This window comes from Roseivivax sp., assembly GCF_054552075.1.
This window is the reverse complement of sequence record NZ_JBTOLZ010000024.1, coordinates 1-56,244: the sequence shown is the minus strand read 5'-3', so window position 1 is coordinate 56,244 and position 56,244 is coordinate 1. Positions and strand designations below refer to the sequence as shown.

The 56,244-nt window shown below is 67.6% G+C and carries 45 protein-coding genes; 22 read left to right on the top strand and 23 right to left on the bottom strand.

Translation table 11 applies throughout. The annotated features are described in order from the left end of the window. Window positions 1-347: 347 nt before the first annotated feature. Window positions 348-2,036: an acyl-CoA dehydrogenase family protein gene (locus ACX938_RS16140; RefSeq protein WP_459431816.1), complete on the bottom strand. Its 1,689-nt coding sequence runs from the start codon at window positions 2,034-2,036 to the stop codon at window positions 348-350. A 148-nt stretch (window positions 2,037-2,184) separates the two neighbouring features. Here ACX938_RS16140 and ACX938_RS16135 point away from each other — a divergent pair, with 148 nt between their 5' ends. Next, window positions 2,185-2,955, top strand: a complete 771-nt coding sequence (locus tag ACX938_RS16135; RefSeq protein ID WP_232753929.1) for a sulfite exporter TauE/SafE family protein — start codon at window positions 2,185-2,187, stop codon at window positions 2,953-2,955. 40 nt (window positions 2,956-2,995) lie between these two features. Here the strand turns inward: ACX938_RS16135 and ACX938_RS16130 are convergent, their stop codons facing one another. Next, window positions 2,996-3,526 carry a DUF3859 domain-containing protein gene (locus tag ACX938_RS16130; protein ID WP_459431815.1) on the bottom strand — a complete coding sequence of 177 codons (531 nt, stop codon included), beginning with the start codon at window positions 3,524-3,526 and terminating at the stop codon, window positions 2,996-2,998. A 111-nt stretch (window positions 3,527-3,637) separates the two neighbouring features. Then, window positions 3,638-5,236: a phosphoenolpyruvate carboxykinase gene (locus ACX938_RS16125; protein WP_459431814.1), complete on the bottom strand. Its 1,599-nt coding sequence runs from the start codon at window positions 5,234-5,236 to the stop codon at window positions 3,638-3,640. Window positions 5,237-5,578: 342 nt separating this feature from the next. On the opposite strand from ACX938_RS16125, the gene ACX938_RS16120 reads away from it, so the two are divergent. Genes ACX938_RS16120 through ACX938_RS16090 form a run of 7 tightly spaced genes read left to right on the top strand, consistent with a single transcriptional unit; the run spans window position 5,579 to window position 11,034 of the window. Next, window positions 5,579-6,280, top strand: a complete 702-nt coding sequence (locus tag ACX938_RS16120) for a response regulator transcription factor (RefSeq protein ID WP_232753926.1) — start codon at window positions 5,579-5,581, stop codon at window positions 6,278-6,280. 6 nt (window positions 6,281-6,286) lie between these two features. Then, the gene (locus ACX938_RS16115) at window positions 6,287-8,017 is read left to right on the top strand and encodes a sensor N-terminal transmembrane domain-containing protein (protein WP_459431813.1); all 1,731 of its coding nucleotides are present in this window, start codon (window positions 6,287-6,289) and stop codon (window positions 8,015-8,017) included. Window positions 8,018-8,027: 10 nt separating this feature from the next. After that, window positions 8,028-8,486, top strand: a complete 459-nt coding sequence (locus tag ACX938_RS16110; RefSeq protein WP_459431812.1) for an HPr kinase/phosphorylase — start codon at window positions 8,028-8,030, stop codon at window positions 8,484-8,486. A gap of 6 nt (window positions 8,487-8,492) precedes the next feature. After that, entirely contained in the window at window positions 8,493-9,422 is a 930-nt protein-coding gene (gene rapZ, locus ACX938_RS16105; protein WP_232753923.1) for an RNase adapter RapZ, read from the top strand. Next, the gene (locus tag ACX938_RS16100) at window positions 9,419-9,835 is read left to right on the top strand and encodes a PTS sugar transporter subunit IIA (protein WP_232753922.1); all 417 of its coding nucleotides are present in this window, start codon (window positions 9,419-9,421) and stop codon (window positions 9,833-9,835) included. Before rapZ ends, ACX938_RS16100 begins: the two co-directional genes overlap by 4 nt. Window positions 9,836-9,857: 22 nt before the next feature. After that, complete coding sequence (locus ACX938_RS16095; protein ID WP_232753921.1) at window positions 9,858-10,136, top strand: HPr family phosphocarrier protein; 279 nt, start codon at window positions 9,858-9,860, stop codon at window positions 10,134-10,136. Window position 10,137: 1 nt separating this feature from the next. Beyond that, the gene (locus ACX938_RS16090; RefSeq protein ID WP_459431811.1) at window positions 10,138-11,034 is read left to right on the top strand and encodes a lysophospholipid acyltransferase family protein; all 897 of its coding nucleotides are present in this window, start codon (window positions 10,138-10,140) and stop codon (window positions 11,032-11,034) included. A 93-nt stretch (window positions 11,035-11,127) separates the two neighbouring features. On the opposite strand, the gene ACX938_RS16085 is transcribed toward ACX938_RS16090, so the two are convergent. From ACX938_RS16085 to ACX938_RS16030, 12 genes are all read right to left on the bottom strand, one after another. Continuing rightward, entirely contained in the window at window positions 11,128-11,541 is a 414-nt protein-coding gene (locus ACX938_RS16085) for a PaaI family thioesterase (RefSeq protein ID WP_459431810.1), read from the bottom strand. Between the two features lie 40 nt (window positions 11,542-11,581). Further along, entirely contained in the window at window positions 11,582-12,244 is a 663-nt protein-coding gene (gene pdeM / locus ACX938_RS16080; RefSeq protein ID WP_459431809.1) for a ligase-associated DNA damage response endonuclease PdeM, read from the bottom strand. Window positions 12,245-12,519: 275 nt separating this feature from the next. Then, window positions 12,520-14,964 carry a ligase-associated DNA damage response DEXH box helicase gene (locus ACX938_RS16075; RefSeq protein ID WP_459431808.1) on the bottom strand — a complete coding sequence of 815 codons (2,445 nt, stop codon included), beginning with the start codon at window positions 14,962-14,964 and terminating at the stop codon, window positions 12,520-12,522. 848 nt (window positions 14,965-15,812) lie between these two features. Next, entirely contained in the window at window positions 15,813-16,400 is a 588-nt protein-coding gene (locus ACX938_RS16070; protein WP_459431807.1) for a VOC family protein, read from the bottom strand. Between the two features lie 510 nt (window positions 16,401-16,910). Further along, on the bottom strand, window positions 16,911-17,987 hold the full coding sequence (locus tag ACX938_RS16065) for a BMP family ABC transporter substrate-binding protein (protein ID WP_459431806.1): 1,077 nt from the start codon (window positions 17,985-17,987) through the stop codon (window positions 16,911-16,913). A gap of 41 nt (window positions 17,988-18,028) precedes the next feature. Continuing rightward, on the bottom strand, window positions 18,029-18,952 hold the full coding sequence (locus ACX938_RS16060; RefSeq protein WP_232753914.1) for an ABC transporter permease: 924 nt from the start codon (window positions 18,950-18,952) through the stop codon (window positions 18,029-18,031). Further along, complete coding sequence (locus tag ACX938_RS16055; RefSeq protein ID WP_232753913.1) at window positions 18,952-20,037, bottom strand: ABC transporter permease; 1,086 nt, start codon at window positions 20,035-20,037, stop codon at window positions 18,952-18,954. Before ACX938_RS16055 ends, ACX938_RS16060 begins: the two co-directional genes overlap by 1 nt. A 75-nt stretch (window positions 20,038-20,112) precedes the next feature. Then, entirely contained in the window at window positions 20,113-21,636 is a 1,524-nt protein-coding gene (locus ACX938_RS16050) for an ABC transporter ATP-binding protein (RefSeq protein WP_459431805.1), read from the bottom strand. Beyond that, window positions 21,603-22,547, bottom strand: coding sequence for a xanthine dehydrogenase accessory protein XdhC (gene xdhC / locus ACX938_RS16045; protein ID WP_232753911.1), 945 nt, complete (start codon window positions 22,545-22,547; stop codon window positions 21,603-21,605). Before xdhC ends, ACX938_RS16050 begins: the two co-directional genes overlap by 34 nt. Continuing rightward, on the bottom strand, window positions 22,544-24,973 hold the full coding sequence (gene xdhB / locus ACX938_RS16040; RefSeq protein WP_459431804.1) for a xanthine dehydrogenase molybdopterin binding subunit: 2,430 nt from the start codon (window positions 24,971-24,973) through the stop codon (window positions 22,544-22,546). The genes xdhC and xdhB overlap by 4 nt, the downstream gene beginning before the upstream one ends. Further along, window positions 24,970-26,361: a xanthine dehydrogenase small subunit gene (gene xdhA, locus ACX938_RS16035; RefSeq protein ID WP_459431803.1), complete on the bottom strand. Its 1,392-nt coding sequence runs from the start codon at window positions 26,359-26,361 to the stop codon at window positions 24,970-24,972. The genes xdhB and xdhA overlap by 4 nt, the downstream gene beginning before the upstream one ends. Window positions 26,362-26,540: 179 nt before the next feature. Next, the gene (locus ACX938_RS16030) at window positions 26,541-26,714 is read right to left on the bottom strand and encodes a hypothetical protein (protein WP_459431802.1); all 174 of its coding nucleotides are present in this window, start codon (window positions 26,712-26,714) and stop codon (window positions 26,541-26,543) included. A gap of 125 nt (window positions 26,715-26,839) precedes the next feature. Here ACX938_RS16030 and dnaE point away from each other — a divergent pair, with 125 nt between their 5' ends. After that, window positions 26,840-30,352, top strand: a complete 3,513-nt coding sequence (gene dnaE, locus ACX938_RS16025) for a DNA polymerase III subunit alpha (RefSeq protein ID WP_459431801.1) — start codon at window positions 26,840-26,842, stop codon at window positions 30,350-30,352. Between the two features lie 544 nt (window positions 30,353-30,896). Here dnaE and ACX938_RS16020 read toward each other — a convergent pair. Next, complete coding sequence (locus ACX938_RS16020; RefSeq protein ID WP_232753186.1) at window positions 30,897-31,103, bottom strand: SlyX family protein; 207 nt, start codon at window positions 31,101-31,103, stop codon at window positions 30,897-30,899. A gap of 89 nt (window positions 31,104-31,192) precedes the next feature. Between ACX938_RS16020 and hisS the strand changes: the two genes are divergently transcribed. From hisS to choX, 4 genes are all read left to right on the top strand, one after another. After that, window positions 31,193-32,677, top strand: a complete 1,485-nt coding sequence (gene hisS / locus ACX938_RS16015) for a histidine--tRNA ligase (protein WP_459431800.1) — start codon at window positions 31,193-31,195, stop codon at window positions 32,675-32,677. After that, complete coding sequence (locus ACX938_RS16010; protein WP_232753188.1) at window positions 32,674-33,756, top strand: ATP phosphoribosyltransferase regulatory subunit; 1,083 nt, start codon at window positions 32,674-32,676, stop codon at window positions 33,754-33,756. The genes hisS and ACX938_RS16010 overlap by 4 nt, the downstream gene beginning before the upstream one ends. Next, complete coding sequence (gene hisG, locus ACX938_RS16005; protein WP_232753189.1) at window positions 33,753-34,445, top strand: ATP phosphoribosyltransferase; 693 nt, start codon at window positions 33,753-33,755, stop codon at window positions 34,443-34,445. The genes ACX938_RS16010 and hisG overlap by 4 nt, the downstream gene beginning before the upstream one ends. A 134-nt stretch (window positions 34,446-34,579) precedes the next feature. Next, on the top strand, window positions 34,580-35,506 hold the full coding sequence (gene choX, locus ACX938_RS16000) for a choline ABC transporter substrate-binding protein (protein WP_232753190.1): 927 nt from the start codon (window positions 34,580-34,582) through the stop codon (window positions 35,504-35,506). A gap of 877 nt (window positions 35,507-36,383) precedes the next feature. Here choX and ACX938_RS15995 read toward each other — a convergent pair. From ACX938_RS15995 to ACX938_RS15985, 3 genes are all read right to left on the bottom strand, one after another. Continuing rightward, window positions 36,384-37,229 carry a class I SAM-dependent methyltransferase gene (locus ACX938_RS15995; protein ID WP_459431799.1) on the bottom strand — a complete coding sequence of 282 codons (846 nt, stop codon included), beginning with the start codon at window positions 37,227-37,229 and terminating at the stop codon, window positions 36,384-36,386. After that, on the bottom strand, window positions 37,226-38,080 hold the full coding sequence (yghU, locus tag ACX938_RS15990; protein WP_459431798.1) for a glutathione-dependent disulfide-bond oxidoreductase: 855 nt from the start codon (window positions 38,078-38,080) through the stop codon (window positions 37,226-37,228). Before yghU ends, ACX938_RS15995 begins: the two co-directional genes overlap by 4 nt. A 404-nt stretch (window positions 38,081-38,484) precedes the next feature. After that, window positions 38,485-38,913, bottom strand: a complete 429-nt coding sequence (locus ACX938_RS15985) for a DUF1489 family protein (protein WP_459431797.1) — start codon at window positions 38,911-38,913, stop codon at window positions 38,485-38,487. 102 nt (window positions 38,914-39,015) lie between these two features. Between ACX938_RS15985 and ACX938_RS15980 the strand changes: the two genes are divergently transcribed. Continuing rightward, window positions 39,016-41,301, top strand: a complete 2,286-nt coding sequence (locus ACX938_RS15980) for an adenosylcobalamin-dependent ribonucleoside-diphosphate reductase (protein WP_459431796.1) — start codon at window positions 39,016-39,018, stop codon at window positions 41,299-41,301. A gap of 457 nt (window positions 41,302-41,758) precedes the next feature. On the opposite strand, the gene ACX938_RS15975 is transcribed toward ACX938_RS15980, so the two are convergent. From ACX938_RS15975 to ACX938_RS15960, 4 genes are all read right to left on the bottom strand, one after another. Next, on the bottom strand, window positions 41,759-42,112 hold the full coding sequence (locus ACX938_RS15975) for a hypothetical protein (RefSeq protein ID WP_459431795.1): 354 nt from the start codon (window positions 42,110-42,112) through the stop codon (window positions 41,759-41,761). 282 nt (window positions 42,113-42,394) lie between these two features. Continuing rightward, window positions 42,395-42,736, bottom strand: coding sequence for a hypothetical protein (locus ACX938_RS15970; protein WP_459431794.1), 342 nt, complete (start codon window positions 42,734-42,736; stop codon window positions 42,395-42,397). Between the two features lie 165 nt (window positions 42,737-42,901). Next, window positions 42,902-43,432 carry a CIA30 family protein gene (locus ACX938_RS15965; RefSeq protein ID WP_459431793.1) on the bottom strand — a complete coding sequence of 177 codons (531 nt, stop codon included), beginning with the start codon at window positions 43,430-43,432 and terminating at the stop codon, window positions 42,902-42,904. 198 nt (window positions 43,433-43,630) lie between these two features. Further along, window positions 43,631-43,924 (bottom strand): hypothetical protein, encoded by a 294-nt coding sequence (locus tag ACX938_RS15960; RefSeq protein WP_459431792.1) that lies wholly within the window; start codon window positions 43,922-43,924, stop codon window positions 43,631-43,633. A 73-nt stretch (window positions 43,925-43,997) separates the two neighbouring features. On the opposite strand from ACX938_RS15960, the gene ACX938_RS15955 reads away from it, so the two are divergent. The 8 genes from ACX938_RS15955 (at window position 43,998) to ACX938_RS15920 (ending at window position 55,757) form a co-directional block, all read left to right on the top strand. After that, window positions 43,998-46,298: an AAA family ATPase gene (locus ACX938_RS15955; RefSeq protein WP_459431791.1), complete on the top strand. Its 2,301-nt coding sequence runs from the start codon at window positions 43,998-44,000 to the stop codon at window positions 46,296-46,298. A gap of 528 nt (window positions 46,299-46,826) precedes the next feature. Further along, window positions 46,827-47,681, top strand: a complete 855-nt coding sequence (locus ACX938_RS15950; protein WP_459431790.1) for a helix-turn-helix domain-containing protein — start codon at window positions 46,827-46,829, stop codon at window positions 47,679-47,681. A gap of 115 nt (window positions 47,682-47,796) precedes the next feature. Next, on the top strand, window positions 47,797-50,778 hold the full coding sequence (locus ACX938_RS15945; protein ID WP_459431789.1) for a xanthine dehydrogenase family protein molybdopterin-binding subunit: 2,982 nt from the start codon (window positions 47,797-47,799) through the stop codon (window positions 50,776-50,778). Continuing rightward, a complete protein-coding gene (locus tag ACX938_RS15940; RefSeq protein WP_459431788.1) occupies window positions 50,775-51,602 on the top strand; it encodes an FAD binding domain-containing protein in 828 nt (275 codons plus the stop codon). Before ACX938_RS15945 ends, ACX938_RS15940 begins: the two co-directional genes overlap by 4 nt. Then, window positions 51,590-52,096: a (2Fe-2S)-binding protein gene (locus ACX938_RS15935; protein ID WP_232753203.1), complete on the top strand. Its 507-nt coding sequence runs from the start codon at window positions 51,590-51,592 to the stop codon at window positions 52,094-52,096. Before ACX938_RS15940 ends, ACX938_RS15935 begins: the two co-directional genes overlap by 13 nt. Further along, window positions 52,089-53,618 (top strand): AMP-binding protein, encoded by a 1,530-nt coding sequence (locus tag ACX938_RS15930; RefSeq protein ID WP_459431787.1) that lies wholly within the window; start codon window positions 52,089-52,091, stop codon window positions 53,616-53,618. Before ACX938_RS15935 ends, ACX938_RS15930 begins: the two co-directional genes overlap by 8 nt. A 35-nt stretch (window positions 53,619-53,653) precedes the next feature. Next, window positions 53,654-54,460 (top strand): enoyl-CoA hydratase/isomerase family protein, encoded by an 807-nt coding sequence (locus tag ACX938_RS15925; RefSeq protein ID WP_232753205.1) that lies wholly within the window; start codon window positions 53,654-53,656, stop codon window positions 54,458-54,460. Between the two features lie 37 nt (window positions 54,461-54,497). Further along, window positions 54,498-55,757, top strand: coding sequence for a benzoate/H(+) symporter BenE family transporter (locus ACX938_RS15920; protein ID WP_459431786.1), 1,260 nt, complete (start codon window positions 54,498-54,500; stop codon window positions 55,755-55,757). Window positions 55,758-56,244: the final 487 nt, after the last annotated feature.

The following is a 56,244-nucleotide window of genomic DNA, read 5'->3' as shown; positions in this document are numbered from 1 at the left end:
GCCGGACCGGCCCCTTGGGCCGGCGCTCCTTGGAGTGGCGTGCTTAGCGTGGAGCTAGCCCTGACCTTGTTGGGATAAAGCGCATAGCTCAGAGGTCAGAAGCGCCGGCCCCCGGTCCGGCGCGCGCCCTGGGGTTGGGAGGGGTGAGAGGGGGGCACAGCGGCAGGGCGTCTGCGATTTCGCAAGCACTGATACCGGGCCAGTTGCGGCGCGCTAGCGGGCGGCTCGTTCAGGAACGGGGAGACCTGAGCTAGGAAGTCGAACCTTAGGCGATGCGCTGCGAACCTCAGCCGATGCGCCAGCCGATGCCCCCAGCCGAGCGCCCCGACCACCTCAACGCTCCCCCCTTACGCCAGCAACCGCCGCGCGATGACCTGCGCCTGGATCTCCGCCGCGCCTTCGAAGATGTTCAGGATCCGCGCGTCGCAGAGGATGCGGCTGATCGCGTATTCCAGCGCGAAGCCGTTGCCGCCGTGGATCTGCAGGGCGTTGTCCGCCGCCGCCCAGGCGACCCGCGCGCCCAGGAGCTTCGCCATGCCGGCCTCGAGGTCGCAGCGCCGGCCCTCGTCCTTTTCCCGCGCGGAGAAATAGGTCAGCTGCCGCGCCACCATGATCTCCACCGCCATCATCGCGAGCTTCGAGGCGACGCGGGGGAAGGCCACCAGGGGTTTGCCGAACTGCTTGCGGTCCTCGGCGTAGCCCATGCCCTCGTCGAGCGCCGATTGCGCCACGCCGATGGCGCGGGCGGCGGTCTGGATGCGGGCGCTCTCGAAGGTCTCCATGAGCTGCTTGAAGCCGCGGCCCTCCTCGCCGCCGAGAAGGTTCTCTCCGGCCACGCGGAAGTCGTCGAAATTGACGGTGTATTCCTTCATGCCGCGGTAGCCGAGCACCTCGATCTCGCCGCCCGAGATGCCGGGGTCGACGAAGGGCGCCTCGTCCGTGCCGGGCGTCTTCTCGGCCAGGAACATCGACAGGCCGCGGTAATCGTCCGTGCCCGGGACCGAGCGCGCCAGCACGGTCATCACATGGGTGCGGGCGGCATGGGTGATCCAGGTCTTGTTGCCGTTCAGCACCCAGTCGCCGTTGTCGTCCTTCTGCGCCTTGGTGCGCAGGCTGCCGAGGTCCGAGCCGGTGTTGGGCTCGGTGAAGACCGCGGTGGGCAGGATCTCGCCCGAGGCGAGGCCCGGCAGCCATTTCTCCTTCTGCGCGGGCGTGCCCCCGGCGATCACCAGCTCGGCGGCGATCTCGGACCGGGTGCCCAGCGAGCCCACGCCGATATAGCCGCGCGACAGCTCTTCGGAGACCACGCACATCGAGGCCTTGGAGAGGCCCAGCCCGCCGAACTCCTCGGGGATGGTGAGCCCGAAGACGCCCATCTCGGAAAGCTCCTCGATCACCTCCATCGGGATCAGCGCGTCCTTAAGGTGCCAGTCGTGGGCATGGGGCGCGATCTTGTCGAGCGTGTAGCGGCGGAACTGCTCGCGGATCATCTCGAGCTCCTCGTCGAGCCCGGTCTTGCCCACGGTGATCTCGGCGTTGCGCTCGCGCATGAGCTGGACCAGCCGCTCGCGCGCGCCTTGGGTGTTGCCGCCCTGGGTCAGCGCCATGACCGGCTCAGCCATGAGGACGCGCATGTCCTCCTGCGAGAGCCCGATGTCCTGCAGGCGCACGACCTCGCCCTGGTTCATCTGGATGCCGCCGTAGATCTGCCAGAGGTATTCGCCGAAGGCGATCTGGTGGATCAGCGCCTCGACCTCGCCGAAGGCGCCCTCGGCGTCGAGCTTCTCGGCCCAGGCCTGCATCTGGCGCAGCGCCTCGACGTAGGTGGCGAGCCAGGCGAGCCCGTGGGCGGCGGTCTGGTGTGCCTCGATCCGGGCGCCGGAGATGCGCTCGCCCTCGGTCACAAGGGCGCGCAGACGCTCGGTGGCCAGGCCCAGCACCTCCTCGGCGGGCGCCAGGGCGGCGCCGGTCAGCGCGAGAAGATCGGGCAGGGTGCTGCCCGCGGAGAGTGTCGGATCCTGACCGTCATGTGCCATGCTGCGCATCCCTTTCTGACTTCGGCCCCCGGCATAACCTCTTCGCAGGTGCAGCGCAACAAAGATACACGAGGATACCGCAAGTTGTTCAAATGTTGCGCAGCCGATTCCGCTGGCTGCCGCGCGCCTCTCTGGTAACACAGGGCCCATGGAGAGCTTTGTGGACCTTTTGTCACCCCTGGCCTGGGCCGGCGCGCTGGCCGTCACCCTGTTCGCCGGATTCGTCAAAGGCGTGGTCGGATTCGCCATGCCGATGATCATGATCTCGGGCCTCGGCTCGGTCCTGGCGCCCGAGCTGGCGCTGGCGGCGCTGATCCTGCCGACGCTGGTGTCGAACGGCATGCAGGCGCTGCGGCAGGGGCCCGCGGCGGCCTGGCAGTCGACCCGGAAGTTCCGCATCTTCCTGATCGTGGGCGGGGTGATGCTGGTGGCCTCGGCGCAGCTCGTGACGGTGATGCCGGTGGCGCTGATGCTGGCGCTGATCGGGGTGCCCATCGTGGCCTTCGCGCTGGCGCAGATCGCGGGCTGGGACGGGCGGCTGCCCGCCGGGCCCTCGCGCCGCTTCGAGGTGGGCATTGGCGCTTTCGCGGGCTTCATCGGCGGGTTCTCGGGGGTCTGGGGGCCGCCGACGGTGGCCTATCTCATGGCGCTCAACACCGAGAAGACCGAGCAGATCCGCGTGCAGGGCGTGATCTACGGGCTGGGCGCGGTGCTGCTGACCGTGGCGCATATGGGCTCGGGCGTCTTGAACGCGCAGACCGTCTGGCTGTCGCTGGCGATGATCCCGGCGGCGGTCGCGGGCATGTGGCTCGGCGGGCGGGTGCAGGACCGGTTCGACCAGCGGCTGTTCCGCCGGGCGACGCTCTGGGTGCTGCTGATCGCGGGGCTGAACCTGTTGCGCCGGGCGTTCTTCGCCTGAGGCGGGCCGGTCGGGGCCGCCCCTGCAACCTCTCGCGCGCTCAGGACAGCGGCAGCCCGCCGCAGACCGCCGCGATCTCGGGCGCCAGCTCCGCCGGGACCACCTGGAAGCGCGCCTCGTAGAGCAGCTCTCCCTCCCGTTCGGCGCGGATGATCCAGAGGCCGGGCACCCGCTCTTCTGGCAGATCGAAGGTATAGGCGTTGATCGAAGTGCCGCTGCCGCCAAGCTCGGTCACATAGGCCTGCCGGGTGTGGCCGCTCTCGCGGAAGGGCGGATGTTCGAGCGACAGGATCACCCCGTCGTAAAGCTGGCCGTCGATCGCGCTGCTTTTCACCCCGAAGCTCACGTCCGGCACGGCGGGCACGACGTCGGTCCGCCACTGGAACTCGGGCATGGCGTCGAAAAGCTCGATCTTGCCCGCGGCGGTGCCGGGCGCCGCCACCTCTCCGACCGAAGGCACGTCGCAGAAGACGCCCTGTTCGATGGCAAAGCGCGCGGGGTCATAGGCGACCTCGGCCGCGAGGGGCGCGGGCAGGGTCGCGAGGCTAAGGCAGAGAAGGGCGGGGCGCATACCGGTAATGGTGCGGCGCGCGGCGGGGCTGTCAATCGCCCGAGGGCTCAAAAGCACGACACCCCGGCGGGGCGCGCCGGGGTGTCTGGGATCCGTCGAGAGACGTGGGTCTCAGCCGATCGCCACGGCTTTCACGTCGTCGTCGATATAGGGCAGGTATTGCGCGAAGTTGTCGGCGAACATCTGCACCAGCTTCTCGGCCTGGGCGTCATAGGCGGCCTTGTCGTCCCAGGTGCGGCGCGGGTCGAGCAAGAGCTCAGCCACGCCCTCGACCTTGACCGGGACCTCGAAGCCGAAGTTCGGGTCCTTACGGTATTCGGCCGAGGAGAGCCGCCCCTCGAGTGCGGCCGACAGCAGCGAGCGGGTCGCTTTGATCGGCATCCGCGAGCCCTGGCCGTAGGCGCCGCCGGTCCAGCCGGTGTTGACCAGCCAGCAGGTGGCGCCGTGCTTGGCGATCTTGTCGCGCAGAAGGTTGCCGTAGACCTCGGGGCGGCGCGGCATGAAGGGCGCGCCGAAGCAGGTCGAGAAGGTCGGCTGCGGCTCGGTCACGCCGCGCTCGGTGCCGGCGACCTTGGCGGTGAAGCCCGAGAGGAAGTGATACATCGCCTGCGCCGGGGTCAGCCGCGCGATCGGCGGCAGCACCCCGAAGGCGTCGCAGGTCAGCATGATGATGTTCTTCGGATGTCCGCCAAGCGCCGAGCTCGAAGCGTTGGAGATATACTCCAGCGGGTAGGCGCAGCGCATGTTGGCGGTCAGGCTGTCGTCGTCGAAATCCAGCTCCAGCGTCTCGGGATCGTGGATCATGTTCTCGATCACGGTGCCGAACTTGGTGGTGGTGGCGTAGATCTCGGGCTCGGCCTCGGCCGAGAGGTTGATCGTCTTGGCGTAGCAGCCGCCCTCGAAGTTGAAGGTGCCGCGCTCGGACCAGCCGTGCTCGTCGTCGCCTATCAGGATGCGGTCGGGATCGGCCGAGAGCGTGGTCTTGCCGGTGCCCGAAAGCCCGAAGAAGATCGCCGTGTCCACCGGGTTGCCCTTGGCGTGGTTGGCCGAGCAATGCATCGGCATGACGCCCTTCTCGGGCAGGAGGTGGTTGAGCAGCGTGAAGACCGACTTCTTGTTCTCGCCGGCGTATTCGGTGTTGGCGATCAGGATCAGCTTGCGGTCGAAGTTCAGCGCGATCACCGTCTCGGAGCGGCAGCCGTGTTTCTTCGGGTCGGCCTTGAAGCTCGGGCTGTTGATGATGGTGAAATCGGCGGTGAAATCGTCGAGGCTCTCGGCGTCGGGACGGCGCAGCATGTGGCGGATGAACAGCCCGTGCCAAGCCAGCTCGGTGACCACCCGCACGTTGAGCTGATGCGTCGGATCGGCGCCGCCGAAGAGGTCCTGCACGAAGTATTCGCCGCCCTTCATGTGGGCGATCATGTCGTCATAGAGCGCGTCGAAGCCCTCGGGGGACATGGCGGCGTTGTTCTCCCACCAGATCGCGTCCTCGACCGAGGGGGTGCGCACCACGTGCTTGTCCTTGGGCGAGCGGCCGGTGAACTTGCCGGTGGTGACCAGGAAGGCGCCGCCGCGGCCCAGGGTGCCCTCGCCACGGCGCAGCGCGGCGTCGATCAGGGCGGGCTCGAGCTGGTTGTAATAGACGTTGCCGAGACCTTCGATCCCCTGGTCCTCGAGGCGAAAGTTCGGGTTGACCCGTCCAGATGTCATGGCTTGGCTCCTCCGGCCATCTGCTGCGTGATGCATGGCGAGGCGCGCCGGCAGCGGCGCGCAGCCGGACGTCGGGGCGCCCGGTACAGATCGCATAACACGCGGTTTTCCGGGCCGGAAAGGTGCCAAAGTGTCCGTTAGCGCAACCAAAAGCGGTTTAGCGCAATCATCTTGCGCGGCCATCCATCCATCCGGGCAAACCGTGGCCATTAAGCCGCGCGTTACGAAAATTGCGGTGAAATTGTGACGGTGCCCGGGGTGATTCGCAGATTGGAATTGTTCCGCCGACCGGCGGTGCGCATAATGCGCAGAAAAAACGTGAGCAGTACAAGGATGTCTCCGATGAACAAGATCGCTCTTGTGGACGACGACCGCAACATCCTGACCTCGGTGTCGATGACGCTCGAGGCCGAGGGGTTCGAGGTCGAGACCTACAACGACGGGCAGCAGGCGCTCGACGCATTCAACAAGAAGATGCCCGACATGGCCGTCTTCGACATCAAGATGCCCCGCATGGACGGCATGGACCTGCTGCAGCGGGTGCGCCAGAAGTCCAAGATGCCGGTCATCTTCCTGACCTCCAAGGACGACGAGATCGACGAGGTGCTCGGCCTGCGCATGGGCGCGGACGACTACGTGAAGAAGCCCTTCTCGCAGCGGCTGCTGGTCGAGCGCATCCGCGCGCTCCTGCGCCGCCAGGAGGCGCTGGCCACCAATACCGTCGGCGAGACCGAGGAAACCAAGCTGATGACCCGCGGGTCGCTGACCATGGACCCGCTGCGCCACTCGGTGACCTGGAAGGACCGCGACGTCTCGCTGACCGTGACCGAGTTCCTGCTGCTGCAGGCGCTGGCACAGCGTCCGGGCTTCGTGAAGTCGCGCGACCAGCTCATGGACGTGGCCTATGACGACCAGGTCTATGTCGACGACCGCACCATCGACAGCCACATCAAGCGGCTCAGAAAGAAGATGCGCTCGGTCGACGATGATTTCTCCGCGATCGAAACGCTCTATGGTATCGGATACCGCTACAACGAAGAGTGACGCCTTATGGCGCTTGCCGAGCGTATAAATGCGGACGAGGAGTCGCGCGACCAGGGCCGGCACGACGATGACGTCGTGCTGGGCGACGACTGGGTTGCGCCCGACGCCAACGTCGAGAAGGAGCTGCAGGAAAGCCGCGCGCGCCGCGGCCTTTTCGCGCTGAACCGGTCGCCGCTGACGCGGAAGATCATCATCTTCAACCTGATCGCGTTGAACATCCTCGTCGCGGGCATCCTCTATCTCAATTCCTCGCGCGACACGCTGGCGATCCAGCGCGCCTCGGCGATGGAATCCGAGGTCGAGCTGGTCGCCGATGTCTTCGAGGTGCAGCTCGCCGCCACCGGCACCGACGGCGCAGAGGCGCCGGGCATCGACGTCTCCGACACGCTCGCCGGGCTCGACCTGCGCGAGGGCGCGCGGCTCTTCGTCTTCGACACCGAACGCTTCCTGATCGGCGAGGCGCAGGGCAGCCTGCCGCTCAGCAACGCCCTGGCCGCCGAAAGCGCGCAGGAAAAGCCCACGGTGATCTCGGATTTCCTGGGCCGGGTCTGGCAGGCCATGGCCGGGGTCTTCAACATCCTCTCGGGCGATCCCGCCATCACCGAGGAGGACCGCGTCCGCCAGCTCATCGAGGCGCGCGGCCAGGACGGCACCCATGTGGTGCAGACCACCTCGGCCCAGGGCGAGACGCTCTTTACCGCGCTGACCCCGATCCAGAGCGGCGGGCAGGTGATCGGCACGCTGGGCCTCGTCTCCACCGCGCAGGAGATCGACACCGCGGTGCGGCTCGAACGCGACCGCGTGCTGCAGATGTTCGTGATCGCCACGCTGGTCTCGATCGGCCTCAGCCTGGTCCTGGCCTCGACCATCGCCAACCCGATCTCGGACCTGGCCGCTGCCGCCGAGATCGGCCGCGACCGCAACCGCCGCAGCGCCCAGCCGGGGCGCATCCGCATTCCCGACCTGACCGCCCGCCCCGACGAGATCGGGCGGCTTTCGGGCGCGCTGCGCGGCATGGTCGGCGCGCTTTACGACCGGATCGACAGCAACGAACAATTCGCCGCCGACGTCGCTCACGAGATCAAGAACCCGCTCGCCTCGCTGCGCTCGGCCATCGGCTCGCTCCGCATCGTCAAGAAGGACGAACACCGCGACAAGCTGCTCGACGTGATCGAGCACGACGTGCGCCGCCTCGACCGGCTGGTCTCGGACATCTCCAACGCCTCGCGGCTCGACAGCGAGCTGGTGAAAGAGGAAGAGCAGCAGTTCGACCTCCTGGAGATGGTCGGCAACCTGACCCAATACCTGGGCGAGGACGCGCGCCGGAAGGGCATCGAGTTCATCACCGACCTGCCGCCGCGGCCCATCGCCATCCACGGGCTCGAGGCGCGGCTGGCGCAGGTCTTCGTGAACCTGATCACCAATGCGATCTCCTTCTGCGAGGATGGCGACGCGATCCGGGTCTGGGCGCGCAAGCGTGACAACCGCGTGCTGGTGGTGGTCGAGGACACCGGGCCGGGCATCCCCGACCAGGCGCTCTCGAAGATCTTCAAGCGCTTCTACTCGCAGCGCCCCGAAGGCGACTTCGGCAACAACTCGGGCCTCGGGCTCGCGATCTCCAAGCAGATCGTCGAGGCCCATGGCGGCGTGATCTGGGCCGAGAACATCCGCCCGACCGAGGCCGACATCAGCTCCGAACCCCTGGGGGCGCGCTTCGTGGTCGGCCTGCCGATCTGAGGAGGTCGCCATGTGCGCCAGCCCGACCCCGGGCGCCCCGGACCAAGGCGACACCCCCGAGGTGGTGCATGGCTCGGCCGTCGCCTTCGACGGGCGGGCCTGCCTGATCCTCGGCCCCTCGGGCAGCGGCAAATCGGCCCTGGCGCTGGAGCTCTTGGCGCTGGGTGCCGGGCTCATCGCCGACGACCGGGTGATCCTGCGCCGCGAGGGGCACGCGCTCCGGGCCGAGGCGCCCGCGGCCATCGCGGGACTGATCGAGGCGCGGGGCGTCGGCCTCTTGAACGCCCCCGCCGCGCCGCCCGCGGCCCTTGCCCTGGTGGTCGACCTCGGCACGCCCGAGACCGACCGTCTGCCACCCTTCCGCGAGCGCCACATCGCGGGCGTCACGCTGCCCTGCCTTCACAACATCTCGCGCGCGGGTTTCGCAGCGGCGATCCGGCAATATATGCTGCATGGCAGAAAGCACTGATCCCCGATGACCGACGACAGCCAGACCCCGCGCGTGATCCTCCTGACCGGCCCTTCGGGCGCCGGGCGCACCACCGCCATCAACGCGCTCGAGGATTTCGGCGTCGAGGCGATCGACAACATCCCGCTCTCGCTGATCCCCCGGCTTCTCGAGGCGCCGATCGGGGCGGGCGGCATCGCGCTGGGCGTGGACGTGCGGAACCGCGACTTCGCGGTGCCGGCGCTGCTCGACCTCGTGGCGGCGCTGCGGGCGCGGGAAGACGTGCGGCTTGAACTGCTCTTCGTCGATTGCAGCCGCGAGGTGCTGATCCGGCGCTTCTCCGAGACCCGGCGGCGGCATCCGCTCTCGCCCGACGCCTCGCCCGAAGAAGGCATCGACGAGGAGCTCGCGCTGCTCGACCCGGTGCGCGCCGCCGCCGACAGCCTGATCGACACCAGCGCCACCAGCCCGCACGACCTGCGCGCCGAGGTGGCCCGCCGCTTCACCGCCCCCGAGGAGGCGCGGCTGACCGTGTCGCTGGTCTCCTTCTCCTACAAGCGCGGTCTGCCGCAGGGCGCCGACATGATCTTCGACTGCCGCTTCCTGCGCAATCCGCACTGGGACACGGCGCTGCGCTCGGCCACCGGGCTTTCGGCCCAGGTGCAGGACTACATCGCCGAGGACGCCCGCCTCGCGCCCTTCCTGGAACGCATCGGGGGGCTTCTGCGCTTCCTGCTCCCGGCCCATCGCGAGGAGGGCAAGACCCATGTCACCGTGGGGATCGGGTGTACCGGGGGGCAACACCGCTCGGTTGCCGTAACAGAAAGCCTGGCCGGCGCTCTTGCAGAGAGCGGGTGGCAGGTGTCAATTAGTCACCGTGAGCTGGAGCGCCGGGGCATCCTCACCCCGGGCCGCGACAGGCTCGCCGACGGCGGAAAGGATGGAAGCCAGCCTTGATCGGAATCGTCATCGTGGCGCATGGCGGATTGGCGCGGGAGTACCTCGCGGCGATCGTGCATGTCGTGGGCGAACAGCCGGGCATCCGGGCCATCGCGATCGAGGCCGACCATGACCGCTCCGCCAAGCAATCCGAGATTTGCGACGCCGCCGATGTGGTCGACCAGGGCCAGGGCGTGGTGATCGTCACCGACATGTTCGGCGGCTCGCCCTCGAACCTGTCGCTCCTGGCCTGCCAGCCCGACAACCGGCGGATCCTCTACGGGGCCAATCTGCCGATGCTGATCAAGCTGGCGAAGTCCCGCCATCTGGCGGTGCCGGATGCGGTGCGCATCGCGCTCGAGGCCGGGCGCAAGTATATCGACAGCCAGAACATCGGGCCGGGGGGCGTGGCGCCCGCCAAGACGGCCTGAGACAAAAGCCAGGGCAGGGCCGATGACCGACAGCGTGCGCCGCGAGATGAAGATCGTGAACGAAAAGGGCCTGCATGCGCGGGCCTCGGCCAAGCTGGTCGAGGTGGTCGAGGGCTTCGACGCCCGCGCCGAGGTCAGCCGCGACGGCATGTCGGCCGCGGGCGACAGCATCATGGGGCTCTTGATGTTGGCCGCCGCCAAGGGCGCCACGATCAACGTCGAGACCTCCGGGCCCGACGCGGCGCCCCTGGCCGACGCCATAGAGGCGCTGGTCTCGGACCGGTTCGGCGAGGGCAACTGACATGCGCCCCGACCTCTTCGAGGCGCCGGGGCGCACCGGCGATCCGCCCGAGCCCCCGGTCGAGGTCACGCCGGTCCAGGCCCCCTACGACAAGCGCAAGCTGAGCTACGCCAATACCTTCGCGAGCCCCTGGAAACGCGGCACGATCCGCGCGCTGGAATGGCTGACCGGCAAGCTGACGCTCCTGCGCATGGTCCGCCGCTTCGAGCGCATGGGCCTCGTCGAGGGCCAGGCCTTCTGGCAGCGCGCGCTCGACATCATGGGCATCGCGCTCGAGACCCCGCCCGAGGAAATCGCCCGCATCCCCGCCAAGGGGCCGGTGATCGTGGTCGCGAACCACCCTCACGGGCTCGTTGACGGCATGGTCCTGGCCGAGCTGATCGGCCGGGTGCGCGACGACTACAAGATCCTCACCCGGTCGCTGCTGACCGGGGTCGACGAGGTCCAGCGCTTCATGATCCCGGTGCCCTTCCCGCATGAGCCCGACGCGCGCCAGCAAAGCCTGAAGATGCGCCGCGAGGCGATGGATCACCTGGCGGCGGGCGGGGTGATCGTGCTGTTTCCCTCGGGCGTTGTGGCCTCCTCCGACAGCGCCTTCGGCCCGGTGATCGAGCGCGACTGGAACCCCTTCACCGCCAAGATGGTGCTGCGCTCGGGCGCGACGGTGGTGCCGATCCGCTTCTCGGGGCAGAACTCGCGCGCCTACCAGGTGGCTAACCGGCTCTCCGCGACGCTGCGCCAGGGGCTCCTGATCCACGAGGTGGTGGCGGCCTGCGGGCGGCCCCAAGCGCCGATCGTCGGCACGCCACTCGGGCCCGAGGAGATCGCCGAGCTGGCCCCCGAGGGCCGCGAGCTGAGCGCGCGGCTCCGGGCGCTGACCATGGGGCTCAACCGCTAGAGGCGGCGGCGCGTGGCGCGGGGCGCGCGCTCGGCCCAGCTTGCAGCGCCATTCTCAGAAAATGGAAATCTCGCCTCGGGGCCGGCCCGCGCCTCAGCCCGCCGGCACCGGGATCATCGTTCCGGTCAGAAGCGCCACATGCCGCTCCGCGCCCTCGGCGTCCACCGCGTGCACATCAGCTGCCACCACGATCAGCCGCCGCCCGGGCTTCACCACCCGCCCGCGGGCGATGAGTGCCACGCCCTTCGGCGCGGCGAGGTAATGGATCTTCATCTCCGAGGTCACCACCTCCATCTCCTCGGAGAGGGTGGTCAGCGCCGAATAGCCCGCCGCGCTGTCGCCGATCGAGAAGGTCAGCCCGCCATGGGCCAGCCCCTGCTGCTGCAGCACATGCGGCGCGAGCGGCACGGTGATCTCCACCGCGCCGGGCGTGACCTGCGCGAGCCGCGCGCCGAGCGTCGCCATCAGGCTTTGCCGGTCGAAGGAGGATTGGATGCGGTCCTGCATGGCGCGCATCAAGGCATGGGGCGCGCGCGCCCGCAAGCCCCTAGCGCGGCATCGGGATCGCCAGCGGGCGCGGCCCGGTCAGGATCGCCTGGGCGTCCCGCGCCATCAGCCCGGTCAGCGCGGCATGCGAGGACCAGAGCCCGCCGGTATAGGCCCCGTAGGCCGGCAGGATCAGCCGCGCCGCATCGACCAGGAAACAGGCCCGGGTGATCGACCGCCCGCGCAGCGCCATGCGCGCCTTGGGGTGGTAGTGGCCCGAGACCTCGCCCGCGCCCTCGGGCGTGGCGATATGGCGGAAGGTGAGCGGGCCGCGCCGGGCCTCCGCGGCATGGGTGCCGCCCACCGCGACGGGGCCCGGGTCGTGGTTGCCCTCGATCCAGAGCCAGCGCCGCCCGGCCTGCAGCCGCGCGATCCAGAGCTGCTGGTCCTCGGGCAGGGCGGCGCTGGCGCCGGCGTCGTCGAAACTGTCGCCAAGGCAGATCACCTCGCGGGCGCCGGTCGCGGCGAGGTCGGCGTCGAGCCGGCCCAGCGTCTCGAGCCCGTCGTAGGGCGGCAGCATGGCCCCGCCCTGTGGCACCAGCCGCGCGCATTTGCCGAGATGCAGGTCGGAGACGACCAGCAGGGCCTCATCGGCCCAGAAAAGCGCCCCGGAGGGCAGCGCCGCGAGCCGCGCGCCGCGGAAGGTGAAACCATGGGTGTTCATGGCCTGTTCTTAGGCCCGTGACCCCGGCAGGCGCAACCCCGCGCGCGGCGTCACAGTGGGCCGGGCGGGCCCAGGCGCCGAGTGGTGCGGAGGGGCTGCGATGCGCGGTCCGGCGGTGCGGGGGGGCGGGCGCGCGAGCCGGGTGGCGCGGCGGGGCTGCGACGTGCGGCACGGCAGTGCGACAGTGCTTCGACCCTGCCGGTGCGGTGCAACGGCTGCGCTGGACGCACGCCGGGCTGTGCGGCGGTCCTTGCCTCAGCGCCCGCCCCGCCCGGCTACCAGGGCACCCGCCAGGCCGGCTTGGCCGGGGCGTCGACCTCGGCCAGCCCCGACTGGTCGAGAAGTCGCGTCACCTCCTCCTCGATCAGCCGGTCGTCGGCGCTGCCGCGGATCGGCACCCGGCCGGGCTCGAGGAAGAGCGGCGCCGCCAGCGGCGTCACCCGGCTCATCCGGTGCAGGTCGATCCGGTCGCCGACCCGGTGACACATCTCGCGAATGCGAGCGAAATCGACGAGCCCGCGCATGGCCTCTTCGCGGGTGATCTGCAGCATCAGGTGGCCGGGGTCGTATTTCACCAGCGTGTCGTAAAGGATGTCCGAGGACATGGTCGCCTGCCGCCCGGACTTGCGCTGCCCGCCGACCTGCCGCTCGATCAGCCCCGCGATATTGGCCGAGGCGCGGAAGGTGCGCTTCATCACCGCGTTGCCGGTCAGCCAGGTCTCGAGCCCCGCCTCGAGCCGCGCGATGTCAAACAGCGGCCGCGGGTCGGTCACCGCGTCGAGCCCCCAGATCAGCGTGGCGTAATCGGTGGCGACGAAGCCCATGGGAGCGAGGCCCTCTTCCTCCATGCGCTTGGTCAGCAGAAGCCCCAGCGTCTGCATGGCGTTGCGCCCGGCGAAACCGTAGACCACCAGCTGTTCGCGCCCGTCGTGCGGGAAGCTCTCGATCAGGAGCCGCCCGGGTTCCGGCAGCCGCGAGACCTCGGACTGCAGGCGCAGCCAGTCGGCGGTGTGATCGGGCAGGGCGGCCCAGTCCTTCTCGCGGAACATCCGCAGGATGCGCTCGGAGAGCTGCGTCGAGGTGGCGAACTTGGTGCCCATGAAGGTGGCGATCTTGGGCTTGCGCACGGCGTCGCGGCTGACCTCGACGACCATCTCGCGCAGGCCCTCGTAGCGCACGATCTGCCCGCCGATCAGGAAGGTATCGCCCGGGGTCAGCGAGGCGGCAAAGCCTTCCTCGATCTCGCCCAGGGGTTTGCCGCCGCGCCCGCGCATCCGCACCTTCAGCGTGTCGGTGTCCTGGATGGTGCCGATGTTCTGCCGGATGCGCGCCGCCGAGCGCGGGTCGCGCAGCTCCCAGAGGCCGTCCTCGCGCTGCCGGATGCGCCGCCACTGGTCGTAGGCCCGGAGCGCGTAGCCGCCGGTGGCGCAGAAATCGAGGCAGGCGTCGAACTCGGCCCGGGTCAGCCCCGCGTAGGGCCCGGCCGCGGACATCTCGGCATAGAGCATGTCGGCGTCGAAGGGCCCCGCGGCGGCGGCGATCAGGATGTGCTGGCAGAGGACATCGCGCGGCCCCGGCCCGCGCGGCTCGCCGTCGAGGTCGCGGGCCCGCACCGCCTCGAGCGCGGCCAGGCATTCCACCACCTCGAAGCGGTTGGCGGGCACCAGGAGCGCCTTCGAGGGCGCGTTGTAGCGGTGGTTCGCCCGCCCGATGCGCTGCACCAGCCGCTTGACGTTCTTCGGCGCGCCGACCTGGATCACCAGGTCCACGTCGCCCCAGTCGATACCGAGATCGAGGCTGCCGGTGCAGACGATGGCGCGCAGCTGGCCCGCGACCATGGCGGCCTCCACCCTCTCGCGCTGGGCGCGGTCGAGGCTGCCGTGGTGAATGCCGATCGGCAGGCTCTCTTCGTTGGCGAGCCACAGGTGGTGGAAGAAGATCTCGGCCTGCGCGCGGGTGTTGTGGAAGATCAGCGTGGTGCGGTGCCGGCGCACCGCCTCGAGGACCGCGGGGATGGCGTATTTCGCGCCGCCGCCGGACCAGGGCGGGGCCTCCTCGGTGCGCAGCATGGAGATGTCGGGCTCGGGGCCCGGGTCGGCCTCGAGGATCTCGCAGGGGTCGGGGTGGCGCGCGACCAGTTTCGCGATGGCCTCGGGGTCGTCCACCGTGGCCGAGAGCCCGACGCGCCGGAGCCCCGGCGCCAGCCGCTGCAGCCGCGCCAGCGCCAGCATGAGCTGGTCGCCGCGTTTCGACTCCGCCAGCGCATGGACCTCGTCGATGACCACCCGCTGGAGCCCCGCGAAGGTGCGCGCGGCGTCCTCGTAGGAGGTCAGGAGCGCCAGGCTCTCGGGCGTAGTCAGCAGGATATGCGGCGGGTCGGCGCGCTGGCGCTTCTTGGTGTGGGACGAGGTGTCGCCGGTGCGGTCCTCGATGCGGATCTTCAGGCCGGCCTCCTCGACCGGGCGGCGCAGGTTGCGCTTGATGTCCGAGGCCAGGGCCTTGAGCGGGCTGACATAGAGCGTGTGCAGCCCCGGGCTTGCTGTTTCTCCGAGCTCGGCGAGGCTCGGCAGGAAGCCCGCCAGCGTCTTGCCCCCGCCGGTTGGCGCGATCAGCAGGAGCGCGGGTGCGCTGGCGCGGTCGAGCATGGCGCGCTGGTGCGGGTGCATCTGCCAGCCCTGGGCGTCGAACCAGGTTTGCAGCGGGGCGGGGAGGTCGGTCATGAGAGAGATATCTGGGCCGGGAGGCCGGTGAGGGAAAGCGGTGCGGGGGGATTGGGGGGAGATTTTTTGGGTTTTTTGGGGCTGGGGGAGCGTTGGGCAGCTTGGCCTATCGTCTTAACGCTTCATCAACCAATCCCGCCAAATACCACCGCGCGCCATCCCCCGATCATCCGCCCCCCCCTCCACACCGGACATTTTACGCACACCGTAAAATCCCCGCGCCCCTTGCGCCCGAACAGCATCGAAGATGCCGGGCGCGCGCCGGACCGGCCCGATGGGCCGGCGCTCTTGTGGGCGGTGTGCCTAGTTCGTCTCTAGTCCTGACCTGGCCGGGATAAAGCGCTTAGCTCCGAGGTTGGCGGCGCCGGCCCCCGGTCCGGCGCGCGCCCTTTGGTGGGAGTTGTGGCAAGGGCAGAGCGCGTGGCTTCTGCAGGTGGTCTTCTGGCCAGCCGGCGGCACCAGCGTGCTCCGGTTCAGCCAGCGCTTCTTGCGCCCGAATAGCACCGAAGGTGCCGGGCGCGCGCCGGAACGGCCCCCCGGGACGACGCGCTTGGGAGTGGTGCGCAAAGCTTGTCACCAGCCCTGACCTTGTCGGGATAAATCGCGCAGCTCAGAGGTCGGCAGCGCCGGCCCCCGGTCCGGCGCGCGCCCTTTGGTGGTGTGAGTTAATAGGGGGAGGGCGCGGGATAAGGGTTGAAGCGCCCCGGGCCGGCCCGTTGGACCAGCGCTCTTGTGCGTGGCGCGTTTGGTTCAAGGTTTGCCCTGACCTGGGAGAAACAAAGTGCCTATCTCAGAGGTCGCCAGCGGCGGCCCCCGCTTCGACGCCCCCCTCTCCAGACCCAGCCCCCTCAGCCGCCGTAGGGATCCCGCGGGCCGCGGTCCTCGGAGAGGCTTTGCTGGCGGCGCGAGACCAGCGCCTCGATCGCATCGGCGAGATGGATCTCGGCGATGTTGTAGTCGCCCCGCGACACCCGGATGCGATGCGCCTCGATCATCACGTCCGCATGCGAACAGCCCATCGGCGGCTCGAAGCGGTAGCAGGCCAGCTCGATCAACAGCCCCAGCGGGTCCTTGAAGTAGATCGAATCCATGAAGCCCCGGTCCTTGGGGCCGGAATGGGTGATGCCGCGCTCGTCGAGCCGCTCGACCACCTGCGACCAGACCGCCTTGGAGACGTTGAAGGCGATGTGATGCACGCAGCCCGCATCGGTCGGCGTGCGCGCGTGCTGGGCCTTGCGCTTCTCGTTGGTGAAGATGGTGATCAGCCGCCCGTCGCCGGGATCGAAGTAGAGATGACCCTCGTCGGGATTGTCGAGATTGGGCTGGTCGAAGATGAAGGGCATGCCGAGGACGCCCTCCCAGAAGTCGATCGAGCTCTGCCGGTCGGCGCCGGTCAGGGTGATGTGATGCACGCCCTGTGCCTGGAGCTTGCGCATGGGGGGCTCTCCTCGGTTGTCCTGCCAGCGCCATGATAGCGCGGCGGGTGGGGAAATCATCGGTTTGGTTTTGGGGAGTGGTGGGCCGGGGAGCGCGGCCCTTTCGGGCCGCGGCGGGGGCTCTGCCCCCGGACCCCCGGAGTATTTCCGGCCCGGCCATGCGCAAGAGGGGGCGGGTTGCGGGTGGCGGTTCGGTGGGGGTGCCGGTCTGGAGGTGGAGAGGGGCGCGCGTGGGCCAGTTTGGCGGGGTGTTCTGCATTGGGAGACGTTTGCGCGGGTTGAGTGCTTTTGGAGGGCGCGCGGTCGCTGGAGCCGGCGCTGCGGGTGGATCGGGAGCGCTGTGGCTTGCGGGCGGTTTGAGATGTGCCGCGAACGCGGGCGCGGGCGACCGCGCAGCCGCCGGGGAGGCCGCCCGCCCCGGCACGAAAAAGCCCCGCGCGCCGGGTGGGGCACGCGGGGCCTCGGAGCGCCGGGGGCGGGGCCCCGGCCTTTTCGGTCAGGCGGTCAGCCTCAGTTCGGGATCTCGCCGGTCAGGCCTTCGACGTAGAAGTCCATGCCCAGGAGCGTGCCGTCGTCGGCGGTCTCGCCCTCGGCGAGCCAGACCGAGCCATCCTGCTTGTTGATCGGGCCGGTGAAGGGGTGGTACTCGCCCGAAGAGATGCTCTCCTTCAGCGCCAGGGCCTCTTCCTTGACCTCGGCGGGCACGGCCTCGGAGATCTCGCCGATCTCGACCATGCCGGGCGCGATGCCGTCCCAGGTGTCGACCGACTCCCAGCTGCCGTCGATCACCGCCTGCACCCGGTCGATGTAATAGGGCGCCCAGTTGTCGATAATCGAGGAGACCCGCGGCTCGGGGCCGAACTCGGCCATGTCCGAGGCCTGGCCGAAGGTGATCACCCCGCCGGCTTCCTGCGCGGCGGCCTGCGGCGCGGTGGAATCGGTGTGCTGCAGGATCACGTCGGCGCCGTTCTCGATCAGGGCGCGGGCCGCGTCGGCCTCTTTCGCCGGGTCGAACCAGGTGTAGGCCCAGACGATCGAGAACTCGACCTCGGGGTTCACCTTCTTGGCGTGCAGATAGGCCGCGTTGATGCCGCGGATCACCTCGGGGATCGGGAAGGAGGCGATATAGCCGATCTTGTTGGTCTCGGTCATCGAGCCCGCGATATGGCCCTGGATCGCCCGGCCTTCGTAGAAGCGCGCAGAATAGGTCGAGACGTTGTCGGCGCGCTTGTAGCCGGTGGCATGCTCGAACTTCACGTCCGGGAACTTCTCGGCCACCGCCATGGTCGGATCCATGTAGCCGAAGGAGGTGGTGAAGATCAGGTCGGCCCCCGAAAGCGCCATCTGGGTGATCGCGCGCTCGGCGTCGGCGCCCTCGGGCACGCTTTCCTGGTAGACGGTCTCGACCTGGTCGCCGAAGTGCTCTTCGACGGCGAGGCGGCCCTCGTTGTGCTCATAGGTCCAGCCGCCGTCGCCGATCGGGCCGACGTAGATGAAGCCGACCTTGACCGGGTCGTCCTGGGCGAAGCCCGCGCCCGCGCTCATGGCGAGCGCCGCGGCCGAGGCCAGAAGGGTTCTGCGATACATTTTTGGTCTCCCTGTTGTGGTTGGATCGCGCCCCGGGCGTATCAGGCCGAGGCGTGGAAGGGGCGTCCCAGCGAGGCGGGCGCGCCATGGGCTCCCCGCGCCGAGATGATCACGAGCACGAGAATGGTTATCAGGTAGGGGGAGGCGGACAAGAGCGCGACCGGCACCGCGGCACCCGCGGCCTGCAGGTTCAGCTGCAGCACCGTCACGCCGCCGAAAAGGTAGGCGCCGATCAGCACCCGGCCCGCGCGCCAGGAGGCGAAGACCACGATGGCGAGCGCAATCCAGCCGGCGCCCGCGGTCATGCCCTCGGTCCATTGCGGCACCCGCACGAGGCTGAGGTAGGCGCCGCCGAGCCCGGCGCAGGCGCCGCCGAAGGCGATGGCCATGAGCCGCACGCGCACCACCTTGTAGCCCAGCGCATGGGCGGCGTCGTGGCTTTCGCCCACCGCCCGCAGGATCAGCCCGGCGCGGGTGTATTTCAGGAAGGCCCAGACCGCCGCCACCAGCGCCAGCGAGAGATAGACCATGATGTCATGCGAGAAGACCATGCGTCCCAGGACCGGCAGGTCCGAGAGCGGCCCGAGGTCGAGCCGCGGCAGGGTCGGGGATTTCATCCCCTCGTAGGGTTTGCCGATCAGCGAGGAGAGCCCGAGGCCGACCAGCGTCAGCCCCAGCCCGGTCGCCACCTGGTTCGACAGGAAGACCTGGGTCAGGAGTCCGAAGCTCAGCGACAGGATCGCCGAGGCCAGCGCCGCGGCCAGGAAGCCCGGCACCGGCGAGCCGGTGTTCACCGCCACCGCGAAGCCCACCACCGCGCCGGTGATCATCATGCCCTCGACGCCGAGGTTCAGCACGCCGGATTTCTCCACCACCAGTTCGCCGATGGCGGCCAGCAGGATCGGCGTGGCCGAGACCATGACCGAGGCGAGCAGCAGGACGGGCGAGATCGAGGAAAGGTCCATCAGGCTGCCACTCCCTGGCCGATGCGGATACGGTAATTGGTGAAGACGTCGACGCCCAGGAGGAAGAACAGCAGCATCCCCTGGAAGAGCTGGATCGAGGCGCCGGGCACCCCCAGCATGAGCTGCGCCAGCTCGCCGCCGATATAGGTCAGCGCCATCAGGAGCCCCGCGAGCAGGATGCCCACCGGGTGCAGCCGCCCGAGGAAGGCCACGATGATCGCGGTGAAGCCGTAGCCCGAGTTAAAGTCGATCGAGATCTGCCCGGCGGGGCCGGTGACCTCGAAGAGCCCCGCGAGGCCCGCCAGCGCGCCCGCGGTGCCGAGGCAGAAGATCACCACCCGCGCGGGGTTCACCCCCGAGAACCGCGCCGCGCGCGGGGCCTCGCCCGAGAGGCGGATGTTGAAGCCCTGGATGTGGCGCGCCATCAGGACGTAGGCGCCGATCACCGCGATGAAGGCCGCGACCACGCCCCAGTGCATGCCGGTGTCGGCGAAGATCTCGAGGTTGGCCGCCGCCTCCCATTCGCGGAAGTTGCGGCTGCCGGGGAAGCCCATGCCCTCGGGGTTGCGCAGAAGGCCCGAGGAGACCGAGGCGAGGATCGATTCCGCCACATAGACCAGCATCAGGGAGACCAGGATCTCGTTGGTGCCGAAGCGGGTCTTCAGGATCGCCGGGATCATCGCCCAGGCCCAGCCGCCAAGCGCGCCGGCCAGCACCATGAGCGGGAAGATCAGCGGGCTTTCGGACGGGTAGAGCGCCAGGCCCGCGGCGGCGCCCGCGACCGCGCCCATGATGTATTGTCCTTCGGCGCCGATGTTCCAGATGCCCGCCCGGAAGCCGATCGACAGGCCGATGGCGATGAGGATCAGCGGCCCGGCCTTCACCAGGAGCTGCGGGCGCGAATAGGCGGCGAACTGCGGATTGAAGAGCGGGTCCCAGAAGATCGTGCGGATCGCCTCGAAGGGATCGGCGCCGAGCACCGCGAAGAGGAAGCCGCCCACCACCATGGTCAGCAGCACCGCCAGGATCGGCGACAGGAGCGTCCAGAGCCGCGAGGGCTGGGGGCGTTTCTCGAGCCGGATCATGCGCGGACCTCCGTGGCGGCTTGGGTCAGGGCGGGCCGGGGCGCGCGCGGGGCGGCCCGGTGCGGGGGCAGGGGCTCAGCTCTGCGCATCGGCCACCTCCATGTCATGGGCGCCGCCCATCATCAGGCCGATCTTCTCGATCGTCAGCTCGGCGACCGGGCGGGCCTCGCTCAGCCGGCCCTCGTTCAGCGCGGCGAAGCGGTCGGAGATTTCCAGAAGCTCGTCGAGGTCCTGGCTGATCACCAGGATGCCCGCGCCCTGGGCGGCGAGGTCGAGCAGCGCCTGGCGGATCGCGGCGGCGGCGGCGGCATCGACACCCCAGGTCGGCTGGTTGACCACCAGCACCTCGGGGTTCTGCAGGATCTCGCGGCCGATCACGTATTTCTGCAGGTTGCCGCCCGAAAGCGCCCGGGCGGCGGTCTGCGCCGAGGGCGTGCGCACGTCGAAACGTTCGATCACCCGTTCGGAGAAGCGTGCGGCGCCGCTCCAGTCGATGAAGCCGTTGCGCACCAGCCCCTCGCGGCGGGCGGCGGTCAGGACGCCGTTCTCCACAAGGCTCATGTTGGGCGCGGCGGCATGGCCGAGCCGCTCTTCGGGGCCGGACAGAAGGCCCGCGTCGCGGCGCACCACCGGGCCCATGCGGCTGACGTCGCCGCCCTTGAAGAAGATCGTGCCGCGGGGCGCCAGCCGTTCGCCCGAAAGCGCGGCCAGAAGCTCGTCCTGGCCATTGCCCGCGACCCCGCCGATGCCCAGCACCTCGCCCGCGCGCAGCGACAGCGAGACCGCACGCAGCGGCGTGGCGAAGGCGTCGGGGGCGGGCAGGCTGAGCTGCCGGGTCTCGAGAAGCACCTCGCCGGGCGTGGTGGTCTTGGCGGCGGGCGTGGCGAAGCTCGAACCGACCATCATCTCGGCCAGCTCCCGCGCGGTGGTCTCGGCCGGCGTGCAGGTGGCGACCTTCTGGCCGAGCCGCAGGATCGTCGCGGTGTCACAGAGCGCGCGGATCTCCTCGAGCTTGTGGCTGATGTAGAGGATCGAGGTGCCTTCGGAGCGCAGCTTGCGCAGGGTCTCGAAGAGGATCTCGACCTCCTGCGGGGTCAGGACGCTCGTGGGTTCGTCCATGATCAGGAGGCGCGGGTCCTGCAGGAGGCAGCGGATGATCTCGACGCGCTGGCGTTCGCCCGCCGACAGCGTGCCGACGGTGCGATAGGGATCGAGCGGCAGCCCGTAGGCCTCGGAGACCTCGCGGATCTGGCGCGCCAGATCGCGGGTCTTGGCCGGGGTCTCCATGCCAAGCGCGACGTTCTCGGCCACCGAAAGCGCGTCGAACAGCGAGAAGTGCTGGAAGACCATGGCGACGCCGGCGCGGCGCGCCTCGGCGGGCTCGGAGGGGGCGAAGGCGCTGCCAGCCATCTCCATCTGCCCGGCGTCGGGCTTCACCAGCCCGTAGATCATCTTCACCAGGGTCGATTTGCCGGCGCCGTTTTCGCCGAGCAGCGCGTGGATCTCGCCACGGCCGATCTCGAAGGAGACGTCGTCATTGGCGACGACGCCGGGATAGGCCTTGGTCAGGCCCCGGAGGCTGAGAAGTGGCTGTCCCAATCGACATGTTTCCCTGTCTTTTCAGTGTGAAGTAGCTCCGCGGCGACGCCGAGCGCAATGGCCTGAGGGTGCTTGCCCAAGGATTTCTGCCCGATCGGGCAGCGGATGCGCGCGATTTCACCGTCGCCGTGGCCCAGACCGGAGAGCCGCTTGCGGAAGCGCGCCTTCTTGGTGGCCGAGCCGATCAGCCCGGCGCTGTCGAAGCCGCGCTGCAGAAGCGCGTGGCAGAGCGCCAGGTCGATCTCGTGGCTGTAGGTCAGGATCAGATGCGCAGCCTCGCGCGGGGCATTGGCCGCGAGCCGCGGCAGATCGGCGGCGGGCAGGGGCGTCACGCCCGGGGGGATGTCGTCGGGAAAACGTTCGGGCCCGGTGTCGGCCCAGAAGATCGCGAACTCGGGCAGGGGCGCCAGGACAGAGACCAGCGCCCGCCCGACATGGCCCGCGCCCCAGATCCAGAGCGGGCGGCGGGCCTCGGTGACGGGCTCGAGCATCCAGCCCTCGACCAGCCGGGGCGTCGGCGCGGCGCGGCCGGCGCGGATCTCGGAGAGCGCGCGGCGGACGGCAAGCGGCATGGGCTCGGCACCGCGGGCGAACAGGCCCTCTTCGGGCACTTCGGCGAGGTTCTCGGCGTCGAAATGTTCGGTCAGAAGCGTGACCCGCCCGCCGCAGCACTGGCCCATGTCGGGGCCGAGCGCGTGACGGCTGAGCCCGGAGCGGCCCGCGCGGGCGGCGCGGGCGGCCTCGTATTCGAGCGTGCCGCCGCCGATGGTGCCCGCCTGGCCCTCGGGCCAGACCAGCATGGCGGCGCCGGCCTCGCGCGGGGCCGATCCGGCGGTCTCGGCCACCACGACCCGGGCGATGCGCCCCTTCTCGGCCACCAGGCGGGCAAGATCGGCGCGCGCGAAGCTCACCCCCGGGCCCTCCGCACCGCCGCGAGCACCCGCTCGGGCGTCGCGGGCGCGTCGAGCGCGGGATAGTTCGGCCCGGCCGCCGCCACCGCGTCGGAGAGCGCGAAGAAGACGGACATGCCCAGCATGAAGGGCGGCTCGCCCACCGCCTTGGAGCGGTAGATGGTCTGGGCGGGGTTCTCCTCGTCCCAGAGCGCCACGTTGAAGACGTCGGGCCGGTCGGAACAGGCAGGGATCTTGTAGGTCGAGGGCGCATGGGTGCGCAGCCGGCCTTCCTCGTCCCAGACCAGTTCCTCGGTGGTCAGCCAGCCCGCGCCCTGGACGAAGCCGCCCTCGATCTGGCCCATGTCGATGGCCGGGTTCAGCGAGCGTCCGCAGTCGTGCAGGATGTCGGTCCTGAGGATCCGGTGCTCGCCGGTCAGCGTGTCGATCACCACCTCGGAGCAGGCCGCGCCATGGGCGAAGTAGAAGAACGGCTTGCCCTGGCCCTTGATCCGGTCCCAGGCAAGGCCCGGCGTCTTGTAGTAGCCGGTAGAAGACAGGCTCACCCGCCCCTCGTAACAGAGCTTCGCGGCCTCGGCGAAGTCCAGCGTCTCGCCACCGACAGTGACCTGGCCGCCCTCGAAGCGCACGTCGCCCGGCTCGGCCTGGTTGCGCTCGGCCAGGAAGGCGGCCATGCGGTCGCGGATGGTCTCGGCGGCGGCACGCGCCGCCATGCCGTTCAGGTCCGAGCCCGAGGAGGCCGCCGTGGCCGAGGTGTTCGGCACCTTGGAGGTATCCGTGGCGGTGATCTTCACTGCCCGGGCGTCGAGCCCGAAGGTCTCGGCGGTGACCTGGGCGACCTTCTGGAAGAGCCCCTGGCCCATCTCGGTGCCGCCGTGGTTCAAGGCCAGGCTGCCGTCCTGGTAGACATGCACCAAGGCGCCCGCCTGGTTCAGATGCGTCAGCGTGAAGGAGATGCCGAATTTCACCGGGGTCAGCGCGATGCCGCGCTTGAGATGCGGGCTCTCGGCGTTCCAGGCGGCGATGGCCTCGCGGCGCGCAGCGTAGTCCGCGCTCTCCTCGAGCCGCCGGGTCATGGCGCCCAGGACAAAATCCTCGACCGCCATGCCGTAGGGCGTGGTCTGCGCCCCGGGCGTCGGAGTGGGCGCGGGGCCCGGCGCGGCATTGCCGACCGCCCCGCGCGAGGCGAGATCGGCCTGCGTGTCGGCGGGCCGGGGCGCGGCCTCGGCGGCGGTCTTCGCGGCTTGGGCTTCGGCGGGCCCGGGCGGCACCGTGCCCTCCGGCTTCTCCGCGTAGTAGTTCCGCCGCCGCACCTCGAGCGGGTCGAGCCCCAGCTCATGCGCGATCTGGTCCATCACCCGCTCGATGCCCATCATGCCCTGCGGCCCGCCGAAGCCGCGAAAGGCGGTGGCGGACTGGGTGTTGGTCTTCAGCCGGTGGCTGTCGATCCGCGCGGTGGGCAGGAAATAGGCGTTGTCGGCATGCAGCATCGCCCGGTCGGCAACCGGCAGGGACAGGTCCTGCGCCCAGCCGCAGCGCACCAGGTGGGTGAACTCCACCCCCGCGAGCCGCCCTTCGGCGTCATAACCCGCGCGGTATTCGATGCGCAGGTCGTGGCGCTTGCCGGTGATCGTCATGTCGTCGTCGCGGTCGTAGCGCATCTTCACCGGGCGGCCGGTCTTGGCCGCGACCACGGCGCAGGCGACGGCCAGCGCGTTGCCCTGGCTTTCCTTGCCGCCGAAGCCGCCGCCCATGCGGCGCGTCTCGATGCGGACCGCATGCATCGGCAGGCCAAGCGCGTCGGCCACCTTGTGCTGGATCTCGGTGGGATGCTGGGTCGAGGCATGCACCACCATGTCGCCGCCTTCCTGCGGCAGCGCCAGGGCGGCCTGGCCCTCGAGGTAGAAATGCTCCTGCCCGCCGATCTCGATCTCGCCGGAGACTTGGTGCGGGGCGGCGTCGATGGCCTCGCCGGCGTCGCCCTTCTCCCAGACCCTTGGGCCTTCCTCGAAGCGGCTGTCCCCCTCCAGCGCCTCGTCGACGGTGAAGATCGCGTCGCGCTTCTCGGTCTTGAAGACCGCGCGGCGCGCCGCCTTGCGGGCGTTCAGATGGCTGTCGGCGGCGACCACGAAGACCGGCTGGCCGAAGTAGCGCAGCGAATGGCCCGAGAGAAGCGGCTCGTCATGCGCCGAGGGCGAGCAATCGGCGGGCCGGTCGAGATCCGCGGCCTCGAGGACCAGCGCCACGCCCGGGCTTTGCCGCACCGGCCCGAGGTCGAGCGCGGTGATCCGCCCCCGCGCGATGGGCGCCAGCCCGAAGGCCAGGTGCAGCGTGTTCGCGGGCAGGGGAATGTCGTCGATGTAGCGCGCGGCGCCGGTCACATGCAGGGCCGCGGCGTCATGGGGCAGGGGTTTTGCAACGCTCATGCCGTCACCTCCAGCACCGACACCGCCTGGCCCTTGGTCTCGGCCAGGTAGCGGCGCAGCATGTTACGCGCGGCCTCGAGCCGGTAGTCGGCCGAGGCGCGCATGTCACTCATCGGGGTGAAATCCGTCTCGAAGGCCTCGAGCGCGGGGGCGATGCCCGCCTCGCTCCATTCCGCGCCGATGAGCGCCTCCTCGACCGCGGCGGCGCGCTTCGGCACGCCGGCCATGCCGCCGAAGGCCACGCGGGCGGCGCTGACGCTGCCCTCGGAGACGGTCACGTCGAAGGCGCCGCAGATCGCCGAGATGTCCTGGTCGAAGCGCTTCGAGAGCTTGTAGACCCGGAAATCCGGCGCCGTCTTCGGGAAGCTCACCGCCTCGACGAATTCGCCGCGGGCGCGGTCCTGCTTGCCGTAATCGAGGAAGAACTCCTCGAGCGGCATCTCGCGGCGGTTGTCGCCGGCGCGCAGGTGCAGCGTCGCCCCCAGCGCGATCAGCGCCGGCGGGTTGTCCCCGATGGGCGAGCCATTGGCGATATTGCCGCCGATGGTCGCCGCGGCGCGCACCTGCGCCGAGCCGTAGCGGCGGATCATCTCGGCGTAGGAGGGCAGGCTCGGGGCCACGGCCTGCATCACGCGGTCCATGCTGACGCCCGCGCCGATGCGGAAGTGGCTGTCGCTCTCCTCGATCTCGGCGAGATCGGCGCAGCGGTTGAGGAAGATCACCTCTTCAAGCTCGCGCAGGTCCTTGGTCACCCAGAGGCCCACATCGGTCGCCCCGGCGATCAGCGTCGCCTCGGGGTGGCGGGCATAGGTGGCGGCCAGCTCGTCCGCGGTCTCGGGCGCGAAGACCCGGCCGCTTTCGGCGCCGGGCTCGACGCCCGCGCCGCCCGGGGCGGGCAGTGCCTCGGTCATCCAGTCGGGCACCGGGGCGCTGGCCGCGGCCTCGGCGGCGCGCACGATCGGCGCGTAGCCGGTGCAGCGGCAGAGGTTGCCCGCCAGCGCGTCGTCGTAATCGCTAGCGCCCTTGGCATGGGCCACCGCCATGGAGACCACGAAGCCCGGCGTGCAGAAGCCGCATTGCGAGCCGTGGTGGTCGATCATCGCCTGCTGCACCGGGTGCAACGCGCCATCGGGGCCGGAGATGCCCTCGACGGTGCGCACCGCGCGGCCGTTGAGCTGGGGCAGGAAGAGGATGCAGGCGTTGAGCGCCCGCGCGCCGGTGCGGTCGTCGGTGACCATCACCGTGCAGGCGCCGCAGTCGCCCTCGTTGCATCCCTCTTTCGTGCCGGTGAGGCCGCGCTCTTCGCGCAGCCAGTCGAGCAGCGTGACCGTCGGGTCCACGTCCCTCAGCTCGACACTCTCTCCATTCAGAAGAAAGCGGATATTCATGGTGAAACTCGCGCCGCGTTACTTCGCGCCCGTGGAATGCGCGCCCTCGATGCGGCGTAGAAGGCGGCGGGCCGGGTCGTGTCTTCGACCCCGGAGGCTAGGGGCGCGGGCGAGGTCTTGGCAAGAAAAATCGTGCCCCGCGCCGAGACGCGGGGGCCTGCCGCCCGAAGCTGCGGCGCTCAGTTGCCGCTGTTCTGCAGCGCCTCGCCGGTGTTCTCGATCGCGGTGCCGACGTTTTCCTGGGTCTCCTCGAGCGCGGCTTCGCCCTCGGGGCTGAGCTCGATGAAGCCGAAATAAAGAAGCACCGCGATGACGATCGCGACCAGGACGACAAGACCGATCAGACGGGACATGGCAGGCCACCTTTCCTTCCAGTTGCGGTCGGATAACGCCGCAAGGGGCGCTTGGGATCCGCCTTGGGCGGATTGTCCTCTTTCGTGGCTTTCGGGCCGGGCCCACCCAACATAGTGTGGGGGACATGGCCGATCCCCGATTCATCCACCTCCGCGTTCACACCGAATATTCCCTGCTCGAAGGGGCCGTGCGGCTGAAGAAGCTGCCCGGGCTCTGCGCCGGCATGGAGATGCCCGCGGTCGCCGTGACCGACACCAACAACCTCTTTGCCGCGCTGGAGTTCTCGGTGACGGCCGCGGGGGCGGGCATCCAGCCGATCATCGGCTGCCAGGTCGATCTGCGCTACGTCGAGCCGGGCACCGGCGAACGCCCGAAGGATCCCGCGCCGGTGGTGCTGCTGGCGCAGTCCGAGGTGGGCTACGAGAACCTGATGAAGCTCAACTCCTGTCTCTACCTGCGGGGTGACGGGGAGCTGGCGCATGTCACCGTGGAAGAGCTCGAGGCCCATTCCGAGGGGGTGATCTGCCTGACCGGCGGGCCCGACGGGCCGGTGGGCATGTTGCTCCGGCAGGGCAGCCGCGGCGCGGCCCAGGCGCTTCTGGTGCGGATGCACGCGATCTTCGGCGACAGGCTCTACGTCGAGCTGCAGCGCCACCCCGGAGAGGAGGGCGCCCCCGAGGCCGAGCGGATGACCGAACGCGGCTTCGTCGAGATGGCCTACGAGATGGGCGTGCCTCTGGTCGCCACCAACGACGTCTATTTCCCCAAATCCGAGATGTACGAGGCGCATGACGCGCTGATCTGCATCGCCGACGGCGCCTATGTCGACCAGCAGGAGCCGCGCCGCCGGCTGACCCCGCAGCATTACTTCAAGTCGCCGCAGGAGATGGTGACGCTCTTCGCCGATTTGCCCGAGGCGATCGAGAACACCGTCGAAATCGCCAAGCGCTGCGCCTTCAAGGCCGAGAAGCGCGCGCCGATCCTGCCGCGCTTCGCCGACGACGAGGTCGAGGAGCTGCGCCGCCAGGCCAACGAGGGCCTGCAGAAGCGCCTCGCGGTGATCCCCCATGCCGACAGCGTCGAGGCCTACCAGGAGCGGCTCGATTTCGAGCTGGGCATCATCGAGGGCATGGGCTTCCCCGGCTACTTCCTGATCGTGGCCGACTTCATCAAATGGGCCAAGGACCACGACATCCCGGTCGGGCCGGGGCGGGGCTCGGGCGCGGGCTCGCTCGTGGCCTATGCGCTGACCATCACCGACCTCGACCCGCTGCGCTACAAGCTGCTTTTCGAGCGCTTCCTCAACCCCGAGCGGGTCTCTATGCCCGACTTCGACATCGACTTCTGCATGGACCGCCGCGAGGAGGTGATCCGCTACGTCCAGGAGAAGTATGGCCGCGACAAGGTGGGCCAGATCATCACCTTCGGCGCGCTCCTGTCGAAGGCCGCGGTGCGCGACGTGGGCCGGGTCCTGCAGATGCCCTACGGCCAGGTCGACCGGCTGTCGAAGATGATCCCGGTGGAAGGGGTGAAGCCCGTCTCCATCGAAAAGGCGCTGACCGACGAGCCGCGCCTGCGCGAGGAGGCCCGCGCCGAGGAGGTCGTCGACCGGCTCCTGACCTACGGCCAGCAGGTCGAGGGGCTCCTGCGGAACGCCTCGACCCACGCGGCGGGCGTGGTGATCGGCGACCGCCCGCTCGATCACCTGGTGCCGCTTTACCAGGATCCGCGTTCGGACATGCCGGCCACCCAGTTCAACATGAAATGGGTGGAACAGGCGGGCCTGGTGAAATTCGACTTCCTCGGCCTGAAGACGCTGACGGTGATCCAGAACGCGGTGGACCTGATCCACAAGTCCGGCCGCGACCTGCACATCGGTGCCGACGGCGCCACCATCTACGAGCCCTTCGAGGGCGCCGAGAACGACATCGGGCAGATCCCGCTCGACGACGAGGTGACCTACCGGCTCTATTCCCGCGCCAAGACGGTCGCGGTCTTCCAGGTGGAAAGCTCGGGCATGATGGATGCGCTGAAGCGCATGAAGCCCACCTGCATCGAGGACATCGTGGCGCTGGTGGCGCTGTACCGTCCCGGCCCGATGGAGAACATCCCGGTCTATTGCGAGGTCAAGAACGGCCAGCGCGAACGCGCCGGCATTCACCCTTCGATCGATCATATCCTCGACGAGACCCAGGGCATCATCGTCTACCAGGAACAGGTGATGCAGATCGCCCAGGAGATGGCGGGCTACTCGCTTGGCGGCGCCGACCTCTTGCGTCGCGCCATGGGCAAGAAGATCCAGGAGGCGATGGACGCCGAGAAGCCCAAGTTCATCGAGGGCGCCAAGAAGAACGGCGTCGACGACGACAAGGCGGTCGAGGTCTGGAACCTGCTCGACAAGTTCGCCAACTACGGCTTCAACAAGTCGCACGCGGCGGCCTATGCGGTGGTCAGCTACCAGACCGCCTGGCTCAAGGCGAACCACCCGGTCGAGTTCATGGCCGGGGTGATGAACTGTGACATCCATCTCACCGACAAGCTGGCGATCTACTTCGAAGAGGTGAAGAAGGGGCTTGAGCTGCCCTGGGTGCCGCCTTGCGTGAACCGCAGCCAGGCCGCCTTCGACGTGCAGGACGGCAAGCTGATCTACGCCCTCGGCGCGCTGAAGAACGTCGGGCTGGAGGCGATGCGGCTGGTGGTCGACGCACGGCTGGATGAGAACGGCCGCGACAAGCCCTTCGCCACGCTCTACGACCTGGCGCGGCGGGTGGACCTCAAGCGCGTCGGCAAGCGGCCGCTCGAGATGATGGCCCGCGCCGGCGCCTTCGACGTGCTCGACAAGAACCGCCGCCGGGTCTTCGACAGCCTCGACGCGCTGGTCGCCTATTCCGCGGCGGTGCACGAGCAGAAGAACTCCAACCAGGTGTCGCTCTTCGGCGAAGCCGGCGACGACCTGCCCGAGCCGCGGCTCGCGCCGGTCAACGACTGGCTGCCCGCCGAACGGCTGGCCGAGGAGTTCAAGGCCATCGGCTTCTACCTCTCGGGGCATCCCCTCGACGACTACCTCGCGGCGCTGAAGCGCAAGGGGGTGCTGACCCTCGAAGAGGTCACCCGCAAGGCCGAAGGCGGCGCGCTGGTCGCCAAGCTCGCCGGCAGCGTCGCCGGCCGGCAGGAGCGCAAGTCCGCCCGCGGCAACCGCTTCGCCTTCTGCCAGCTCTCCGATCCGACCGGCGCCTACGAGGTGACGCTGTTCTCCGAGACGCTGGAGAAGTCGCGCGAACACCTCGAGACCGGCGCCAAGGTGGTGATCACCGTCGAGGCCACCATGGAGAGCGACCAGCTGAAACTGCTCGGCCGCTCGGTCGCGCCGGTCGACGTGGCGGTGGCGGACGCCGGGACCTCGGGCCTGCGGATCTACATCGAGGACCAGGGCGCCATCGCGCAGATCGCCTCGGTCCTGAGCCGCGCCTCGGAGCAGCTGCCCAAGGCCGGGCGCGGGCCGGTGCACCTTTGCCTCGCCCACGACGGGCTGCCCGGCGAGGTGGAGATCGGCCTCGAGGAGCAGTTCCCGGTGACGCCCGAGATCAAGGGGGCGATCAAGTCGCTCTCGGGGATCATGGACGTGGTGGATTTCTGAGGCTGTTTCAGCGGTTTTGATGGCATGTTTGGTGGGGTCCGGGCCGCCTGCGGCGCCCCGGACCCGGTGAGGGGGCTCTGCCCCCTCTGCGGGCGTGCCGCCCGCATTCACCCCCGAGGTATTTGGACAAGCTGAAGGGCGGAAGGGGGTGTGCTGGGTGCGCGGGTGTGCGCTGGGCCGGCGGGTGCGGCTGGTTGTGGGGGCGGGATTTTTTGGGGGTGTCGGGCTGGCTCTGGTGCTGTGCGTCGTGGGCTGGCGTGTGGGCTGGTGGCCGCGTGGCGCGGGCGGCGGCGCGCGGACACGGGCGGTTTGCCGCGACTGAGGGCCGTGTGGAGCGGGCGGCGGCGCGCGGGCCGCGAGGCGTGACTTCGGGCCGTGTGGAGCGGACGGCGTGGGGCGTTGTGGCGCCACTGCGGGCCGTCAAGAGCGGGCGGCGGCACTTAGTCCAGGAGGCCGTGAGCCGGTGGCCGGAGCTGTGTTTGACGGACGGCGGCGCGGGGGGCACGGCGGTGAGCCGTGGGCCGGAACCGCGACGCGCGGGCGCTCAGTAGTGCGGCGGAGTCTCGTCGCCGTAGAGATGCGCGCCGCCGCCTTCGGTCTCGCGCTGGGCCTCGCGTTCGAGCAACATGGCGACCCGCGTGGAGAGGCGCTCGATCTCGCGGTCCTGGCGCGCGGCGAGATCCGAGAGGTCCTCGACCTGGCGGATCACATCGGCCAGCCGTTCCTCGATCCGCTGCACTCTGTCGTCCATGGCTTGCTCCTGGCGTTCTTGCCCCCCGGGGCGGGAGCGGCTAGAGGAGGCCGCGCGATCCCCAGCCCCCGAATCCAGAGCCTTACACCATGGCCAAACAGAAGAAACAGCCCCGTCCCAAGGCGGAGACGCCCAAGGGTTTCCGCGATTATTTCGGCGCCGAGGTGACCGAGCGGGCCGAGATGCTCGGCCGGATCACCGCTGTTTATCATCGCTACGGCTTCGAGGCGCTCGAAAGCTCGGCGGTGGAGACCGTCGAGGCGCTGGGCAAGTTCCTGCCCGATGTCGACCGCCCGAACGAGGGGGTCTTTGCCTGGCAGGAAGGCGAGGAGGCCGGCAAGGGCGACTGGCTGGCGCTGCGCTACGACCTGACGGCGCCCCTGGCGCGGGTCTATGCCCAGCACCGCAACGACCTGCCGACGCCCTACCGGCGCTATGCCACGGGGCCGGTCTGGCGCAACGAGAAGCCCGGGCCGGGCCGCTTCCGGCAGTTCTACCAGTGCGACGCCGATACCGTGGGGGCGCCCTCGGTGGCGGCGGATGCGGAGATCTGCGCGATGCTCTGCGACGCGCTGGAAGAGGTGGGGATCGCGCGCGGGGATTACCTCGTGCGGGTCAACAACCGCAAGGTGCTGGAAGGCGTGCTCGAGGCCATGGGCGTCACCGAGGAAGGCCAGAAGGCCGCGGTGATGCGCACCATCGACAAGTTCGACAAGGTCGGCGAGGCGGGCGTCCGCGAGCTTCTGGGCAAGGGGCGGCTCGATGCCTCGGGGGCCTATATCGACGGTGTGGGGCTGGCGGCGGAGCAGGCCGAGCCGGTGATCGCCTTCCTGACCTCCAAGGGCGCGGGCGCCCAAGAGACGCTCGACAACCTTCAGCGGGCCGTGGGCGAAAGCGCGCTTGGCGCCGAGGGCGTGGGCGAGCTGCGCGAGATCGCGACGCTTCTGGCCGCCCAGGGCTATGCCGACGACCGCATCGTCATCGACCCGTCCGTCGTGCGCGGTTTGGGCTATTACACCGGGCCGGTCTTCGAGGCCGAGCTGACCTTCGAGATCCTCGACGAGAAGGGCCGAAAGCGGCAGTTCGGCTCGGTCGCGGGCGGCGGGCGCTACGACGACCTGGTCAAGCGCTTCACCGGCCAGGCGGTGCCCGCGACGGGCGTCTCGATCGGGGTCGACCGTTTGCTGGCGGCGCTGCGCGAGAAGGGCCGCGCGGGGGCGCGCGCCGAGGGCCCCGTCGTGGTCACCGTCATGGACCGTGCGCGCATGGCCGACTACCAGGCCATGGTCGCCGAGCTGCGCCAGGCCGGCATCCGCGCCGAGGTCTACCTCGGCAACCCCAAGAACTTCGGCAACCAGCTCAAGTATGCCGACCGGCGCGGCGCGCCGGTGGCGGTGATCGCGGGCTCCGAGGAGTTCGACAACGGCCGGGTGCAGATCAAGGACCTGGTGCTCGGCGCCGAGATCGCCGAGAACGCCACGCTCGAGGAGTGGAAGGAACGCCCCTCGCAGTTCGAGGCCCCGCGCGCCGAGCTGGTGGCCCGCGTGCAAGAGATCCTGGACCGCCGGTCATGAGCAGCCGGGCGGCACGCGACCGGGCCTTCGCGCTCCGGGGCGGCTTCGAGGCGGAAGGCGCACGGGTGGTGGACTGCGAGATCCTGCAACCCGCCGAGACGCTGCTCGATCTTTACGGCGAAGACATCCGCGCCCGCGCCTATGTCACCCAGGACCCGGGCCGGGGCGAGCGCATGCTGCGCCCGGATTTCACCGTGCCGGTGGTGCAGATGCACATGGCCCATGGCGCCGAGCCCGCGCGCTACACCTATGCCGGCGAGGTCTTCCGCCGGCAGGAGGACTTCCCGGGCCGGGCCTCGGAATACCTGCAGGTGGGCTACGAGGTCTTCGACCGCGCCGATCCCGATGCCGCCGATGCCGAGGTCTTCGCCGCGATCCGCGGCGCGCTGGGCAGCGCGCCCCTGCGCGCGGCGACCGGGGACATCGGCATCCTCAAGGCCGCGGTGGCCGGGCTCGAGACCAGCGAGGCGCGGCGGCGCGCGCTGATGCGCCACATCTGGCGGCCGCGCCGCTTCCGCGCGCTGATCAACCGCTTCTCCGGCAAGACCCCGATGCCCGAGGCGCGCGCCGCGCTTCTGGCCGCCGAGGACCCCTTTGACGGCGCCGGGCCCGAGATCGGCCTGCGCAGCCGCGCCGAGGTCGAGGCCCGGATCGCCACACTGCGCGCCGAGGCCGAGACCCCGCCGCTCGCGCAGAGCGAGGTCGAGATGATCGACGAGCTGCTGGGTGTCTCCGAGACCTGCCCCTATGCGCTGGATCACCTCAAGCACCTGGCGATGGACTTCCCGGTCCTGCGCGCCGCCGTGGGCCGCTTCGAGCGGCGCTGCGCCGCGCTCGAAGCGCGCGGGGTGGACGTGGCGACGCTGGACTTCGAGGCCGCCTACGGGCGCAGCTCGATGGAATATTACGACGGCTTCGTCTTCGGCTTCTACGCCGAGGGCCGGCCCGACCTGCCGCCGGTCGCGACCGGCGGGCGTTACGACGCGCTGACCGAACGGCTGGGGCAGGGCGCCAGCATCCCCGCCGTGGGCGGGGTGATCCGGCCCGACCTTCTGGACGAGATTGGAGCGGCGGCATGAGCGTGAAGCTGGGCGTGCCCTCCAAGGGCCGGCTGATGGAGAAGACCTTCGACTGGTTCGGCCAGCGCGGCATCACGCTGGAGCGCACCGGCTCGGAGCGCGAATACGCCGCGCGGGTCACCGGCATCGAGGGTGTCTCGCTGGTGCTCCTGGCCGCCGGGGAGATCCCGCGCGAGCTGGCCGCCGGGCGCATCCACCTGGGCGTGACCGGCACCGACCTGGTGCACGAGAAGCTGGTGCAATGGGACCAGAAGGTCGAGGCGCTGGCCGAGCTGGGCTTCGGCCATGCGGACCTGATCCTCGCGGTGCCGCAGTCCTGGGTGGATGTGACCACGCTCGACGATCTCGACGGGGCGGCGGCGGCCTTCCGGGCCGAGCACGGCTTCCGCATGCGGATCGCCACCAAGTATCACCGGCTGGTGCGGCATTACCTGCGCGACGGCGGCGTGGCCGATTACGCGCTGGTCGACAGCCAGGGCGCCACCGAGGGCACGGTGAAGAACCTCACCGCCGAGGCCATCGCCGACATCACCTCGACCGGAGAGACGCTCCGGGCCAACCACCTGCGGGTGCTCTCGGACGAGCCGATCCTGCGCAGCCAGGCGACTCTCTTCCGCTCGCGGACCGCCGAGAAGAGCGCCGAGACCCGCGAGACCCTGCGCGAGCTCTTGGCCAAGCTGGACCTCTAGCGCCGGTTTTTCTGTCGGGATCCCAGGGGTTTACGCGCGCGGCGCGCAAATGTCGGGAATGTTCTTTGACTCGCGAGTCAAAAACCGCATGATCCGCCCCACACTCGATTGAGACATCTCAGGGAGAGACCGACATGAAAACGACGCTGACTTCCGCTTTCGCGCTGGCCCTCGTCGCCGGCAGTGCCGCGGCGCAGGAGACTTGCGACAGCGTGAGCTTCGCCGATGTGGGCTGGACCGACATCACCGCCACCACCGCCGCCACGACCACCGTGCTTCAGGCGCTGGGCTATGAGACCGACGTGAAGGTCCTGTCGGTGCCGGTGACCTATACCTCCATGGCCGACGGCGATATCGACGTCTTCCTCGGCAACTGGATGCCGACCATGGAGAACGATATCGCGCCCTACCGCGAGGACGGCTCGGTGGTGACCGTGCGCACCAACCTCGAGGGCGCCAAGTACACGCTGGCGACCAATGCCGCAGGTGCGGAGCTGGGCATCGACAGCTTCGGCGCCATCGCCGAACATGCCGATGCGCTCGACGAGACGATCTACGGCATCGAGCCCGGCAACGACGGCAACCGGCTGATCCTCGACATGATCGAGGCGGATGCCTTCGGTCTCGGCGGCTTCGACATCCGCGAGAGCTCCGAGCAGGGCATGCTGGCGCAGGTCGGCCGCGCCTCGGACCGCGACGAGCCCATCGTCTTCCTGGGCTGGGAGCCGCATCCGATGAACGCCAACTTCGACCTCACCTACCTCGAGGGCGGCGACGATTACTTCGGCCCGAACCTCGGCGGCGCGACCGTGCACACCAACACCCGCGCCGGCTTCGGCGAGGACTGCCCGAACGTGCAGGCGCTGCTCGAGAACCTCGTCTTCTCGCTGGAGATGGAGAACGAGATCATGGGCGCGATCCTGAACGACGGCATGGACCCCGACGAGGCCGCCGCGGCCTGGCTGTCGGAGAACACCGACATGGTCGCGGGCTGGCTCGAGGGCGTGACCACCGTGGACGGCGGCGACGCCGAGGACGCGGTGATGTCGGCGCTGCAGTAAGCGGCTTCGGTTTGAATGGTTTGGAAGGGGCGGCCCGGGGTGGGCCGCCTCTTTTTTTGTGTGGGGGGTGGCGGTGTTGTGGGTGCGGTTGGGGTGAGCCTCTAAGGGCGATGGGCGTCACTGACGCCCGCTGCTGCGGAACCGCTCGGCTTGCCAAACTTCAGCTCTGACCCACTCAAATCAACCACTCCGCCAGATCAGCGCCCCACGCCTCCACCACGCCCCCCTTGCGCCCGAATAGCACCGAAGGTGCCGGGCGCGCGCCGGACCGGCCCCTTGGGCCGGCGCTCTTGTGGGCGGAGCGCTTGGTTCGCCCCTAGCCCTGACCTTGCGTGGATAAAGCGCCTCGCTCAGAGGGCAGCAGCGCCGGCCCCCGGTCCGTCGCGCGCCCTTTGTTTGGACGGGTTGAGAGGGGAGAAAGGCGTTGGTTGAGCACGGCAGGGCGTGCAATCGCCGCCAGGTCAGGAACCAGGCTCGACCACGTGCCTCTTGCGCCCGCATAGCACCGAAGGTGCAGGGCGCGCGCCGGACCGGCCCGATGGGCCGGCGCTCTTGTGGGCGAAGCGCTTAGTTCAACTCTAGCCCTGACCTTTTCGGGATTAAGCGCCCCGCTCAGAGGTCGGCAGCGCCGGCCCCCGGTCCGGTGCGCGCCCTCTGTTTGGGCGGGTTGAGAGGGGAGATGGGCGTTGGTTGAGCCCGAAAGGGCGTGCAATTGCTGCCAGGTCAGGAACCACATTCACTATGCGCCCCCGTTGCCCCCTCTGTCTGGACGTGTGGATAGGGGAGAACGGCGTTAGTTGAGCCCGTTAGGACAGAGACCGCCTCCGCCACCGCCCCGTCAGCTCAAGCCCCAGACCCACACGCCCGCACACCCCCTTTACCCCCTCGCCGCCACCAGGTTCACCCGGGCGGGCAGGCGGATGCCGTCGGCGGAGAGATACCGCTCCCAGCGCCTGTGCATCCGGGAGAGGATCGCGGCGCGGTCGGCGGCGCTGCCGCCCATGTCGCGCAGCACGGAAGGGATCGGGCCGATCGCGGGCAGGAGGCGCTCCATCGTGGGCCAGCCCTCGGGGTGGTGCAGGCTCAGGTCGACCGGCTCGACGGTGATCTCGCGCCAGCCGGCGGCGGCGAGGATCGCCTGCACCCGGGCGGGGTCGCGGAAGGCCATGGGCCCGGGCGCATCGGGATCACCGGCAGGCGGGGCGCCGAGGTGATCCACGGCCACCGCGCGGGCCTCTCCGAACCAGGGGTTGTGGCGCGCCTCCGACCAGGCGGCGAAGAGCATCCGCCCGCCCGGCGCCAGGGTGGCGCGGAGCCGGGCAAAGGCCGCCTCCGGGTCGTCGAAGAACATCACCCCGAAGCGCGAGAGCACCAGCTCGTAGGGGCCCGGCAGCTCGCCCACCTGGGCATCGGCCTCGAGAAACCGCGCTTGCCCGAGGCCCGCCGCGGCGCGGTCGGCCTCGGCGAGCGCCAGGAGCGGGGCGGAGATGTCGACGCCATGCGCGACCCCCTTGGGTCCCACCGCGCGAGCGGCCGAGAGCGTCAGCGCCCCGCCGCCGCAGCCCACGTCCAGCACCCGTTCACCGGGCGCGGGCGCCGCGCGGGCCATGAGCAGGGCCCGCACGGCATCGTGCAGAAGATCGAGGTCACGGTGATGCGTGACCCAGCGCTGCCCGGCATCGCCGCTCCAGAACTCGGCCTGCGCGGCGTTCGGGCCGGTCATGCGCCGATCTTGTCCTGCGTCTTGGTCTCGAAGTCGCTGGCGTCATGGCGCTCGAGCAGCTGCTCGTGCGGCTCGCCCGAGGTGCGATTGACCATGCGGCCGCGCGCCACCGGGGCACGCGCGTCGAGCGCCTTGGCCCAGCGCAGCACGTTCTTGTATTCATGCACCGACAGGAAGGTCCCGGCGTTATAGGCGCGGCCCAGGACCATGTTGCCGTACCAGGGCCAGATCGCCATGTCGGCGATGGAATAGTCCTCACCCAGCATGAATTCCTTGTCGGCCAGGTGCTTGTCCAGAACGTCGAGCTGGCGCTTGCTTTCCATGGCGTAGCGGTTGATCGGGTATTCCATCGGCTCGGGGGCATAAGCGTAGAAATGCCCGAAGCCGCCGCCGAGGAAGGGCGCGGAGCCCATCTGCCACATCAGCCAGGACAGGAGTTCCGGCCGGTCCTCGGGCTTGCCGAGGAACTTCCCGTAGCGCTCGGCGAGATGCATCATGATCGCCACGGATTCGAAGACGCGGACGGGCTCGGGGCCGGTGCGGTCGACCAGCGCGGGGATCTTGGAGTTGGGGTTGGCCTCGACGAAGCCCGAGCCGAACTGGTCGCCGTCGCCGATGCGGATCAGCCAGGCGTCGTATTCGGCCTCGGAGACGCCGGCGGCCAGCAGCTCCTCGAAGAGCACCGTGACCTTCACGCCGTTCGGGGTGCCCATGGAATAGAGCTGGTAAGGATGCTTGCCGACCGGCAGCTCCTTGTCGTGGGTCGCCCCGGCGATCGGGCGGTTGAGGCTGCCCCAGGTGCCGCCGTTCTCGGCGTCCCAGGTCCAGACTTCGGGCGGGGTATAGCTCATCTCGGCGCTCCTTGGGCGGCTGGGAATTGGGTTGTCTCGGGCCAGAACCTAACGAGCATGCGGCGAATGGCCAGAGCGGGGGAGGTTCGCGCCCGCACAGATGGCTCTGGGAATGCGAACAATGCGGGGTGCGGGGAGGGGCGTGGTGGGAGCGGGTCGGAGCTGCGCGCGCGGGCTTGCGATCCTGTGAGCCCGGGAGGGCAGGGGGACGTCTCGGCGCAAGATTGCGGGCAGCGGGTGGGCGATGAACGCGGGCATTCCAAGCGACGCGCGCGCTGTCTGCGAGCAAGCCGAGTGCCCCAAGCGCCCTAACCAAGACGGACGCCGAGCGTCACCTGCGGCCCGAAATCACACCACCCCGAGGCGCCGCGCCCTAATGCACGCCGAAGCGCCGCTCCGCCCCCTCACAGCACCCCGAGCTCGGCCAGCGCCCCGGCCAGCTCCGGCGGCAGCTCGTCGTCGTCCTCGCGGGCGCGGGACAGATCGGCGGGCGCGTCCTCGTCGGCGAGATAGCGCCAGCCCTGGAAGGGGCGGCGCGGGGCCGGGGTCACGCGGAAGATCTCGGGGTCGAGCACGATGGCGCATCGGCGGATGCCGTCACCGCCCGAGACCTCGTCGAGCCGGAGGATCCGCTGGCGGCACTGGATCAATCCCTTGATCACCCAGTAGATCGAGCCGCCGTCCAGAATCTGCTGCTCTTTCTTGGGCCACATGCGGGTGACATGGCGCGGCAGCTCGTCCGGCCCCTTGGCCCGGGCGGAGCCCTGCCAGCGGGTCAGGCTTTCGACGCTTTCGGTCCCCGCAGAGAGCTTGAGAAGGTGAACGATTGCCATGGCACTCCCCGATTTCTTCCCCTATATTGTAGGTCCCCCGCTCGGGCCTTCAAACCCTTGTGGGCAAACCCGTTCCCGACCTCAGCGACCGAGAATCACACTATGACCCGCTTCGCCGCCCCCATCGCCGAGCAAATCTGGGACATGAAGTACCGGCTCAAGGATGCCGACGACAGCCCCATCGACGCCAGCGTGGAGGACACCTGGCACCGTATCGCCAAATCCCTCGCCGAGGTCGAGAGCGACCCCAAGGCCTGGGAGCCGCGCTTCTACGAGGCGCTGGAGGATTTCCGCTACCTGCCCGCCGGGCGGATCACCGCAGGCGCCGGCACCGGCCGGGCGGTGACGCTCTTCAACTGCTTCGTCATGGGCACGATCCCCGACAGCATGGCCGGCATCTTCGACATGCTGAAGGAGGCCGCGCTGACCATGCAGCAGGGCGGCGGCATCGGCTATGATTTCTCCACCATCCGTCCCAAGGGCGCCCTGGTCGAAGGCGTGGCCGCCGATGCCTCGGGCCCGCTGTCCTTCATGGACGTCTGGGACGCCATGTGCCGCACCATCATGTCCGCCGGCTCGCGCCGCGGCGCGATGATGGCGACCATGCGCTGCGACCATCCCGACATCGAGGATTTCATCTCCGCCAAGGCCGACAGCGCCCGGCTGCGGATGTTCAACCTCTCGGTGCTGGTCACCGATGCCTTCATGGAGGCCGTGAAGGCCGACGGCAAATGGGATCTGCTCTACGACGGTAAGGTCTACCGCACGCTGAAGGCGCGCGACCTCTGGAACCGCATCATGCGGGCGACCTATGACTACGCCGAGCCGGGGGTGATCTTCATCGACCGGATCAACGAGGCCAACAACCTCAACTACGTCGAGACCATCGCCGCCACCAACCCCTGCGGCGAGCAGCCGCTGCCGCCCTATGGCGCCTGCCTGCTGGGCTCGGTGAACCTGGCGCGGCTGGTGACCGATCCCTTCGGTCCCAAGGCCGAGCTCGACCCCAAGGCGCTCGACCGGCTGGTCGCCACCGCGATCCGCATGATGGACAACGTCGTCGACGCCTCGCGCTTCCCGCTCGAAAGCCAGCGGCTCGAGGCGCAGAACAAGCGCCGGATCGGCCTGGGCGTCACCGGGCTGGCCGATGCGCTTCTGATGCTGGGCCTGCGCTACGGCTCCGACGAGGCCGCGCGGCAGACCGAGGTCTGGCTGAAGCAGATCGCCCGGGCGAGCTATCTCGCCTCGGTCGAGCTGGCCAAGGAGAAGGGGCCCTTCCCGCTTTTCGACGCCGAGGGCTACCTGGCCTCGGGCAACATGCAGAACATGGACGAGGACGTCCGCGAGGCGATCCGCACCCATGGCATCCGCAACGCGCTGCTGACCTCGATCGCGCCGACCGGGACGATCTCGCTTTACGCGGGCAATGTCTCCTCGGGCATCGAGCCGGTCTTCGCCTATGCCTACACCCGCAAGGTGCTGCAGAAGGACGGCTCGCGCACCGAAGAGGAGGTGGTCGACTACGCCGTGCATCTCTTCCGCGAGAAGTTCGGCGCCGACGCCGAGCTGCCGGAGTATTTCGTCAACGCCCAGACGCTGAGCCCCAGCGAGCACGTGAAGATGCAGGCGGCGGCGCAGAAATGGGTCGACAGCTCGATCTCCAAGACCATCAACTGCCCCGAGGACATCGGCTTCGAAGCCTTCAAGGACGTCTACATGCAGGCCTATGAGACGGGCTGCAAAGGCTGCACCACCTACCGCCCGAACGAGGTGACGGGCTCGGTGCTGAGCGTGTCGGACGCCGAACCCAAGGCCGAGGAAAAGCCGGTGCTGGTCTCCGAGACCGAGGAGAGCGCCGAGGTGGTCTACATGTCCGAGCCGCTCGACCGGCCGCAGGCGCTCGAGGGGGCGACCTACAAGCTGAAGTGGCCCGACAGCGAGCACGCGATCTACCTGACGATCAACGACATCATCGTCGGCGGCCGGCGGCGGCCCTTCGAGGTCTTCATCAACTCCAAGAACATGGAGCATTTCGCCTGGACGGTGGCGCTGACGCGGATGATCTCCGCGGTCTTCCGCCGCGGCGGCGACGTGAGCTTCGTGGTCGAGGAGCTGAAGGCGGTCTTCGACCCGCGCGGCGGCGCCTGGGTGAAGGGGAAATACATCCCCTCGATCCTGGCCGCGATCGGCGGGGTGATCGAGCAGCACCTCCTGGCCATCGGCTTCCTCGAGGGCGAGGGCATGGGCCTGAAGAGCGACCCCCAGGCCTCGGTCGTCAACCTCGACGCCCCCCGCGGCAAGGCCTGCCCCTCCTGCGGGCAGTTCGAGATGCGGATGGTCGAGGGCTGCATGACCTGCGCGAGCTGCGGTCACTCGAAGTGCGGGTGAGGTGAGCGGGGGGCTGTTGGTCCTGTCCCGACAGCCAATTCGTAGCCACCGGCGGGCTTGAAATGGCCATTTGACAACCAATTCGCGGCGATCACGCTGAAAGCGCGTGATCGCCGCGTTTCGTTTTGAGTATTGCAGCCGGAGGTTCGAGTCTCTGGACGGAAGATAGGTTCACGTTCTGGGCGCCGAAAATCGGGCTGCTTCAGAATCCAGAGGCTTCTGCTGCGCGACATTTGCAAAGGTCAATCTGTCGCTGGCCAACCTGTAGAATGATCGGGTGCATTAACTGCGCGAGACTGTCGTCGGTGGGCGCTCCTTCGATGGCCCGCACCCAATCGCCGGAGGCCGTGCCAGGTATCAGGCGACGGCGCGCATCCAATTTCTGGAAATATGATTGGCCCATGAAAAAAGCCGCAGCCCTTGGGGCGGCGGCTTCACTCGAGAGATGTTTTCCGGGTTAGCGGAACGCGGCCAGCAGGTCGCTGATCCGTGCGCCATACCATCGTAGGGCGGTGCCGACGCAGTACCCCGCGCGCAGACTCAGGTCGTCGAGCGTGCTGGCCTGGACCGAGGCGAGCGCCTCATGAATGGTCCGCAGCGCGCCGTGGACAAGGTCTGTGTCCGGGCACACGGACCCGGACTGCGCATGCAGATCGCAGAGCGCATCGAAAGCGGTCGGCCCTGCTGCCAGATCCAGCAGGTCACACAATCCGGCGCCGTGACGGCGCAGGAAATCCGTCGCGCCGAGGGCTGCCTCGACGGCTTTGTCGGTCCCGTCACTATCCGTGACAAGGGGTGAGGTGGTGAGCATGAGTGCACTCCCGACATCCAGCCCGTGGCCCGTGCCACGTGTTTCTTGCTGGTGTCAGATCGGCCGATGCCATGGTGTGCGGTGGGCCAGGACGCGTGGGTCGATATCTCTCCTTGGTCGTTGCAGTCTTCGGTTTTGGTGCTGGTAGTCCGGATGTTGGCTCTTTCGTGCAGAGCCAAAGAAGAAATCTGTGTCTCCGGCGAATTTCCCATGACGGTATCGGTCCCACGGCTGTCTCCGAGGCAAGGCACGCCCGGCGGAGCACCCCGGGCGTAAGATTGATCAGCCGTGATGCGCTTCTGCAGCCCGGGAATCGCACAACCCATCGAGCAGCTGGCAGATCTCCTCCACGGCCGGATCGAGAGGGTCGATGCGATTGAACCGCGCGGCCTCGACGCGGTCGAGATCGTGGGCATGGCGCAGTGCCAGCAGGTCTTCGAGCGCGTCGAGTTCCCGGTTCAGCCGCCTTGTTAATGGCAGCGCGAGCGAGAGGTCGCCGACGAGGCACTGGACCCGTTTCGAGGCGGCTGGCCCGCCGAGCAGATGAGCCGCCGAGGCAAGAGCGGCGCGGTTGGCAACGATGAAACTCGCGCAGGGCGAGGGGCTGAAGATGTCCTTGGGCATTCGAGATGATCCTTCTCATCCGTGCCGGCCCCCTATGGACCGGCGTCAGAACGCCGCCGCGCTGCCCATCTGCGCCGCGTCGAGAATGAGATTGGCCGGTGCCCGAAATGGCGAAGGAAAAATACTGACGGTTACGAGATCCGAGCTATGCCGTCCGCGGGGTTCTCAGCAACGGCAAAGCCGGACGCGCCCCCCAGCGATCTCGGCATGGAACTCGCGTCCGATGGCGAGGATGCCGATCCGCCTCAGGCAGCTCGGATCGAACGCGACGTCGGTCCTGTGCGGGGTAACCGTCTCGAAAGGGACAATATGTGTCCGCCAGTCTTCGGTCGCGGTGACCGATACCCGAAACGACTGCCAAGGGCGGCTCAGCGCCTCGGTCCTCAGGCGGATATCGTAGGTCTCTCCGTTGCCGCAAAGGTCGAGCGCGATGCCGTCCCAGGCGCTGGCGTCGAAGGCAGACCCGTCGGGGCACAGGTCGAAGGCGATTTGGATGAAGCCGCCGTTATTGTCGAGCGAGACGTTGCCCCGTAGCACCGTCGCCTTCCGGCCTCGGTAGTCCTCGCATGACATGCGCCCCTGCGAGACGCCGCCCATGACGGCGTCGGCGACGTATTCCCAGTCGGGGTGCAGTTCCATGGAGACCACCTTGTTGCTGGATGTCGAATGCCAAGTGGCTACGATCATATCGAACATCAATTGTGCACCGGTATCTTGGCCGAAAGCACGCCGCACCTCCGAGCGGTCCAACCGATTGCCCCGATGTTTGGCGCAAACACTTCCGGCCCTCTGCGGTCACTCACCAGATTGGCCTTAGCTGCATCGCAGCTTCCCAGAACCGGTCCTTCGCGGCACCTCCATCACCGCAGTCGTGGCCAGTGGTGTTTTCCCCGTCTAATTTTCGTGCCAGTCTCTGATGGAGCGGCAAAGATCGCTCATAGCCATCCCGGTCCACATTCCACTACTCAGAGCCGGAACATTTTCAGTGAACATCGGCTCACTTTCGCCGTCCGCAACAAAGTGAATCACACCAGTTTCGTTGTCTTCGTCCTTGATAAATGTCCAGACGCCGAGATACTCGCCATCGCGCGTCAGAACGTCACCGCGCTCGACGTCGCTTTCAAAACCAACGAGCTTGATAAGGTATTTGAGTTCCATGACCGCAAGATACGGTGCCACAACGAACATGCAACGCCTCAGCGACCTGGCCTGGGTAACTACACGTTCACTTGCGGCCTGAAGCGGACTTTGAAGGGGCATTATGTTACAGAAGATAGCAGTTATAGAAAATGTCGGTCGATTTGAGAAAGCGCTCCCGACCCAAGATGTTCGATTCGAAAAATGCACGCTTTTGTTTGGTGAGAACGGCTGGGGAAAATCAACGATTGCAGATATTCTGCGATCTCTGTCGCGCAGAGATCCTGAAATTATCATTGGCCGCAAGACACTCGCTGGAGGGCCGGACCAGAAGATTTCTCTTCAGTTCGATTCAGGTCGGGCCAATTTCGAGCGAAGCAGTTGGAACGGGGCCCAAAGCCGCGTGGCAGTGTTCGACAGCCTCTTCGTGAATGACAATGTCTATTCTGGTGACACGGTCTCATCTGACCATCTACGTCGACAGTATGGTCTCGTTGTTGGCGAAAAGGGCGTGAAACTCGTTCGCCAGATCGTGTCGCTGGATGAAGCGAACACCGAGAACAATAAGATCATTCGCGCCCTCGAAGCGGAGCTTACAGCCGGTCTTCGAGGGATAGGCCTTGCAGGCATGAGCCTGCCAGACTTTCAAGGTCTGGAAGAGGACCCGGACATCGATACGGCCATCGCTGAGAAACAGGCAGAAGTTTCCCGCGCAGCGAAGTCGAAAGAGCTTAAAGCCGCAGCAGTCGCGAGCACTTTTCCACTTCCATCCGATCCGACGACCTTCGCCTCAACCCTCAGCCAGACGGTCGAAGGAATTGCCGCTGACGCGGTGGAAGCCGTTAGGTCACATGTCGCAGTGCATGAATGCGCAGAACCGGCTGAGCCGGGGCTGGAAACGTGGCTGGAACAGGGGTTGCCCTTCAAAGCGGAGGACACCTGTCCATTCTGCGGCCAGGAACTCAGAGATCGGAGGCTACTGGAAGCCTATAGCCGTTTCTTCAGCGAAGCGTATCGAAAGCTGGCCCAAGATGTTCAAAGACTCCGTAAAACATGTCTACGCTACTCAAATGGAGATTTTCGAAATGCAGCGGAACAAGTCGTAAAATCCAACGATAAAAATTTCGAATATTGGCGAGAGGCGGCTGGCATTGATGCCCCCGCGACCATCGACCTTGAAGCATTGATCTCAGGGATGGAGCGCGCTGCTGCGAAAATGGATTCAGCTCTACAGACGAAAGCCGCAAACCTCACTGAGGCGTTGGACATGGAACGAATTGGCGCAGCCATCGATGCCTGGACGAGCGCGAGGGCGGTCATCGAATCTGCCAATGCAACACTTGGTGAATACAACCGAAAGGTCGATACCGTTAAGGCCATAGTTGACGCCGGGCAGCTTGAAAACCTCACAAACGAGTTGAAAACCCTCCAGGCCCGAAAGCATCGCTTTGAGGCTGAGATCATCATGAAGGTCACAGACCTACAATCGAAGAAGCAGCGGAAACGCGAAATTGCAAAGGAGAAAGCCGAGCTTCGCGATGAACTGACCGCCCATGGAAAAACCATAACCGAAAACCTCGGCAAGACGATCAACTCCTATCTCGTGCGTTTGAATGCGGGCTTTCGGATTGATTACAAAGAACCCGACTATCGCGGCAAGGAACCTGCCGCCAGCTACCAGATTCTGATCAACGAAGTTCCAGTTTCACCCCGAGCGAATGGAGATTCAACCGGTGCGCCGAGCTTCCGAAACACACTCAGCGCCGGGGACAAGTCGGTTCTCGCATTGGCGCTGTTTCTGGCGCAATGCAACGCGGACCCGGACCTCGATGAGACAATCATCGTACTCGATGATCCGTTCACGAGCTTGGACAATTTCAGGCGGCAGTTCACGGCCATAGAGATCAGAAGGGTTTGTGACCGGGCGAAGCAGACCATCGTTCTGTCACACGACAAAGGATTCCTCCGCCTGCTGTGGGACAAGATCGACCAGAAACTGATCAGATCATTCGCGCTACAAACAGGCGCGCCCGGCGTGACGACCATCACGCCCTACGACATTCCTGGCTCGACGCAACCGCGCCATGTTTCGGAGCGCATGAAAATTGAAGAGTTCATCGAGGGTGAGCCCCACGAACTTTCTTATATCAGGTCGCGCCTGCGAACTGTCTGCGAGGACTTCTACCGCAAAGCTGACCCCGGTCTCTTTAGCAAAGCTGCGACGCTCGACCAAATCATCCGCACCCTAATCGATGCGCACGACGATCACCCATTCAAAGGTGCACTTGAGGACCTCAAGGACATTAATGCCTATTCGCGGGTAGAGAACCATGCCGAGAGCGATGGCGATCCCAATGGCAATACAAGTCCCGACGAATTGAAAGGGTTCTGCAGTCTTGTCCTCGGTCTAACGCGTGGGATGTAGGGGCCGCTTCTGGCATTGTAATGAGATCGGTTTGCAACCGCAGCGAATTTCCGCTTCCCGCCCGGTCAGCAGGTAGGCGCTCTCGGCCCAGAGCTGTCGTCCGTAGCAAGAGCAGCGAATGACCGGTGCCGGCGCCTTTCTCTCAAGTCGATCATTCGATATTTGACAGTTTCATCTGTGAACTAAGACTGACGACGTAAGGCTTTGCTCCGCTCAAACGCCTGAGATTTAGAAAAAGTTCAAGCCTACGTGGAACCGAATGGAATTTGGCTTCTGTGCTGCCGAAGGGTCTTCAGCATGGCAGTAGTGCATCTTCACTTCAGCGAATAGATTTCCGAACCAACGAAGTAGATCTATTGATAGAACAAATTCCGATCAAGTTGATTAAGCGTGATATCCGGCATCTGCGAAACGGGTGACGTTGCAGGCGTATCAAGTGCCGCCGACGTGGTCCTGAAACGCCGAACCGTCATGATGCCTGCAGCCGAGCGAGATTGACCGGATCGCGAAAACTGGTAACGATTCTGGATGTCGTCTGCGCTGAGGATCGCTATCGGGACGTTCGGGCGGGTCGCTCTGCTTGATATGGACCGGCCCCTCGTCAAGCATGCCCATGCGCAATGCCACGTGCTGCTGAAGGTTGAGGGTGCCGATACCGAGTTCGTTGTGGGCGGGCGGCGCGTGGCGCTGACCGATGAAAGCGCCGTGCTCATAAACGCTTGGGAACACCACAGCTACGTGCACTGCGCGGGCCAGCCGCCGACGATCATCCTGGCGCTTTACATCGAGCCGGACTGGCTGGGCGCGTTTCGCGGCAATTGGCAGGCGAGCGCGGGACCGGGCTTTTTCCCGCATCCGGGCGGTGCCATCACCCCACAGATCCGCCGCCAGGTCGGCGAGACCGCCGAGGCGATGGTGCAGGCCCCGGGCGACGCCGCAGCACATGAGCGGCTGATCGGGCGGTTGATGGTCTCGATCGTAGAGCGGCTGGCCCTTTGGCGCGAGGCGCAGCCGTCGCTCCGGGCGCGGGCCACGGCAATGCGCGCGCCCGACCGGCGGATCGCGCGGGCCCTGGCTTTGATGCGCGCGGACCCGGCCCGCATTCTCTCGATGGAGTGGTTGGCGCGCGAAATCGGTGTGTCCCGCGCGCATTTCTTTCGGCTGTTCGAGGCCGAAACTGGCATTTCTCCGCGTGTCTATCTGAACACCCAGCGGGTCGAGCGCGCAGTGCAGGCGGTCGCAAACGACACCCGCAGCTTCACCGACATCTCCGACGATCTGGGCTTCTCGGTGCCGGCGCATTTCTCGCGCTTCTTTCACGACCATGCCGGCTCCTCGCCCAGCGTATTCCGCGATGTCTCGGCGCTTCGCGACAGCGACTAACCTCTGTTTTTGAGACTCCTTGGTAAGGTCCGAGACCTGGCGGGATCGCAGGGCCTGCGGATGCGCGCCTAACGTCCCTTCCTAAGGGCTTGTCCATGCCAAGCCGGGAGGAGACATGAAAGATACCGTTACAGAGCCACTTGTCGGCCGCTCGGTCGCACGCGTCGAGGATCCGGCACTCCTGTCGGGGCACGGGCGTTACATAGACGATTTGCCGGTGTCACCCGGAACGCTGGCGTTGGCCTTCGTGCGGTCGCCGCACGGCCACGCCGAAATCCGGTCGGTCGATACCGCCGAGGCGGCCCGCGCGCCCGGCGTCGTAGCCATTATAAGCGGAAAAGACGTCGTCGCGCGCACCCGGTCGATGACGGTGGGCGTGAAGGCCGATGTCGAATGCTGGCCGATGGCTGTCGACCGCGTGCGCTATGTCGGCGAACCGGTGGTCATGGTCGTGGCAACCGACCGCTACCTGGCCGAGGATGCCGCCGATCTGGTCGCGGTCGACTATGCCCCGCTCGGCGCGGTGGTCGATCCCGTCGCGGCGCTCTCGGACGATGCGCCGGTGCTGCATCCAAGCCTCGGCGGCAACCTCATCAACGAACGGCGCTTCCGCTACGGCGATCCCGAGGCGGCGTTCGAGGCCGCCCCGCACCGGATCGGCATCGACATCACCTATCCGCGCAGCGCCTGCACCCCCATCGAAACCTACGGAGTGATCGCCAGCTACGATCCGGGCGAGGATGCCTATGACGTCACCGCAAATTTCCAGGGCCCTTTCTCGATCCACGCGGTGGTGGCCAGGTCGCTGCAAGTGCCGGGCAATCGGCTGCGGTTGCGCACACCGCCCGATTCCGGCGGCTCTTTCGGGATCAAGCAGGGCGTCTTTCCCTACATGATCCTTGCCGGCATCGCCGCGCGCATCGCGGGCGCGCCGGTCAAGTGGATCGAGGACCGCCTGGAGCATCTTTCGGCCAGCGTCTCGGCCACCAATCGCCAGACCCGGATCGAGGCGGCGGTCGCGACGGATGGCCGGATCACCGCGCTTGACTGGGATCAGATCGAGGATTGCGGCGCCCATCTGCGCGCGCCGGAGCCTGCCACGCTCTACCGGATGCACGGCAACATGACCGGAGCCTACGACATCCCGAACATGGCGATCCGCAACCGCGTCGTGCTGACCAACAAGATGCCGACGGGGCTCAATCGCGGCTTCGGCGGGCCGCAGATCTATTTCGCGCTGGAGCGGCTGATGGACACCATCGCGCGGCGACTCGGGCTGGACCGGCTCGAGGTCATCCGCCGCAATCTCATTCCCGCGGAAGCCTTTCCCTACCGCACGACCAGCGGCGCCCTCTACGACTCGGGCGACTACGCCAAGGTGCTGGATCGCGCGGTCGCCGAAGGCGGGCTGGACGCTCTTTACGCCCGCCGCAACAAGGCCCGCGCCGCAGGCCGGCGCTATGGCATCGGCTTCGCATGCGTGGTGGAGCCCTCGGTGTCGAACATGGGCTACATCACCACCGTCCTGACGCCTGAGGAGCGCGCCAAGGCCGGGCCGAAGAACGGTGCGCAGGCCACGGCGACCATCTCCATCGACCCGCTCGGCTCGGTTACGGTCAAGGTTGCCTCCGTCCCGCAGGGCCAAGGCCACCGGACAGTGCTGGCGCAGGTCGTGGCCGACAAGTTCGGCCTGCCGATGGACGCGGTGCGTGTTCTGGCCGATGTGGACACGATGCGCGATGCCTGGTCCATCGCCTCGGGAAATTACGCCTCGCGCTTTGCCCCCGCCGTCGCCGGTGCCACCGAGATCGCGGCCGAGCGATTGCGCGACAAGCTGGCAATGGTCGCGGCCACGCAGCTGAATATCCCGCCGGACGACGTGATCTTCGAGGCGGGCCGCATCGGTGCCGCAGGCAATCCCGACAATAACCTGTCCTTCGCACGGGTTGCCGCCACGGCCCATTGGTCGCCGGGCACACTGCCCGACGGCGTGGACCAGACCATGCGCGAGACCGTCTACTGGACCCCGCCCGAGCTGGAGGCACCGACGGCAGACGACGGGGTCAATTCCTCGCTCTGTCACGGGTTCATTTTCGATTTCTGCGGGATAGAGATCGACCCCGAGACAGCCGAGCCGAAGATCGACCGCTACGTGACCATGCATGATTGCGGGCGCATCCTGCATCCCGCCATGGTCGATGGTCAGGTGAGAGGCGGCTTTGCCCAGGCGGTCGGCGCGGCCTTCCTCGAGGAATACGCATACGGGCCCGATGGGTCTTTCCGCTCGGGCACGCTTGCCGACTACCTGCTGCCTACGATGATGGAGGTCCCCGAGCCGGTGATCCTGCATCACGAGACAGTGTCGCCCTTCACACCGCTCGGGGCTAAGGGCGTGGGCGAAGGCAATTGCATGTCCACGCCGGTGTGCATCGCCAACGCCGTGGCCGACGCGCTGGCCCCCGAAGGTGAGGCACCTGATATCGTCCTGCCGGTGACCGCGGCCAAGCTCGCGCCGAGTATCTTCGGTGACGAGCCCGCCCCGAAAGACCCAGTGCCGGAGACGAAGGCCGATGCCACGACGGGCGGGCGCAAGCTCACGGGCGAAGGCCGTGCCATGGTGCAGGCCAGCCGCACTGATGTCTGGAAGATGCTGCTCGATCCCGCGACGCTCGATGCGATCATTCCTGGCTCGCACGGCGTGCAGAAGGTCGGCGAGACACGCTTTAAGGCGGATGTGACGCTGGGCGTCGGGCCCGTGCGGGGGCGCTACAAGGCCGATATCGACTTGTCCGACCTCGACCCGCCCAACGCGCTCACCCTCTCGGGGCAGGCCGTAGGCGCGCTCGGTACGGGCGGTGGACAAGGCCGTATCACTCTGACCGACACCGACGACGGCACCGAGATCGCCTACCGCTACGAGGCCGAGATCGGCGGCAAGGTCGCCTCAGTCGGCGGACGGCTTCTGGACGGCGCGGCGAAAGTCGTGATCGGCGAGTTCTTTCGCGCCCTCGCGCGCCATTGCGGCGGCGCGTCCAGCGGTTCCCTGGCTCGCCTGCGAGGTCTTGTTGATCGCGTAATTAAGGGAGGCCGGTCATGAAACCCGCCCCGTTCGATCTCGTAGTGGCCAACTACATGAGTGAGGCGCTGGAGGCGCTGCACCAAGGCGGCCCCGAGGCCCGCGTCATTGCTGGCGGTCAGTCGCTGGTGCCCATGCTCAACATGCGCCTCGCGCGGCCCACCACGCTTGTCGACATCACACGCATCCCGGAACTGTCGCGGATCGAAGCCAAGAGCGACCGAATTACCATCGGTGCCGCAGTGCGCCAGAGCACGCTGGAGCGCTGGCCGGAGCTGGCAGATCGCCTGCCCTTGGTACATGCGGCACTGCCTTGGGTCGCCCATACGCAGCTGCGCAATCGCGGCACGATCTGCGGCTCTGTAGCCCATGCCGATCCCAGCGCCGAGTTGCCGCTGTGCCTGATCGCGCTCGGCGGCACCGTGACCCTGCGCCGCTGCCGCAAGACGCGTGAGGTTGCGGCACGCGATTTCTTTCAGGGCATGATGTCCACCGACCTCGCCCCCGGCGAAATGATCGCATCGGTCACCTTCCCGGCCCGGCAGACGGGCACCGGATATTCCTTCCGCGAAGTGGCGCGCCGACACGGCGATTTCGCCATCGTCGCCTGCGCCGCCATCGCTCGACCTGATGGCACCGCCACGCTGAGCGTGGGCGGCGTCGCCGACACTCCCCGCACGCTCGATCTGCCCGCAGACCCGCAGGGTCTCGATGACCGCTTGAATGAATTCGCCTGGCATTTGCAGGCCCGCGACGACCTGCACGCGACCGCCCGCTATCGCCGCGATCTGGTCCGGCAGCTCGGCCGCGCAACCTTGGAGGAGGCCCTCTCATGCCGCGACTGACCCAAAACGAGACACACCCGGTGCGCTTCACCCTGAATGGCCGCCCTGTTTCGGCGCGTGTGCAGCCACGCATGTTGCTGACGGATGTCCTGCGCCACGAGATCGGCGCGACCGGCACCCATGTGGGCTGCGAGCATGGCGTCTGCGGTGCGTGCACGGTCCAGATCGACGGGGAGCCCGTGCGCGCTTGCCTGATGCTCGCCCAACAAGCCGAGGGCTGCGAGGTCCGCACCGTGGAGGGGCTCGCGACAGACGATGCGCTGACCTCGCTGCAAGAGGCCTTTCGAGAGCATTTTGCGCTGCAATGCGGCTTCTGCACCGCGGGCATCCTGATGACGCTCGACGCGCTGTTTTTGCGCCAACCGGACGCGGATGAAGGCGCGATCCGCGAGGCGCTCTCGGGCCATCTGTGCCGTTGCACTGGTTACGCGCCCATCGTTCAGGCGGCGCTGGCCGCCCGGAACCGCATCAAGGGAGGACCAATCGATGCTTGACCTCGGAACCAGCTTTCTCGCGTCCGTGGAACGCGACCCCGGGGCGATTGCCATCGCCGAAGGGGACCAGACAATCACTTATGCCGACTGGTATCGCCGGATCAGCGCGCTGGTGGACGGGCTTGGCCAGATCGGCCTGCGGAAAGGCGACACACTCGTAACGGCAATGCAAAACCGGTGGGAGAATGCTTCGCTGCATTGGGCCTGCCAGCTTGCCGGGATCGTCATTACGCCAGTGAACTGGCGCGTCACCGCCGATGAGCTGGACCACGCGCTGCGCGACAGCGCGACTCGCGTGCTGGTGCATGACGATGCCGCGTCTGATGCGGTCGCCGGATCGGTGCTCGCGCAGGGCTTGAAAGTCATACCGCTGGGCGGCGATCAGGGCCTCGCGGCGCTGCTGGCGGGACACGCGCCCGACGCGGTGCCACAAGCAGCGGCCGAGGATCTGTCGGTCATGCTCTACACATCCGGCACGACCTCGAAACCCAAGGGCGTGCCGCGTCGACACCGGGCCGAGCGCGCCGCCGCCGTCGCCCATGTGGCGCAGAACTTGTACCACCACGGCGAGCGGACGCTGGGCGTCATGCCGCTTTATCACACTATGGGCATTCGGTCGCTCCTGTCGGCCAGCGTGATCGGCGGTGCCTTCATCTGCCAGCCGCGATTTGACGTTCCAGACGCGTTGGACGCCATCGAGACGTATCGGGTCACGAACCTTTATCTCGTGCCGACGCTCTATCATGACATTGTCCACCACGCCGCGTTCACGCCGCAGCGGGTCGCAAGCGTGCGCAAGCTGGGCTTTGCCGGCGCGTCGATGACCGATGGCCTGTTGCAGAAACTGGCGGAGGCCTTTCAGCCCGATCTTTTCGTGAACCATTACGGTTCGTCCGAGATCTACACCTTCTCCATCTGCCAGGACGCTGCGGCCAAGCCCGGATCGGCGGGTCGCGCGGCGATCAATCAGCGCCTGCGCGTGGTGCCGCTCGGCTCGGCGGATGCCAGCAAGATCTGCGCGCCGGGCGAGGAAGGTGAAATCGTTGCCTCCATGCAGGGCGACGAGGCCTTCGAGGGTTACTGGAACCGCCCCGAGGCGGACCGCAAGGCGATCCGCGACGGCTGGTATTTCACCGGCGATTGCGGGCATTTCGACGACGAAGGCGATCTGTTCGTGACGGGTCGCGCCGACGATATGATCATCACCGGAGGCGAGAACGTCTCGCCCGTCGAGGTGGAAAGTTGCCTCTCGCTGCACCCGGCCGTGGCAGAGGTCGCGGTGGTCGGCCTGCCGGATGCGCGCTGGGGCAAGGTCGTAACCGCCTTCGTCAAGCGCGCCGGCGATGTCACCGAAGACGATCTCGACGCCCATTGTCGCAGCTCGGACCTGTCCAATTTCCGCCGTCCGCGCCGCTACGTCTTCGTTACCGAAATCCCAAAATCCCCGGTCGGAAAGCTCCTCCGCCGTCTGCTCGTCGCGGGCGAATACGAGCTCGAGCCTACCGAAACTACACCGGCGTGAACCCAAGGAAAGACACTGACATGAAAGACGCTCACATGACCGAAACTCTGACCTTTACCGATCCGCGCCTCGCTGAGCTCGACGGCTTCCACGTTCAGCTCGATGCGAGCAACGAACGCGCCGACATCATCCTCGCACGACCGCCCTACAACGTCATCTCGATGGGCGCACGCGATCAGCTACGCCTTGTCTTCGAGACTCTCGATGCCGATGACCGCGTGCGCATCATCGTGATCTCGGGCGAGGGCGAGCACTTCTCGTCGGGTGGCAATATCAAGGGCTTCCTTGAGGCAAGCCCCGAGCATGTCTCGCATTTGGCTTGGAACATCGCCGCGCCTGCGCGCTGCTCCAAGCCAGTGATCGCGGCCAATCGTGGCTACACGTTCGGCGTGGGCTTCGAGCTGTCGCTGGCCTGTGATTTCCGCATCGTGTCTGAGACCTGTCGTTACGCGCTGCCCGAACAGAAGCTGGGCCAAATCCCCGGCTCGGGCGGCTCCGCACGGCTGCAAAAGATCGTCGGGGTCACCCGCACCAAAGACATCGTCATGCGTTCCAAGCGCATCCCGGGTCAACAAGCACTCGACTGGGGGATCGCCACCGAATGCGTGACCGACGGCGATCTCGAGCAGGCGGTGACCGACCTCGTGAACGAGCTCCGCGAGTTTTCCCCGATGGCGCAGCGCACTGCGAAGAAGCTGCTGAACGACACCGACGATGCGCTTCTCACCACAGCAATCGAAATGGAAGGGCTGAACTACAGCCGCCTGAGGCAATCGGAGGATTTCCGGGAGGGCGTCGAGGCCTTTCACGCCAAGCGCAAGCCTGAATTCACCGGCCGCTGAGATGGCCATGTAACCCCATTCAAGGGAGGAGACCCAGATGGAACAGACAAAACAGACGAATTGGATCGAGAAAGGACCGGGTTTCGGCGCGGGCCTGTCTGGCCTGCGTGAGGCGCTGGGCATCAAGACGGCGAGCGCGGGATTGGTCGCGGCCATCTTCGGATGCTCGGGACCGGCGCTGATCGTAATCGGCGCGGCCAATAATGGCGGGCTCTCCGAGGGCCAGACCGTGGCCTGGCTTCTGGCGATCTACGGCCTCGGCGGGCTGATCAGCCTGATCATGGCGCTTTACTACAAGCTTCCGGTAACCGGGGCCTATTCGATCCCGGGCGCAGCCCTGGTCGCGGGTGCGCTTGGCACGTTTCCCTTCGAACAGGCGGTCGGAGCATTTCTGATGGCAGGCGCGATGGTCTTCGCGCTCGGCATCACCGGGCTTATTGGCAAGGTCATGCGCTGGCTGCCGATGCCCATCGTCATGGCGATGATCGCGGGGGCGCTCATTCGCTTCGGCATCGGCGCGGTCACCTCGATCGAGAAGCTGCCCATCGTGGTCGGTGCGGCGACTTTCGCCTTCTTCTTGTCGATGCGTTTCCTGCGGGCCGTCCCGCCGGTTCTGACGGCACTTATCGTGGGCCTCGTGGCCGTGACCCTGACCGGAGGCTTCCAGGGAGGCGAAGCGGCAATCAGCTTTGTCGCACCGGAGTTTACCGCGCCCGTATTCACTGTTGACGCCTTCTTGGCCATCGCCGTGCCGCTGGCCGTGCTGGTCATCGGGGCCGAGAACGCCCAGGCCATCGGGGTACTCTACGCCGAAGGTTATCGTCCGCCGATCAACGCGATGACCGTGATCTCGGGCATCGGCGGCATGCTGGCCGGACTGATCGGCGGCCATAATGCCAATATCGCGGGGCCGATGACGGCGATCTGTTCGTCCGATCAGGCTGGCGAGAACCCAACGGGGCGCTATGCGGCTACGGTCCTGAATGGCGTGCTGTTCGCGGCCTTCGGGGTCTTCGCCGGGGTCGCGGTGCCGTTGATCATGGCGCTGCCCGGACCACTGATCGGGGCCGTAGCGGGTCTGGCGATGATTACCGTCCTTCTGAGCGCGTTCCAATCCGCCTTCGACCGCAATGCGGGCCACCAAGTCGGTGCCTTCGTCGCGCTGATTGTGGCGATGTCGAACGTGTCGTTCCTCAGCATCAGCGCGCCCTTCTGGGCCCTGGTCGCAGGTGCCGCGGTGTCAATGCTGAATGAACGGGTGGTCAGATCCAAGCCCGTGGCCACCCCGGCGTCCTGAAGAACAGCGCCAAGTCGCACAAGTGATCAAATGGGGGGGCGCCAGAGCACTGCGCCCCCCACGAGCCTTTTTTGTTGCCGCCGCGGTTCTGTCGAACTGGCGGGACAGCGATAGACTTTAGATTTCGATCACTGCGCTGGCGTTCCAACAACGTGGCGCGGTGACGTGTGTCGCTTTGCCGAGTTTGTAGTCTTCCGTTTCCCGAACATGATGTCGAACCAATTCGGATTGGGAGGCTGTGGGTTGTTAACTAAATTGATAGAAGAGTGTCGACAGACTTTTCCGTCGCGCTTTCCGCATTCCAGAGCTGGGTTGCAACTACTTCAGAGTATCTTGATGTTTCTTTGCACTGCTGTGACCCCCGATTTTCCCTCCATCTGATGATAGAGTCCGGCCCAATAAGAGGACCGGAAGATGAAGAGATCGAAGTTCAGCGAAGAGCAGATCATCGCGATCCTGCGGGAGCAGGAAGCGGGCGTGAAGACCG

Coding starts and splice junctions, on each gene's coding strand:
- ACX938_RS16140 (WP_459431816.1), bottom strand. CDS start 2,036: ATGGCACATGACGGTCAGGATCCGACACTCTCCGCGGGCAGCACCCTG.
- ACX938_RS16135 (WP_232753929.1), top strand. CDS start 2,185: ATGGAGAGCTTTGTGGACCTTTTGTCACCCCTGGCCTGGGCCGGCGCG.
- ACX938_RS16130 (WP_459431815.1), bottom strand. CDS start 3,526: ATGCGCCCCGCCCTTCTCTGCCTTAGCCTCGCGACCCTGCCCGCGCCC.
- ACX938_RS16125 (WP_459431814.1), bottom strand. CDS start 5,236: ATGACATCTGGACGGGTCAACCCGAACTTTCGCCTCGAGGACCAGGGG.
- ACX938_RS16120 (WP_232753926.1), top strand. CDS start 5,579: ATGAACAAGATCGCTCTTGTGGACGACGACCGCAACATCCTGACCTCG.
- ACX938_RS16115 (WP_459431813.1), top strand. CDS start 6,287: ATGGCGCTTGCCGAGCGTATAAATGCGGACGAGGAGTCGCGCGACCAG.
- ACX938_RS16110 (WP_459431812.1), top strand. CDS start 8,028: ATGTGCGCCAGCCCGACCCCGGGCGCCCCGGACCAAGGCGACACCCCC.
- rapZ (WP_232753923.1), top strand. CDS start 8,493: ATGACCGACGACAGCCAGACCCCGCGCGTGATCCTCCTGACCGGCCCT.
- ACX938_RS16095 (WP_232753921.1), top strand. CDS start 9,858: ATGACCGACAGCGTGCGCCGCGAGATGAAGATCGTGAACGAAAAGGGC.
- ACX938_RS16090 (WP_459431811.1), top strand. CDS start 10,138: ATGCGCCCCGACCTCTTCGAGGCGCCGGGGCGCACCGGCGATCCGCCC.
- ACX938_RS16085 (WP_459431810.1), bottom strand. CDS start 11,541: ATGCAGGACCGCATCCAATCCTCCTTCGACCGGCAAAGCCTGATGGCG.
- pdeM (WP_459431809.1), bottom strand. CDS start 12,244: ATGAACACCCATGGTTTCACCTTCCGCGGCGCGCGGCTCGCGGCGCTG.
- ACX938_RS16075 (WP_459431808.1), bottom strand. CDS start 14,964: ATGACCGACCTCCCCGCCCCGCTGCAAACCTGGTTCGACGCCCAGGGC.
- ACX938_RS16070 (WP_459431807.1), bottom strand. CDS start 16,400: ATGCGCAAGCTCCAGGCACAGGGCGTGCATCACATCACCCTGACCGGC.
- ACX938_RS16065 (WP_459431806.1), bottom strand. CDS start 17,987: ATGTATCGCAGAACCCTTCTGGCCTCGGCCGCGGCGCTCGCCATGAGC.
- ACX938_RS16060 (WP_232753914.1), bottom strand. CDS start 18,952: ATGGACCTTTCCTCGATCTCGCCCGTCCTGCTGCTCGCCTCGGTCATG.
- ACX938_RS16055 (WP_232753913.1), bottom strand. CDS start 20,037: ATGATCCGGCTCGAGAAACGCCCCCAGCCCTCGCGGCTCTGGACGCTC.
- xdhB (WP_459431804.1), bottom strand. CDS start 24,973: ATGAGCGTTGCAAAACCCCTGCCCCATGACGCCGCGGCCCTGCATGTG.
- xdhA (WP_459431803.1), bottom strand. CDS start 26,361: ATGAATATCCGCTTTCTTCTGAATGGAGAGAGTGTCGAGCTGAGGGAC.
- ACX938_RS16030 (WP_459431802.1), bottom strand. CDS start 26,714: ATGTCCCGTCTGATCGGTCTTGTCGTCCTGGTCGCGATCGTCATCGCG.
- dnaE (WP_459431801.1), top strand. CDS start 26,840: ATGGCCGATCCCCGATTCATCCACCTCCGCGTTCACACCGAATATTCC.
- ACX938_RS16020 (WP_232753186.1), bottom strand. CDS start 31,103: ATGGACGACAGAGTGCAGCGGATCGAGGAACGGCTGGCCGATGTGATC.
- hisS (WP_459431800.1), top strand. CDS start 31,193: ATGGCCAAACAGAAGAAACAGCCCCGTCCCAAGGCGGAGACGCCCAAG.
- ACX938_RS16010 (WP_232753188.1), top strand. CDS start 32,674: ATGAGCAGCCGGGCGGCACGCGACCGGGCCTTCGCGCTCCGGGGCGGC.
- hisG (WP_232753189.1), top strand. CDS start 33,753: ATGAGCGTGAAGCTGGGCGTGCCCTCCAAGGGCCGGCTGATGGAGAAG.
- choX (WP_232753190.1), top strand. CDS start 34,580: ATGAAAACGACGCTGACTTCCGCTTTCGCGCTGGCCCTCGTCGCCGGC.
- ACX938_RS15995 (WP_459431799.1), bottom strand. CDS start 37,229: ATGACCGGCCCGAACGCCGCGCAGGCCGAGTTCTGGAGCGGCGATGCC.
- yghU (WP_459431798.1), bottom strand. CDS start 38,080: ATGAGCTATACCCCGCCCGAAGTCTGGACCTGGGACGCCGAGAACGGC.
- ACX938_RS15985 (WP_459431797.1), bottom strand. CDS start 38,913: ATGGCAATCGTTCACCTTCTCAAGCTCTCTGCGGGGACCGAAAGCGTC.
- ACX938_RS15980 (WP_459431796.1), top strand. CDS start 39,016: ATGACCCGCTTCGCCGCCCCCATCGCCGAGCAAATCTGGGACATGAAG.
- ACX938_RS15975 (WP_459431795.1), bottom strand. CDS start 42,112: ATGCTCACCACCTCACCCCTTGTCACGGATAGTGACGGGACCGACAAA.
- ACX938_RS15970 (WP_459431794.1), bottom strand. CDS start 42,736: ATGCCCAAGGACATCTTCAGCCCCTCGCCCTGCGCGAGTTTCATCGTT.
- ACX938_RS15965 (WP_459431793.1), bottom strand. CDS start 43,432: ATGTTCGATATGATCGTAGCCACTTGGCATTCGACATCCAGCAACAAG.
- ACX938_RS15960 (WP_459431792.1), bottom strand. CDS start 43,924: ATGTTCGTTGTGGCACCGTATCTTGCGGTCATGGAACTCAAATACCTT.
- ACX938_RS15955 (WP_459431791.1), top strand. CDS start 43,998: ATGTTACAGAAGATAGCAGTTATAGAAAATGTCGGTCGATTTGAGAAA.
- ACX938_RS15950 (WP_459431790.1), top strand. CDS start 46,827: ATGTCGTCTGCGCTGAGGATCGCTATCGGGACGTTCGGGCGGGTCGCT.
- ACX938_RS15945 (WP_459431789.1), top strand. CDS start 47,797: ATGAAAGATACCGTTACAGAGCCACTTGTCGGCCGCTCGGTCGCACGC.
- ACX938_RS15940 (WP_459431788.1), top strand. CDS start 50,775: ATGAAACCCGCCCCGTTCGATCTCGTAGTGGCCAACTACATGAGTGAG.
- ACX938_RS15935 (WP_232753203.1), top strand. CDS start 51,590: ATGCCGCGACTGACCCAAAACGAGACACACCCGGTGCGCTTCACCCTG.
- ACX938_RS15930 (WP_459431787.1), top strand. CDS start 52,089: ATGCTTGACCTCGGAACCAGCTTTCTCGCGTCCGTGGAACGCGACCCC.
- ACX938_RS15925 (WP_232753205.1), top strand. CDS start 53,654: ATGACCGAAACTCTGACCTTTACCGATCCGCGCCTCGCTGAGCTCGAC.
- ACX938_RS15920 (WP_459431786.1), top strand. CDS start 54,498: ATGGAACAGACAAAACAGACGAATTGGATCGAGAAAGGACCGGGTTTC.